The organism is Caballeronia grimmiae, assembly GCF_022879615.1.
GTDB classification, from domain to species: Bacteria; Pseudomonadota; Gammaproteobacteria; order Burkholderiales; family Burkholderiaceae; genus Caballeronia; species Caballeronia grimmiae.
In genome coordinates this window covers 461,372-517,565 of sequence record NZ_CP084273.1, presented here as the reverse complement: position 1 = coordinate 517,565, position 56,194 = coordinate 461,372, and the positions used below count along the sequence as shown (strand labels likewise).

Genomic DNA, 56,194 nt, shown 5'->3' with positions numbered 1-56,194 from the left:
CATCCTGCCGCAAGAGGAACTCGAAACGTATGGCAGCGACGACAGCCGCCTGCCGATGTCCGGCATGGCGAGCTACACGCCCGGCATGGAGATGTCCGGCGGATCGCTCGGTCAGGGACTCACGATCGCCGTCGGCCGTTGCCTCGGACTCAAGCGCAAGAACTCGAAGTCCTTCGTCTATACGCTCTTCTCCGATGGCGAACTCGACGAAGGCTCGATCTGGGAAGGACTGATGTCGGCGGCGCACTGGAAGCTCGACAACCTGATCGCGATGATCGACGTGAACAATCAGCAAGCCGATGGCCCGTCGACGCAAATCATGGCATTCGAGCCGCTCGTGCCGAAGCTCGAAGCGTTCGGCTGGTATGTGCAGCGCGTGAACGGCAACGACATCGACGCGGTGAAACAAGCGTTCGACAACGCGCGAAACCTGAAAGAAGCGAAGCCGCGCATCATCGTGTGCGATACGAAGATGGGCTGCGGCGTGCCGTTTCTCGAACAGCGCGAGAAGAATCACTTCATTCGCGTCGACGCGCACGAGTGGCAACTCGCGCTGCAAGCACTCGAAGCGGGCAAGTAAATCGTATGTGACCGGGGCGAAGCCTCCGGTCGGCACAGGAGACAAGCATGAGCACTATCGAAAAGAAGCCGCGTTTGAAGACCTCGGCGATGATCGCGTCGATCGCGGGTGAAGGGCAACTCACGCGTTCCGCGCCGTTCGGCCATGCGCTTGCAGAACTCGCACGCGCGAAGACGAACGTGATCGGCATGACGGCCGATCTCGGCAAGTACACCGACCTGCATATCTTCGGGAAGGAGTTTCCGGAGCGTTACTATCAGATGGGCATGGCCGAGCAATTACTGATGGGCGCGGCTGCGGGCTTCGCGCATGAAGGTGCGCAGCCGTTCGTCACCACCTATGCGGTGTTCGCCACGCGCCGTGCGTATGACTTCATCCATCAGACGATCGCGGAAGACAATCTCGACGTCAAGATCGTCGCCGCACTGCCCGGCCTCACCACGGGCTATGGGCCGAGCCACCAGGCGGCGGAAGACCTCGCGTTGATGCGCGCGATGCCGAACATGACCGTGATCGATCCGTGCGATGCGCTCGACATCGAGCAGATGGTGCCCGCCATCGCCGCGCACAAAGGCCCGGTCTATGCGCGGCTCCTGCGCGGCAACGTCCCCGCCGTGCTCGACGAGTACGACTACACGTTCGAACTCGGCAAGGCCAAGCTCGTGCGCGATGGCGCCGATGTGCTCGTGATCTCGTCGGGCATCATGACGATGCGCGCACTCGAAACCGCCAAGGCGCTCGAAGCCGACAAGGTCGACGTAGCCGTGCTGCACGTGCCGACCATCAAGCCGCTCGACACCGAGACGATCATCCGTGAGGCGCGCCGTTCAGGGCGGCTGGTGGTGGTCGCCGAGAATCACACGGTCATCGGCGGTCTCGGCGAAGCGGTCGCGACGACGCTGCTGAGCGCGGGCGTCACGCCGGCCTACAGGCAAATTGCGCTGCCTGATGCGTTCCTCGATGCGGGCGCGCTCCCCACGCTGCACGACCGCTATGGTATCTCGACCAATATGATGGCGAGCAGCATCAAGGGCTGGCTGGCGTGATGCGCTAACGCGCACCGCCGCGCGTGGACTTCTTCGCACGCGGCGCATCTTTTCCGGCAGGCGCATTTGCGCCTGTCATCGCTTCCATCCACGCGAGGGTATCGACATAGGCGAGGAAGTGCTGAAGATACGCCGGCGATACCTCACGCATCAGCGCCAACGACCGGTGCACGAGGCTGCTCGAATTGAGCGGCCCCGCGTTCTTCGGCACCTGTTCCAGCGATTCGCGCAATTGCCGTTCCGCGCTTACCTTCGACCATACGGTCCGAAGATAATCCAGTAGTTCGGCATGCGAAGGATATGAGGCTGCTTGCACCGTGATCGCTTCCACTAACGACGCAAGCTGTGTCTCACGTTCCGGCGGCGGTTCAGCCGCGACACTGGCGGCCTCGACCTCCCGCGCATAGTCTTCGATCAGCGCCGCGAGCCTTGCATCGATGATGCGCCGCGCTTCACCCTCGTGCGCCATTGCACGCCGGGCTATCGCATCGATCAGGCCGAAGCGCACGGGATTCACGCGATCCTCGCCGCGTGCGCGCCATGCGTCGAGGATCGCGTTATCCATGCGGCTTCACCGGCGCATTCGTCGGACGCGGCACCGGCGATATCTCCACGCGACGGTTCTTCGCGCGGCCTTCGTCGTCGGCATTGGAACTCACCGGCTGTTCGGAGCCGAACGCGGCCGCGAAGACGGACGACGGCGGCACGCCCGCATCGATCAGCGCGCGCGTGACGGTCAACGCGCGCTTAGCCGACAACTCCCAGTTGTCCGCGAAGCGCCGATTGCCTTCGCGCACCTGCTGGTCGTCGGCGAAACCGCTGACCATCAGAATCTCTCCGCGCGAGCCGAGATACGCCGATAGCGGCCCGGCCAGGCTCTTCAAAAGATCGCGTCCCTGCGGCTGCAACTGGTCGGAATTCAACGCGAACAACACGCTGCCGCTAATGCCGATGCGCCCGTTCACGAGCGTCACGCGTCCCGATGCGAGCGGTCCCGCGAGCGCCTCTTCGAGCGTCTTGCGCCGCTGCGTTTCCTGCTGCTTTTCCTTGACGGCCTGCTCGAGTTTCGTCGATAGCTGCAACTGCACGCCGATGACCGCGACGAGAATCAACACGAACGCGCCGAGCAAGACCGACATCAAGTCGGCGAAAGCAGCCCAGATTGGCGCGGCGGCTTCCGTGCCGGCGTCGAGTTCGTCGTTCATTCACGCGCTCCCGCAAGCTCACGTTGCGCCGCGATCTGCTGCAAGTTCTCGATGATCTGCTTCTGCGACAGCGTGCTCAGGTCGATGACTTCGCGCGCCTGCGCGACGTAATATGCGAGCTGTTCGTCGCTGCGCGCGAGGCTCTTGTCGAGTGCGGTTTCGATGCGCTGCAAATGCGCGACGAGCGTCTCGTTCGACGCGCCGAACGCATCCACCGCCGCGCCGAATGCTTCCCCGAGGCTCGCAACCTCGACGGCGCTGCCCGTGACTTGCGCGGCCACTGCGCCGATCTTCTCGCTCTCCGCTTCGACCTTGTCGCTGAACTGCTGGCCGGCGCGCGTGAGCATATCCGCCGAAGTCGCGACGAGCGCATCGACCGCGACGCGCTGTTCGTTCGACGCGTGATTGACTGCATCGAGCAAGGTCTCGACGGTCGCGAGCAAGCGGCTGCGCTCATCGAGCATCGCGGTGTCGCGGACCATCGAATCGGAGAGCTTCTGACGCATTTCGGCGATGACTTCCGCAGCCGCCTTGGGCGCAACGGACGCCGCCTGCACGACCCGTTCGATCTCCGCGATCATGCCGCTCGTGTGAGCACGCGTCTCTTCGGCGATCTCGCGTGCGGTGCGTGCAAGCGTCTCCACGACTTCCTGCTCGCGGCGTTCCGCGAGCGCGCCCGATTGCCGCCATTCGTCGCGCAGCGCGGCGGCCATCGCGGCGAGGGCATCGGTCCATGCGGACAGACGCGCGTCGTGCGTCGATGCGATGTCCCCGCGCAAGCCGGCGTGCGCGTCATCGACGGAACGCAGCAACGACGCCGAATGCTGCTCGAAGCGTTCCGCTGCGGCGTTCAAGGCATCGCGATGCTGCGCCGCGAGTTGCTCGCCGGTGCGTTGCTGTTCGCCGAGCGCGCCGCGCCATGCGTCGGACAGGTTCGTCGACGTGCTTTCGAGCCGCGACGAGAAGCCATCGAGCAGATGCGTCGAACGCGCTTCGACCGTCGCGGCGAAGCGATCCAGCGATGCGCCCGCTTGCGTGACCAGCGCCGCGCTTGCGTGCTCGTGTTTATCGACCGATTCGGCCAGCTTGCTCGATACCTCGGTCAATCGCGCGGACAGGCCGTCGACGAGCGTGGCGGACCGTCCTTCGAACGCTTGCGTGAAGCCGTCCAGCGACGCGCCCGCTTGCGTCACGAGCGCCGCACTCGCCCGCTCATGCTTCTGCAGCGAGTCGCCAAGCTGATCCGCGATCTTCACGACGGAAGCCCGCAGTTCGCCCGATACTTCGTCGAATCGCGCGGACATGCCATCGACCAAGGTCGATGAACGTTGTTCGAACGCCTGCGCGAAGCGGTCCATCGAAGCATCCATCTTGCCGACGAGCGACTCGTTGGCCGCCTGATGCGCGGCAAGCGATCGATCCCAGATCCCCGCCACATTTGCAGCCGACGCTTCGAAGCCACTCGACAAGCCCTCGAGTTGCCGCTTCACCGCGCCTTCGATGTTCGCGTGCAACGCCGCCGTCTCGCGCGCGATGCCATCCATCGTCACCTGCATGACGGGTTGCAATGCGGCGCTTGCGGCACGCGCACTATCGGCCACGCTCTGCTTGAGCGACAGTTCCACTGAAGTGGCAAGACGCCGGTACGCCGTCTCCGTGTTCGCATGAAACGCAGCCTGATTCGCAAGCTGCCGCTCGTTCGCGGCCACGCTCTGCTGCTCGATGGCGGTCATCATCGCGTGCAGGCGATCGACCAGCTTCGGCATGATTTCAGTCTGCCGCTGAAGCAGCCTGAACGTCTCTTCTCGATGATGCGTCTGCGTGAAAGCGCGCAGCGTCGTCGCGATCCTTGCGTCCAGCGTCTGCGTGACGTGCAGCCGTTCGCGGCGGCATAGCGTGGAGAGGAGGCCGAGCATCGCCGAAGTCGCGACGCCCGCAATCGACGTTCCGAACGCGAAGCCGAGGCCCGTAACCGGCGCGGCAAGCGACGCGCGGATCGCCGCGAGATCGGTCGAGCTTTCGAGCGCCGCGCCCGTGCCGCGCAGCGTCGCGACCATGCCGAGCAAGGTGCCGAGCATGCCGAGCAGCACCAGCAGGCCGGCGAGATACGGCGCGAGCGCCGGCCCCGGCAACGCGATTCGCTCGCCTTCGATGCGCAGCCTCACCGCGTGCCGCAGCCCGGCGGGCACCTGTTCGAGCCATACGCCGAGGCTTTTGGGGGCGGTCGCGGAGCGGTCCAGGGCATCGGCGAGAGCGCGCGTCGTCTGCTGATAACGCTGCAACTCCCACGCGCCGGCGAGATAGCACGCGCCGATCACGAGCGTGACGGCAAACGCGAGCGCGTTCGAGCCGATATAACCAATGGCAATACCGCAAACGGCCAGAAGGCCAGCCAGGAAGACTGCTACATGTAAAAGATATCGGGGCATAGCGTTCAGTGCGCGGCGTGACATGCCGCAAGCAAACCATCGACCGGTTGAAAACGTACATCCAGTTCCGCGAGCAACACGCTCTGCATGTCCTTCTCGAACGCGTCGAGCCAGGCGGACGCGCCGTCCGTCTCCGCGTTCGCGCGGCGCATGCGCTCGAAATGCTTGCCGAGCAGCGCCGGAACCTGCGCGAACAAGGTGCGCTCGCGCGCGCCAAGCGCCTGTTCCATCACGGCATCGACGACGGCGAGCCGCGCCGCGCGATCCGACTGCGTCGCGAGCACCGCGCGCATGCGGCCGCGCAATGCGCCGATGTCCGACTCCATCGCCTGTTGCAGCGAAAGACAGCGCTGCCGATACACCGCGTAATCGACCGGAACGTCGCCCTGCGGCACGGTTTCCCTCGCGCGATGCCGCAGCGGTGCGGCGGCTTTCGCCGGCGCGATGGCGTTCGCAAGCGACGCACGCACGCGCGCACAGGCGTCTTGCTGCGCCGCCGATGCGGATCGCGCGCCGCCGATAGCAGGCGGCTCGCCGTTGAGCGCCGTCGACAGCGCGATCGCATCGGTCCAGCCGAGCCACTGGCTCAGCTTGTCGGAGAGCGAGGCGCCGGGTTCGTGTACGTCGAGATCGGCAAAGCGCGCCAGAAGGCGCACGAGCGCCGGGCCGCTGACCGCCGTGCGCTTCTTGGGTTGCACGATTCCACCGGAGGCAAAAACCCGCTAGTTTACACGGCCATGACCTCGCGCCTCGTTTTTAGGCAAGAACGTCAGAAACTTTGTGGATGCGTGCGCCGCATGCATCGCGCTTCCGGAGCGCTTCGACATGATCCGCCGCCTCTGGTCCGCCGATGCCGCCGCCTTCCGCGAGGTCCGTCTGGAAGGTCTGCGCCAGTTCCCCGCCGCGTTCGGCGCAGCTTACGACGACGAAAGCGCGCAACCGCTCGCATGGTTCGCCGCGCGCATCGCGGATCATGCGGTATTCGGCGCGTTTTCGGTCGATGCGCGCCTCGCTGGCGTCGCGGGCCTGATGATTCCGTCGCCCGCGAAGATGCGGCACAAGGGCGTGCTTTGGGGCATGTATGTGCGATCCGGCGCGCGCGGATCGGGACTTGCCGCGACCTTGCTCGACGACGTGATCGAGCATGCGCGCGGCGTCGTCGAGGAAGTGAAGCTGGAGGTCTCGCCGGACAACCGCGCCGCCGTGCGTCTTTATGAAGCGGCGGGCTTCAGCGTCTACGCACGGGAACCGCGTGCGCTCAAGATCGAAGACGCTTATCACGACACGTTGTTCATGTCGCTGCGCCTGACTCGGCCGGACGAGGCCGCGTGACAGGCACGATCGTTCTATTCTTTAGGAGTTTACTGGTTAAATCGGTCTGCTCGGGTGCGTAGACTTCACGTGGGTTTGAAGCACCCGTAGTCAGTGTCCTAGTCACACACTGATGTTTCGCCCCGCGCAAGCGGGGCGTTTTTTTTCAGCGGCCGAAAGCTTCCGTCTCGACATGCGCGCCTAATAAGAACGCATCGGCGACGAGCCGCAGCGGACGTACATCGACATCGCTTTCACGCTGCGCGATGAGCTCGTGGAAGCGCTCGTAAAGCGCCGGATACTCACGCTCCGGTCCGAGCGCGATGTCCTCGCCCGCAATGGACAAGCGCTTGCCGCCTTCGCGAATCGACAGGCGGCCCGCATCCGTATCCACGTCGATCGCCCATTCTTCAACCGGGCCATGACGCCAGTCGAACACTGCGCGCACCGGTGCGCCGTTCGTATCGACGCACTCCAGCTCGGCGGCAATCGGCGTCGCGGTATCGCGCGGAACGGTGAGGGTCGCCGCGCGCAAGGCGATCTCGCGTGGCAGGATCCGCGTCACGATCGACAACGCATTGATGCCCGGATCGAACACGCCGAGCCCGCCCGGCTCCCAGATCCATTGCTGACCCGGATGCCAGCGCCGCACGTCCTCTTTCCAGCGCACTTCCACTGCGCGCACATTGCCCGCTTCCTTCGATGCGAGCCACGCGCGCGCCGGCTCCACCGCGCTCGCCGCCCGCGAATGCCAGCTTGCGAAAAGCGTGCAGCCGTTGGCCCGCGCGATCTCGTTCAGCGCTTCCACTTCACTGACGCTCGCGCCCGGCGGCTTTTCGAGCATCACGTGCTTGCCTGCTTCGAGCGCCGCGCGGGCTTGCTCGAAGCGCACTTGCGGCGGCGCGCAGAGCGACACCGCATCGAGCGATGATTCCCCCGCCAGCAGCGCGTCGATGTCCGCGTAATTGCGCACGCCATCGACGGCCGCATTGCGGCTCGCGCATGCGACGAGCTCGAAGCCGGGCTGCGCGGCGATCGCCGGAAGATGCTGGTCCCGCGCGATCTTGCCGATGCCGACGACCGCGAGCGTATAACGCGTTGTCATACCGATGCTCTCCGTAGCCGGTTCAATGCGAGTGACGCGGCACTTCCGCGCCGCGCTTGCCGACGAGGAAGTCGAGATCGCAGCCTTCGTCCGCTTGCAGCACGTGATCGACGTAGAGACGCTGATAGCCGCCATCGCCCCACACTTTCGGCGGCACGTGACCTTCCATGCGGCGCGCGAGTTCTTCGTCGCTGATGTCGAGATGCAGCGTGCCGGCATCGCAATCCAGCTCGATAAAGTCGCCGTCGCGCACCGCCGCAAGCGGCCCGCCCGCCGCCGCTTCGGGCGCGACATGCAGCACCACCGTGCCATACGCCGTGCCGCTCATGCGCGCATCGGAAATGCGGACCATGTCCTTCACGCCCTCACGCAAGAGCTTCGGCGGCAAGCCCATGTTGCCCACTTCGGCCATGCCCGGATAACCCTTCGGCCCGCAGTTCTTCATCACGAGCACGCAGTCCTTGTCGACGTCGAGCGTTTCATCGACGATGCGTTCCTTGTAGTGCTCGAGGTTCTCGAACACGACCGCGCGCCCGCGATGCTTGAGCAGTTCGGGGCTCGCCGCCGACGGTTTCAGCACCGCGCCGCGCGGCGCGAGATTGCCGCGCAGCACGCGAATGCCGCCATCGGCGATCAGCGGATTGCTCAGTTCGCGGATGACTTCGTCGTTCGTGTTGGGCGCCGTCTTCACGTTCTCCCACAGCGTCTTGCCATTGACCGTCAGCGCGTCCGGATGCGGCAGCAGGTTTGCTTCGCCTAGACGCCGCAGCACCGCCGGCAAGCCGCCCGCATAATAGAACTCTTCCATCAGGAAGCGGCCCGAAGGCATCAGATCGACGATGGTCGGCGTATCGCGGCCGATGCGCGTCCAGTCTTCCAGTTCCAGCGGCACGCCGATGCGCCCCGCGATCGCCTTCAGATGGATGACGGCGTTGGTCGAGCCGCCGATGGCCGCATTGGTGCGGATCGCGTTCTCGAAGGCTTCGCGCGTCAGGATCTTCGACAGCGTCAGCCCTTCGAGCGCCATCTCCACGATGCGAATGCCGGACATATGCGCGAGCACGTAGCGGCGCGCATCGACGGCTGGAATCGCCGCGTTGTGCGGCAAGGACGTGCCGAGCGCTTCGGCCATGCACGCCATCGTCGATGCGGTGCCCATCGTGTTGCAGGTGCCCGCCGAGCGCGACATGCCCCCTTCCGCCGACAGGAACTGATGCAGGTCGATCTCGCCCGCCTTTAGCGACTCATGCAGTTGCCAGACCGCCGTGCCGGAACCGATGTTCTTGCCGTCGAGCTTGCCGTTCAACATTGGCCCGCCCGTCACGACGATGGCCGGCACATCGCAGCTTGCCGCGCCCATCAGGAGCGCGGGCGTGGTCTTGTCGCAGCCGGTGAGCAGCACGACGGCATCGATGGGATTGCCGCGAATCGCTTCTTCGACGTCCATCGCCGCGAGATTGCGCGTGAGCATCGCGGTCGGACGCAGGTTGGATTCGCCATTGGAAAACACGGGGAATTCGACAGGGAAGCCGCCGGCTTCGTATACGCCGCGCTTCACGTGCTCGGCGATCTTGCGGAAGTGCGCGTTGCACGGCGTCAGTTCCGACCAGGTGTTGCAGATGCCGATGACCGGCCGGCCGTCGAATTCGTGATCGGGAATGCCCTGATTCTTCATCCAGCTTCGATACATGAAGCCGTTCTTGTCGGCGGTGCCGAACCATTGTTGTGAGCGCAGCTTGGGTTTCGATGCCGACATGTATGAGTCCATTTTCAGAAGTCGATTCGGCGAAGGATAGGAGAGCGCGTGATAATCTGCCAATGAAATGTTCGACCTTCCCCATATTCAAATCAGCATTCGTGCAAACCCTTAGATGTTGATGCTGAATTCAACTCCCTGGTATATCCGCAACCGGCTGAAGACGCGACAGTTGATGCTCGTCGTCGCGCTGGCGGAAGAAGGCAACATTCATCGCGCGGCCACTGCGCTGCATATGACGCAGCCTGCCGCGTCGAAGCTCCTGCGCGAACTGGAAGAGACGCTCGGCGTCACGCTCTTCGAGCGCGGGCCGCGCGGCATGCGTCCTACACTGTATGGCGATGCAATGGTCCGCCACGCGCGTGCCGTGCTCGGCAGCCTCGATCAGGCGCAGGAAGAGTTGGTCGCGTTGAAGTCAGGGCGGCTCGGGCATGTGGCGGTGGGCGCGATCACGTCGCCGGGCGTGCGGCTTCTGCCCGCGGCAGTCGCGGCTGTGAAACGCGCGCATGCGGACATCCGCGTGTCCGTCGAGATCGATGCGAGCAACGTGCTGCTCGAACGGCTTGCGCAAGAGAAACTCGACGTGGTCATCGGCAGGCTTTCGGCGGAGCATGACAAGCTGAGACTGCGTTACGAGCCGTTGAGCGGCGAGCCGGTGCGCGCCGTCGTGCGCTCGGGGCATCCGTTGTTGGAAAGCCCGGCGCTTACGCTCGCCGATGTGCAGCCGTGCGCGTGGCTCGTGCCGCCGGCGGGCAGCGTGTTGCGGCATCGCTTCGAGTTGATGTTTCAGCGTGCGAGTCTTGCGCCGCCATCGAACGTGGTCGAGACGGCGGCCATTCTGTTCATCACGCGCTTGCTGGAGCAAAGCGACATGATCGCGGTGCTCGCCGAGGATGTCGCGCTCTACTACGCGCGTCATGGCGTCACGGAGATGCTTCCGCTGCCGATGGATTGTCAGATGGACGACTTCGGCATCGTCACGCGGGCGGACGGCTTGCTCTCGCCCGCCGCGAACGTAATGATCGACGCCCTGCGCACGACCGCGCTCGACGTCTATCGCGACGAAGAGCGCTAGCGGCCCGCTTTTGCATCGAGCAGGGCTGTCACGATCGCATACGCCGCCGCGACGCGTTCCGTGTTCGGGATGTTCCGGTTCGCCAGCATGACGATGCCAACATGCTGGCCCGGCACGAAGGCGACATACGCGCCGAAGCCGTTCGTCGATCCCGTCTTGTTGATCCACACATCGCCGCGCGGCGCTTGCGGCGGTTGCATGCGTTCGACCCGTTGCGCTTCGAGCGCCATCGCGGGCGAGTTGCCGTCGAGCAAAGCCTGCAATCGCGCGGGATACGGATACTGCTCCCAGATGAGATCCTGCGTCATGGGCCCGGCGACGAAGTAGCCGGTGTGCGTCGCGATGATCGCGCGCTGCCAGGTCGTGTCGATGTTCGCTGCATCGTTCATGTTCGCCTGAACGAAGCGCACCATGTCCGTGACCGTCGCCTTCACGCCGTACGCTTCCGATGACAGCACGCCCGGCCTGACGCGAACCGGCGCGCCGTCCTTCGCATAACCCTGCGCGTAGTCCTTCATGCGAGCGGCGGGCACCTGAATATAGGTACTCGTCAGGCTCAGCGCGGGAAAGAGGCGCTGCTGCATGAGCGCATCGAAGTCTTGCCGCATCGTCTTTGCGGTGATTAAGCCGAGCATGCCGATGCCCGGATTCGCATACGTGCGATACGTGCCCGCCGGGTAACGCGGCTTCCACGCCTTGAAATACTGCATCAGTTGCGCGTTGTCGTGCACGTCGTCGGGCACTTGCAGGGGCAGGCCGCCGGGCGTGTGCGTCGCGAGATCGAGCAGCGTGACTGTGTCGCCGAATGGCGTGCCACGCAACTCGGGAACGTGCTTGCTCACCGGATCGCCAAAGGAAAGCTCGCCTTGCAACTGCGCGCAGGACGCAAGCGTCGCGGTGAAGGTCTTGCTGACGGAGCCGAGTTCGAAGAGCGTATCGCCCGTGACGGGCTTGCCCGTTTGCTTCGACGCCACGCCGTAAGTGAACACGTGCGTCTCACCGTTCGCGATGACGCCGACCGCCATGCCCGCGATGTCGTCGCGAGTCATGAGCGGCGTGATCTCCGTGTCGACGATATGGCGGATGGGGTCGGGAGTCGTCTGGCTGAATACCGAGAGCGAGCACGCGGAGAGAACGGCCGCTGCGAACAAACGCAGCATGGTGGGCTTCATTGGCTGAATCCTTCGCTTGTAGTGAATGATCGACGCGAAGGATTCTATTCGACGATGCGAGGCCGGACGCCGACCGACCGACGCGTGCGCGGCTTTACCTGCGCCGCCGCACCGCCGACAAGTCATCTACCACCGGCACCGATGAGAACAGCAGCAGGAGCACGGCGAGCGGCACCGTCGCCATGAAGCCGAGATGCGCGAAGCCGAGCGCGCCCACGAAACCGCCCGCCACGAACATGCCGAGCAGCGAACCGAGCAGCGTGAGGCGCGCATGATTCGCGCGCACATACCGCGCGTCGCCGCGCGATACGCCTCGGTTCCAGTAAAGAATCTTGCCCAGTTCGATGCCGATATCCGTGACCAGCCCCGTCACGTGCGTGGTCCGGATCTCCGCCTTCGATATCTTCGTGATCATCGCGTTCTGCAAGCCCATCACGAAGCAAAGAAGCGCGACCGTCGCCGGCACGTCCCACACGCGATGCGTCTCCAGGTTCGCGCCGAGCACGCCGAACGCGAGCAGCAGGCAGGCTTCGAGCAATAGCGGTGTCGCGAACACGCTCTGCGCGGCGCGCTGCCGTCCCCAGTTGATGAGCAGCGCCGACGTCGCCGCGCCCGCCAGAAACGCGAGCACCGCGCCGATCGCGGAGAACGCGAACGCCATCTGGCCGAGCACGAGGTGATCCGCCACCGACGACACCAGCCCCGACATATGCGACGTGTATTGCCCCACGGCCAGAAAGCCGCCCGCATTGGCCGCGCCCGCAACGAACGCGAGCGCGCAGCCCAGCCGGCGATTGGCGGAGTCGGTGCGGCTCGGCGAGGTCAGGTCCCTGAGGTAACTGATCGGCATGGCTGGCCCGGCGGATGGTCGAATCGGCAAGATAGCACGACATATTTCCCGAGCGCCGCGCGTCGCCGAACGCAGGGCGAACATACTCGGGAAACCCCGAATAGTTAGCACGCTAACGAATGAAACAGCCGCTATAATCCCGGCCCATGACTTCCATCGATCTCCTGCGCCGTTCGGTCAGCAGTACGCTCGTACTGGCAGCGCGCCGCTGGCGGCGCACGAGCCACGGCGTGCTCGCTTCATACGGCGTATCGGAGGCGTGCGCGGTGCCCTTGCTCGCCGCGCACCGGCTCGGGCAAGCGGTGCGGCAGGTCGCGCTGGCCGAGCATATCGGGATCGAAGGACCATCGCTCGTCCGTCTGCTGGATCAACTGTGCGCCGCCGGCCTCGTGCGGCGCGACGAAGATCCCGAGGACAAGCGCGCCAAGACCATCTCGCTCACCGATGAAGGCCGCGCCGTCACCGCGCGCATGGAAGAGCGGCTCGTCTCGTTGCGCGAACGGCTTCTGAAGGACGTCAGCCGCGAAGACCTCGAAACGACGCTGCGCGTGCTCAGCGTGTTCAATGCATCGGTCGATGCAGCCAGCGGCAGGCGCGATACCCCCGCACCATGAATTTTCCGTCCGCACGCGAATGGCTGTTTTCCACGCGGACCTTCGCAGCCGCGATGATTGCGCTTTACATCGCGCTTTCACTCGAATTGCCGCGTCCTTACTGGGCGATGGCCACCTGCTATATCGTCTCGAACCCGTTCGTCGGCGCGACGCGCTCGAAGGCGCTGTATCGCGCGCTCGGCACGGTGATCGGCGCGGCGGGCGCGGTGGTGATCGTGCCGCCCTTCGTCGAATCGCCGATCTTCTTTAGCGTGCTGGTCGCGTTATGGACGGGCACGCTGCTGCTGCTCTCGATGTTCGACCGCACCGCGCGCAGCTATGTCTTCCTGCTCGCGGGCTATACGCTGCCGCTGATCGCGCTGCCCGCCGTCACGAATCCGACTGCCGTGTTCGATCTCGCGATCTCGCGCACCGAAGAGATCACGCTCGGCATCGTCGTGGCGAGCATCGTCGGGACGGTGTTCTTTCCGAGCCGTCTTGCGCCGACGCTCATCGAGCGCACCGACGCCTGGTTCCGCGACGCCGCCTTCTATGCGAGCGAAACGCTCTCGGGCCGCCTCGCCGGCGCGCAGATTTCGGCGGCGCGCCAGAGGCTCGCGGCCACGGTCAACGGCCTCGAGGTGCTGCTGAGCCAGTTGACCTACGATCACACGCGCCCCGATATCGTGCGGCGCGCGCGGGCGTTGCAGGGGCGCATGCAGATTTTCCTGCCGCTGATTTCATCGCTTGCCGATCCGCTCATTGAACTCATCGTCAGGCGGGGCACGCATCCGGAAGGGCTTGAAGCGCTGCTCGCCGATGTCGCGAAGTGGATCTCGCTGCCCGCCCCGCAAGAACACGATCCCGCCGAAACGGACCGCGAACCCGACGCGTTTCGCGAGCGCATCGCGGCGATGCGGCCATCGGCTGAAGCCCTCGCGAGTGAAGACGGCGCGCTGTTCTCGAGCGCGCTGTGGCGGCTCGGCCAGGTCATCGACGTATGGCGCGACATCCGCACGCTGCGCGCCGCGATCCTGCACGACGAACATCGCTGGCGTCCGCGCTTCCGTCACTGGCGGCTCGGCGGCACGGCGCGTTTCTTCGACCTCGGCATGATGCTGTTTTCGACGGCGGTCGCGGTCGGCGCGATCATCGTCGCGTGCGTGCTGTGGATCCAGTCCGGCTGGGCCGATGGCGCGAGCGGCGTGGCCCTGGCCGCAGTGGCGTGCTGCTTCTTCGCCGCGCTCGACGAACCCGCGCCGCAAGTGTTCACGTTCTTTCTCGCGACCTGCATCAGCGTGGCGCTGGCCGGGCTGTACGTGTTCGCGGTGCTGCCTCACGTGCATGACTTTCCGATGCTCGTCGTGATCTTCTCGGTGCCGTTCCTCATCATCGGCACGCTGATTCCGCGCCCGCGCTTTACGCTCATCACCATGCTCGTCGCGGTGAACACGGCGACGTTCCTCAGCATCCAGAGCGCCTACGAAGCCGATATCTTCGTCTTTCTGAACAGCAATCTAGCGGGCCTTGCGGGCCTGCTCTTCGCGTTCGTCTGGACGCGCGTCACGCGGCCCTTCGGCTCCGAACTCGCGGTCGCGCGCCTCACGCGTTCGGCGTGGCGCGATATCGTCGTCAGCGCATCGACGGCGACGATTTCCGATCAGCGCGATCTTTACTCACGGATGCTCGACCGCCTGATGCAAGTGCTGCCGCGCCACGCGAGCACGGACTCGCACAAGCATCCGTCGATCGAGAGCTTTCGCGACTTCCGCGTGGCGCTGAATGCACTCGATCTGCGGCGCGCGCGCCGCAAGCTCACGGCCGACGTGCAAGCGTCCATCGACGACGTGCTCGCGGGCGTTCGCGCGTACTTTCAGGAATGCATCGACCGGCGCGACCGTCTGCCCGTGCCGCCCGCGCTCGTGCGGACCATCGATGCCGCCGTCGCGCGCGTCGCCGCCCACACCATCGAAGAGGCCGGCAAGCATGCGCAAGCCGCGCTGCCGGGTGAGCGCCTCTTGCGCGATACGCTGCACGCGCTGATCGGCGTCCGTCTGTCGCTGCATCCGCCGGCGACCGAAACGCAGGCCAATACGAACGCACGCGGCGACGCGCCAAGGGAAGAGCCCGCATGATGATCGCGCAACCACTCTCGTCATTGAACCTTCACGCATGATCGGCGAAATCGACATTCTCGGCGTGTTCGTGCCCGCCGTGCTCGTGCTGATGTTCATCGCCTATCTGCTGAATCTGGCGATCCGCACCGTGCTCGCGCGCGTGGGCTTCTATCGCTTCGTGTGGCATCGCTCCGTTTTCGATCTCGGCATCTATGTACTGGTGCTGGGGCTTGTCGTCGTCGTTTCGCACCGGCTCATCACGTGAAAAAAACCTGGTTCTCAGTCGGGCAGATCCTGCTCACGCTCATCGTCGTCGCCATTGCAGCCGTCGTGCTGTGGAAGCTGGTCGATTACTACATGTTCGCGCCGTGGACGCGCGATGGCCACGTCCGCGCGGATGTCATCCAGGTCGCGCCCGACGTGTCCGGTCTCATCACCGAAGTGAAGGTCCAGGACAACCAGCAGGTCAAACGCGGCGACGTGCTCTTCGTGATCGATCAGGCGCGCTATGCGCTCGCGCTGCGCAACGCCGAAGCGACCGCGCAGCAGCGCCGCGCGACGCTCGATCAGGCGCGCCGCGAAGATGCGCGCAACCGTTCGCTCGGCAATCTCGTCGCGCGTGAAGTGGTGGAAGAGACGCAGTCGCGCGTTCAGCAGGCCACCGCCGCGCTCGCCGATGCGCAAGTCGCAATCGACACCGCGCGTCTCAACCTGCAGCGCACGGAAGTCCTGAGTCCGGTCGATGGCTATCTGAACGATCGCGCCCCGCGCGCGGGCGAGTTCGTAGCGGCGGGACGAGCGGTGCTGTCGGTGGTCGATCTGCATTCGTTCCGCGTCGATGGCTACTTCGAAGAGACCAAGCTGCATGGCATCGACATCGGCCAGCCGGTCGACATCAAGGTGATGGGCGAGCCGAACATTCTGCGCGGTCATGTGCAGAGCATCGTCGCGGCAATTGAAGACCGCGATCGTCAGCAAAGCCCGAGTCTCTTGCCGAACGTGAACCCCGCGTTCAGCTGGGTGCGGCTCGCGCAGCGCATTCCGGTGCGCGTCACGCTCGATGAAATTCCCGCCGATTTCCGCATGATCGCGGGCCGCACCGCGACGGTGTCGGTGCGCGGCATCGGTCCGGCGGTCGGGCGTCGCGCGCCGGCGGGCAACGAGCCGGCATCCGCGACGGCGCCTGCATCGCCGCTGCCGGCGCATGTTCCCGCTGGCGCGGCTGCTTCGGGCGCATCGCAATGAAAGGCATTGCACGCATGAAGACGCCACGCCTCGGCCTCACGCTGCTTGCGTCGATGCTCGCACTCGGCGGCTGCATGACCGTAGGCCCCGACTACAAGCTGCCCGAAGGCGCGGCGGTCAACGCGCCGTATGCGAACGCGCCGATCGAAGGCGCCGCCGATGCGCCCGTCACCCGAGGCACGGCGCCTTCGAAATGGTGGCGTCTCTACGACGATCCCGCGCTCGACGAGCTTGTTAGCGAAGCGCTCGCATCGAACGCGGACCTGCGTGTGGCTGCAGCCAATCTCGCCCGCTCGCGCGCCGAAGTCGAATTCGCAAACCGGCAAGGCGGCTTTTCGAGCAAGAGCTCGGTCGCGTTCCAGCGCGCGCAGGAATCGGCGGAACAGTACTTGTTGACGGAGAAGCTGCCGGTCGTGAACGAAGGTGCGCTGGAACTGAGCGTGTCGTATGAGTTCGACCTTTTCGGCAAGCTGAAGCGCGGTATCGAAGCCGCCGTCGCCGACGATGAAGCGGTCGAAGCCGCCTCCGATCTCGCGCGCATCACGGTGGTCGCCGATGTCGTGCGCGCCTATGTCGAATCGTGCTCGGCGGCCGAAGAGCTGTCCATCGCGCAGAAGTCGCTGGAATTGCAGCGCGAGCGCGTGAGGCTGACCACGCGGCTGCGCAATGCGGGGCGCGGCAATCAGTCGGAAGTCACGCGCGGACAAACGCAGTCGGAAACGCTCGCCGCCGATATCCCGCGATACGTCGCTCGCCGACGCGTGGCGCAGTATCGTCTGGCGATGCTGCTCGCGCGTGCGCCTTCCGCGCTGCCGCCCGCCGCGCTCGCATGCAACAGACTGCCGAAGCTGCGCCAGCCGATTCCCGTCGGCGATGGCGCCGCGCTGCTCAAACGCCGCCCCGATGTGCGGCAGGCCGAGCGGCAACTGGCGGCATCGACGGCGCGCATCGGCGTGGCGACGGCGGCGCTGTATCCGTCGGTGAGCTTCGGCGCGTCGGTGGGATCGGTCGGTATCGCGCAAGACCTGCTGGGCGCGACGACGAACCGCTGGGCGTTCGGCCCGCTCATCAACTGGAACTTCCCGATCAACGGCCAGCGCGCACGCGTGCAGCAGGCCGAGGCGGCATCGGGCGGCGCGCTCGCGCATTTCGACGGCGTCGTGTTGAACGCGCTGCGCGAAACGCAAAGCAATCTCGCCACCTATGCGTCCGATACGACCCGCGCCGATAACCTTCGGACGGCGTACCGGTCGGCGGTGCAATCGGCGGACGAGACGCATCGGCTGTATTCGGCGGGGCGCGAATCGTTTATCGCCGACCTCGATGCGACGCGCACGCTGACCAACGTCGCCGCGCAAGTGGCGGCGGCGGAAGGCCAGGTCGCGGTGGATCAGGTGAACCTGTTCCTCGCACTGGGCGGCGGCTGGGAGCGTGACGAGGACGTGGCTCAAGCCGAAGGGAAGTGATCGCCTCAGGCCACGAGCTTGCGAATCACCGACTCGAGCGATTCATCGCCCTTGATGATTTCGTCGCGCGGCTTTTCGAAGTCGATCCATCCTTCGTTGAAGCCGTCGAGCATACGGATGCGCGGCATCGGATGCCGCATGCCTTGCTGCTCGAACAACGCTTGCCAGGTGTCGCGCGGCACCGGTTGTGCGCGCACCGGCTTGCCGAGCGCCGTCGCGAATGCACGGGCGATATCGTCGGGACTCACGCGCTTCGGCCCTTCCAGCTCGATGATGCGATGTCCCTGCCACGCTTCCTGTAGCAGCTTCGCGGCGGCTTTACCGATATCGCCGGTTGCAATCATCGGAATGGCGCGATCCAGCGGTTGCAGAAACGAATGGACGATGCCTTCTTCGCGCGCCGATTGCACGTCCCATGCGCTGTTTTCCATGAACCAGCCGGGGCGCAGAAACGCAACGGGGATCGGCTGACTCGCGAGCGCCTCCTGAAGCAAGGTGTGCTGCGTCAGCAGGTTTTCTTGCGCGGCCTGTGCGCCGATGGTCGACAGACACACGATCCTGCGCGGCTTGGCACGCGACACCGCCGCGACGATTGCATCGATGACTTCGCGCGCTTCCGGGAAACCCGGCGCGGGATCGAACTCGGGCGGCAACAGGATAAAGACGCCGTGTGCGCCTTCGAAGGCTTGCGCGAGGGCGTCGGCATCGGTCATCGTGGCGACGGCGACTTCGCAGCCGCGTGCGCGCCACGCATCGCCCTTTCTCGCATCGCGCACGACGGCGCGCACGCGTTGTCCCGCTTCGAGCAATGCATTGGCGAGCGCCCCGCCGACTTGTCCGGTGATTCCTGTGATGGCGTACATCGTTGATTCCTCCGTATGCAGAAGCCTCGCATCGTAGGACAACGCCATCGTTCAACCGATGCCGCACGCGTCACTTCATTGATGACACGCGGTCACGAATGACGATTCAGTTCGTGCAGGATGCTTGCGGCGGCCCGCGCCGCGACCTCGCATCCCAGCACGATATGCGCTTCATCCGTATCTTCGATGAAGTCGTGACTGACGCCGCCGATGCTCGGCACGAACAGCATGCACGCCGGCAAATGATGCGCGATGACCTGCGCATCGTGGGATGCGCCGCTCGGCATGCGCTCCCATTGACCGGGCGCGAGCGCTTCGGCTGCATCGGCGAGATGCGTCTGCAATGCGCTGTTCATCACGACGGGTTGCTCGGGCGGCTCGCTCGTCGAGATTTCCACGTGCACGCCGTTTTCTGCGTTGAACGCGTCGATCAGCGTGGCGAGCGCGCGTTCCATCGCATCGAGTCGCGCGGAATCGGCATCGCGGAATTGCAGGTACATGTCCGCCCGTCCGGGCACGACGCTGAACGAACCCGGATCGAGTTCGATGCGGCCGACGGTCCATACCGTATCCGCATCGGCAAGTTGTCTGAACGCATCGTCCATGCGCGCGATGAACGCGACGAGCGCCGCGCCCGCATCGCGGCGGATAGCCATCGGCGTCGTGCCCGCGTGATTGCGCTGGCCGGTGAAGCGCAGCGCAAGCTCGCGTATGCCGACGATCGTCGTCACCACGCCGAGCGACTTGCCGCCCGCCTCCAGCCGCCCGCCCTGTTCGATATGCGGCTCGATATACGCCTTGTGCCGCGCCTCGTCGATGCGAACGCGCGGTGCGTCTGCAATGCCGGCTTGCGCGAGCGCATCGGCGAGTAGCACGCCTTCGCGATTGCGCGCGTGGCGGATCGCATCGTCGACTTTATCGCCGACGAAGCTGCGGCTGCCGAGAAAGCCGGAGAACGTGCCTTCCTCGTCGATCCACGAAGCGACATCGACGGCGAGGTGTTTGGTCTCTTCGCATTCGGCGAGGGCGCGTGCGATTTCGATGCCGTAGATCACGCCCAATGCGCCATCGAGCCAGCCGCCTGTCGGTTGCGTGTCGGTGTGCGAGCCGATCAGCAGCGCGGGGCCGGCGTTGCGCGAGCGGCCGAACACGGTGCCGACGCCATCGATGGAGGCATCGAGGCCCGCATCGCGCATGCGGTCGACGAGCCAGCGGCGCGCGGTCATGTCCGTGGCTGATAACGACAGGCGCACGACGCCGGGGCCGGTGGCTCCGAAGGTGCGCAGGTGGTTGAGGTCGTTCAGCAGGCGGGTGGGGTTGATTTTGAGCATGGCGGTTAGTGGTGGGCTGGCAGATGAGTAGCTTACATGTGCAGCATATGGAGAGGCGTCGGTAACCGCGCAAACGCAAAAAAGCCCCGAAAAATCGGGGCTTTTCGCGGGCCAACACCACGCCTCTCGCTTCAGGTCACCGGCGCCGGGTTGAACAATACGAGCGCGTTATGCAGCTTCAGCGCCTCGGCCTTCGTCTGCTTCTTCCCGCTCGCGATATCCAGCATCAGCCGGAACAGCTCCCAGCCCACATCGCCGATCGTCGCTTCGCCGGTCGCGATGGTGCCCGCGTTCACATCCATCAGATCGTGCCAGCGGCGCGCCAGATCGGAACGGGTCGCCACCTTGATGACCGGCACTTCCGCGAGACTATACGGCGTGCCGCGCCCGGTCGTGAACACGTGAAGGTTGATGCCCGCCGCCAGTTGCAGCGTGCCGCAGATGAAATCGCTCGCGGGCGTCGCAGCGTAAATCAAGCCCTTCTGCCTGACCTTCTCGCCCGGCGACAGCACGCCCGAAATCGTCGACGATCCCGACTTCACGATCGACCCCATCGCCTTCTCGACGATGTTCGACAACCCGCCCTTCTTGTTGCCCGGCGTCGTGTTCGCGCTGCGATCCGCGCCGCCGCGCTTCAGATAATCGTCGTACCACTGCATCTCGCGGATGATCGCCGCCGCCACTTCGCCATTCGCCGCTCGCGCGGTGAGTTGCGCGACGCCATCGCGCACTTCCGTCACTTCCGAGAACATGACCGTCGCGCCCGCGCGCACCAGCAAATCGGTCGCGAAGCCGACCGCCGGGTTCGCGGTCAGACCGGAAAACGCGTCGCTGCCGCCGCACTGCACGCCGACAACCAGATCCGACGCGGGGCACGTCTCGCGGCGGCGATTGTTGAGCCGCTTCAGGTGCGTTTCCGCCATGCGCATGATGGAATCGATCATCGACTGAAAGCCGACGTGCACCTCGTCCTGCAAGACGACCGCCGCGCCGTTGTCCTCGCTCTCCATGTCGCCGATGTCCGCGATCGCGTCATCCACGGCGGCCGCGGCGATCGGGATCGTCCCCGGCGGCATCAGGCGCTCGGGCTGCAGCTTTTCGCAGCCGAGGCTCACCATCATCACTTCGCCGCCGAAGTTCGGATTCAGCGCGATGTTGCGCACCGTGCGGATCGGCACCATCGCGTCGGGCGCTTCGATAGCGACGCCGCAGCCGTATGTGTGACCGAGGCTCACGACATCGTCGACATTCGGGTAACGCGGCAACAGCTCCGCCTTGATGCGGTCGACCGCGTGCTGCACGACATCCGCGACGCATTGCACGGTCGTCGTGATCGCGAGGATATTGCGGGTGCCGACCGTGCCGTCCGCATTCCGATACCCCTCGAACGTGAAGCCTTCGAGCGGCGACGTGTCGGGCGCCTGGATGGTCGCGATCGGCAAGTCATGCAGCTCGGGCGGCGTCGGCATACGCAGCACGTGCTCGTTGATCCAGCTACCCTTCGGCAGCGGCTTGAGCGCATAGCCGATCACCACGTTGTAGCGGATGACCGCATCGCCTTCCGCGAGGTCCTTCAGCGCGACCTTGTGCCCTTGCGGCACGCGCTCGCGCAGCACGAGGCCATCGGAGAAAGTTGCGCCTTCCCCGAGACCGCCGTCGTTCACGACGATCGCCACGTTGTCTTCGGGATGCACGCGAATATAAAGCGGGGGCTGATTCATTCTGATGATCCTTGGCGCCATTGAGCCGACTTCTGGAGTTATGTCATCCTACAACATAACCATTGACCGTTCCTCGGTATTTACCCTTCATTTTACAGCGATGCCAATGTTCACGCTTGTTCGGTGTGGAGCGATGTTGTACGATGACCTATAAGCGCTGCACCTGCCGCACGCTCCTCACCGAGACAACAAACCATGACGACACCGCAAGAACTCAAGCAAATCGTTTCCGAAGGCCTGCTTTCGTTCCCCGTGACCGACTTCGACGCGCAGGGCAACTTCCGCGCCGATACCTACGCGGAGCGCCTCGAATGGCTCGCTCCCTATGGCGCGTCGGCGCTCTTCGTGGCGGGCGGCACGGGCGAGTTCTTTTCGCTGACGCAACCTGAATATTCGCAGATCGTGCGCACGGCGACCGAAGTGTGCCGTGGCAAGGTGCCGATTCTCGCGGGCGCGGGCGGCCCGACGCGCACGGCCATCGCCTTTGCGCAGGAAGCCGAGAAGAACGGCGCGCAAGGCATTTTGCTGATGCCGCATTACCTGACCGAAGCATCGCAGGAAGGCATCGCGGCGCACGCCGAAGAAGTCTGCAAAGCCGTGCCGAAGATGGGCGTCATCATCTATAACCGCGCCAATTCGAAGCTCAATGCCGACATGCTCGAGCGCCTCGCCGACCGCTGCCCGAACCTGATCGGCTTCAAGGACGGCGTGGGTGAGATCGAAGCGATGGTCACCATCCGCCGCCGCCTCGGCGACCGCTTCTCGTACCTCGGCGGCCTGCCGACGGCGGAAGTCTACGCCGCCGCCTACAAGGCGCTGGGCGTGCCGGTCTATTCGTCGGCGGTCTTCAACTTCATCCCGAAGACGGCGATGGATTTCTATCGCGCGATCGCCGCGAACGATCACGAAACCACCGGCAAGCTGATCGACGAATTCTTCCTGCCGTACCTCGCCATCCGCAACCGCCGTGCAGGCTATGCGGTGAGCATCGTCAAGGCGGGCGCGAAGCTCGTCGGCCACGACGCAGGCCCGGTGCGCGCGCCGCTCATCGACCTGACCGAAGAAGAGATGGGCCAGCTCGACGTGCTCATCAAGAAGCTCGGCTCGCAATAAGCGGCGAGCATCGCAACGGGCACGCAGACAGTCACGCGCGCCCGCATCGAAAAGGGCCGCGCGTGCGGCCCTTCGTGCATGAAGCACCGGAGACGAGGAGAAGTTCATGTCGATGAGCCGCGCCGCCCATCCCGCCGACGTCATGAAGCGCACGAAAGTGCGTTACGTCATTCTGCTGCTGATCTTCGCGATCACGACGTTCAATTACGCGGACCGCGCCACGTTGTCGGTGACGGGCGCGGCCATGCGCGCGGAGTTCGGCTTCGACGCCATCCGCATGGGTTATATCTTCTCGGCATTTAGTTGGGCATACGTACTGTCTCAGGTTCCGGCGGGCTGGCTGCTCGACCGCTTCGGCGCGCGCCGCGTGTATGCGGCCAGCATCTTCCTGTGGTCGCTGTTCACGCTGCTGCAAAGCGCGATCGGCCTGCTTGGCGGCGCAGCAGCGGCAGTCACCGCGTTGTTCGTGCTGCGCTTCATGATGGGCGCGGCCGAAGCGCCGGCCTTCCCCGCCAATGCGAAGGTCGTCGCGAGCTGGTTCCCGACGAAGGAACGCGGCACGGCATCGGCCATTTTCAATTCGGCGCAATACTTCGCGGCTGTCGTCTTCACGCCGCTGATGGCGTGGCTTACGCATGCGTTCGGCTGGCATCATGTGTACATCGTGATGGGCGTTGCGGGCCTGATGCTCGCCATCGTCTGGCTTTCGGTGATGAAGAACCCCGCCGATCATCCGCGCGTCAATCGCAATGAACTCGAGTACATCGAGCAAGGCGGCGGCCTCGTGCGGGGACATCAGCGTGAGCGCGGTTCAGGCAGCGCCGATAAGGGCAGCCCGGTCGGCTGGCCCGTCGTGAAGCAACTGCTCACGAATCGCATGCTGCTAGGCGTGTATCTCGCGCAGTACTGCATCAACGTGCTGACGTACTTCTTCCTGACGTGGTTCCCGATCTACCTCGTTCAGGCGCGTCACATGACGATTCTGCAAGCGGGACTCGTCGCGTCGCTGCCCGCGATCTGCGGCTTCACGGGCGGCGTGCTCGGCGGCGTGCTCTCCGATTCGCTCATTCGACGCGGACATTCGCTGACCGTGGCACGCAAGGCGCCGATTGTCGGCGGCATGCTGCTGTCGTCGTGCATCATCGGCTGCAACTATGTAAACACGGACTGGATCGTGGTTGCGCTAATGTCGCTCGCGTTCTTCGGCAAAGGCATCGGCGCGCTGGGCTGGGCCGTGGTCGCGGATACCTCCCCGAAGGAAGCCATCGGCCTGTCGGGCTCGATCTTCAACATGTTCGGCAATGTCGCGGGCATCGTGACGCCGATCGTGATCGGCTATCTCGTCGCGACGACGGGATCGTTCAACGGGGCGCTCGCGTTCGTCGGCGTCAACGCGCTGATTACCGTATTCAGCTATCTCGTGATCGTGAAGAAGATCGAGCGGGTGCAGTTGCGATAGCGCGTTCCGAATCGCTATTCGAAGGCGGCCATCGCGGGCCGCCTTTTTTTTCGCCGACGCTCAGGCCGCGGCGATCACGTCGATCTTCAACGCTTCACCGCCGGCAACGATATCCAGCAGGCGATCGACATTCGGATGCGCCCCCGGACGATTGCGCGCATCCGCCGTATGTTCGGCGAACACCGCGAGGCCGTGTTCGGCGGCCTTGGCATCCAGCGTGCCGAACGCCTGCTTCAGATAGTGATAGACGGCAAGCGAGCCCTGCTTGCCAGGCTTGTTTTCGATGCTGGCCGTGACCGCGCCTTTGCCGTCGATGAGATCAATACGCTCGATGCCGTCGATGGAAGGCAATTGAGCGAGGTTGTCCTTGAATACGTTGCCGGGCTGAATCATGAAGCACACTCCGCGTTAATGAGTCGACTATCGAGGCGGCGTATCTTAAACGATCAGAAGATGTGCATCATGCCGACATACGCGCCCGTCTGCGATTCGCCGGCCAGCGGACTCGTGCTGACATCGGCGTTGCGCGGCGTCGCGAACACCGAGAACGTGCCGTTCGCGCTGTTGCGCACGTAGGCCACGGTGCCGTAGAGGAAGGTGCGCTTCGTGAAGTTGTAGGTGGTGCCGAGCGCATAGAGCGTTGCGTGGCTCGCGGGATCATGCGATGCATCGCCCGCGCCCTCGCCTACATGAATATAAAAGCCCGCTGCCGTGACGGCCCATTGCGGCGTCGCCTGATACGTCGCGCCGAGCCAGTAGTGATCGGCGCTATCGGCGACGCCTGCCGGCGAATCGGGTGCGGCGTAGTGCGTATAAGCGGCCTGAACCTTGAACTTGTCCACCTTGAGATTCGCGCCGACGAAGTACTCGCGCGACGACGAGAAGATGTTGCTGAGCCGCCCGTTCTGATCGCGCAGTTCGTCGTAGATGCCGCGCACGTCGAGAAGCGGCGAATGGTACGTCAGCATGACGCCCTCGGACCTGCCGAATTCGCCGGGCGCGCCGCTGTTGAACGCGCCGGGCTGATTGCCGAAGGCATACTGTCCTTGCACGTCGAAGCCATGAAACACGGGGCTGTGATACTCGACGTTGTTGCTCGTCTGCTGCCAGTTGCGCCCTCGCACGAGCGATGCCGACGACACCGCCTCCTGCACGAACGGATCGAATTCCCACACGCCGTCGCTATCGATGAAAAGATTGCGGCCCGCCTGAATCTGGCCCCACGTCTTCGAATTCAGGCCGACATAGGCCCGCCGCGAGAACATGCGATCGCCGCCTGTTCTGCCGTTCATGATCTGCAGCGCCGTTTCCAGGTTGAAGACGGCGCTCATGCCCCCGCCCAGGTCTTCGACACCCTTGAGCCCCCACATGCTCGTGCCCCAGTCGCCGCCTTCGGCGCTCCATCGCGTCGAATTGCCGCCCGCGCCATTGGCGACATGATTCAGATATTCGATGCCGCCATCGACACGGCCATACATCGTGACGCTGGATTGCGCCCATGCGGTCGATGCGAAAAGAAGGAGGCCTGCCGCGTGGCTGACAGCCGCGATGGTGGTTTTCATGGGCGTGGTCGTAATGAGATTTCGTCGCGCACGACCATAGCACTTTCTCGCGAAACTGGCTGATATGGGCCCGCAGCAAAAAAGCGGGCGGCATACGGCCCGAAAGCCGCATGCCGCCCGCAAGTTTCGCTCCGTCTCGTCGATGCTTAACGCTGCGAGATGGTCGCGGTGTTCTTCGCACCGCTTTGCGAAACGATCGCCGTGTTGCCCGCGCCGACCTGCGTCACCGAACCCACGTTGCCGTAGCCCGACTGACCGATGTACGCGTTGTTGCCCGTGCCCGATTGCGAAGCCGTCGCGCTGTTGCCGAAGCCGACTTGCGTCAGCAGCAGTTCTTCGTCCTTGCCCGACTGCGTCGCGTTGGCCACGTTCAGATCGCCGAGTTGCACCGACAGCAGCGACGATTCGACCGCGGCTTGCTGCGTCAGATTCGCGGTGTTCTTCGAGCCGCCCTGGAACGAGGTCAGCACGTTGCGGCCGCCGTTCTGCTGCGTGAGCGTGGCTTCGTTGGTGCTGCCGTATTGCGTCACCGACGTGTGGTCGTTCGACTCGTTGTACTGGTTCACGTAGGTCTTGTTGTACAGCGGCCCGCTCTGAACGATCGTCGTCGTTTCGTTGACGGCATTGCCCTGGTTCACTTGCGCGAAGTTCGGTGCATAGGCGCCGCTTTGCTCGATGGTCGTCTTGTTGCCGCCGCCGTTGTTCGAGAACACCTTGGCGAGTGCCGAGCCGTCCTGCTTGATCGAAACGGTATCGCCCAGTTCGCTGTGCTGGCCGACATACGCATCCGTGCCGCCGCCCGTTTGCGTGATGGCGGTCTTGTTCAGGCCGCCGCCGGTGGTCTCCACGTTCGCGATGCCGTGGTCGCCGGTCTGCGAGATCTGCACGTTATTGCCGAACGTCGACGTCTGCGTGACGGTGGCGCTGCCGCCGTCGAGCCGGGCGAAGCCCTTGCCCTGGCCTTGATCGATGTTCACCGTATTGCCGGCCGCGTTCGTCTGCGTGATCTTCGCGGTGTTGTTCGTGCCGTTCTGGCGGATGCTGTCGTTGTCGCCGGCCGATGCCGTTTGCGTGACGTTGGCCGTCGAGTTGCTGCCCGATTGCGTAATGCTCGTGCGCTCGCCCAGTGCGCGATCTTGCGTCACGTTGGCGACAAGGCCGGAATCACCGCGGAATGCGCCGTTTTGCGCGATGTCCGTGCGGTTGAAGCCGCCGTCCTTCGACGTCACCGTGGCCTTCGCGCCGTTGCCGTCTTGCAGCACGCTCACGCGGTCGCCAGTCGACGATTGCTGGTCGACGGTCGCCTTGTTCGATTCGCCGAATTGCGAAACCGTCGCCGATTCATTGGCCGAGAAACCTGCTGCAAATACCGAGCCCGATGCGAGCGCGGCCAGACCCATAGCGATGATAGATGCCTTGACTTTCATTTTTATAGCCTCGTGGTTTATGTTTTGAGTGACTTCTCTGCTTGACGGAGTTCAGCCCCTGCCGCGCTCCGGCCTCAACGACCTGCACCTTCTTTACTGCGGTCTCCTCGCGCCCTGGCATCACGCCCTGGCGGAAAAACGTTGCTACTTCATAAGAACCGACGCCCTCGCGCCATTGCCGTTCTGCATGACTTGCAGCGTCGCGCCGTAGCGGCTCTGCAAGATGGCGACCTCGTTGTTGACCCCGAGTTGCGTCACTTGCGACGACATCGACGAGCCGACCTGCGTGACCGTCGCTGCGTTATTGCTGCCGTTCTGCACGGCGATGGAACGGTTGGCGACGCCCGCCTGCACGCCTTCGTACTGGTTGCCGCTGCCGGTCTGCGCAAGCGCCGTCCAGTTGCCATTGCCGCCCTGCGCGATTGCAGCCGCGTTCGCGACGCCCGCCTGATTCGCCATCAAGCCATTCGCGCCGGCCTGCACCCCAACCATGCGATTCCCCGCGCCGGCTTGCGAAACACGCGCCATCTGCGCGCCGCCGTTGAAACCCGGCTCCGATGGCCCGAAGTCCGATACCGGCGACAAATCCGCTGCGAACACCGCGAGCGACAGGCTCACGACCGCGAAAACCGCCGCACACAACGCCACCTTCGATGCGCGCCAGGGCGCAACCGGCTGGTTCATTCTCGTCTCCTTGTTCATGTTCAACCGCCGAGCGTCTTGGGCGGATCGACCTTCACCGGGCTATAAGGCGGATTCACGTCTTCCATCGTCGCGACATAGCCCTGGTTCTCCTGCAGATACCGCTGCATCGTCGGGTCGTACCAGTCCTTCATGTCCTTGAGCGACCAGCTCTGATTCGCGACGCCCTGCACGATCAGATGCACGAGCGCGGATTCGATCGCTTCGTTCACGCACAGTTGCTGCGGCTCGTTGCGCGTCATGCCGAGTTCGGCCTGCAACAGATCCTTGAAGCCGATGAAGCGGTACACGCCGGTATCGACCTGAACGGAATAAATGGTCTTCGTGGTCGATACGCTGTTGAGAATCGTGCCGTTGCGGATATCCACCGCCCGCAGGTTCACCGTGACCTGATCCACGCGATACTGCTGCGACGCGCTGATGCCCAGATACGCGACGCCCGCGCCGCCCGTCCTGATGTTCGAGTCATATCCGACGATGCCGCCTTCCAGCACGATGCTCGCGGGCGCCAGCGCGCCGATCTGCGGAATGGAACCGGCGCGATTCTTGTCGTCCGGCGTTTCGAGCGCCCGCATGATCTTGCGTTCGGTCAGCAGGTCCTGAAGGTTCTCACGCTCGACCGGCGTGAACCAGCCGGAATCGCGCATCGCCTTGACGAGAAACGACGCCCCGCCTTGCGTGACTTGTGAGGAAAACGAACTATCTGGCGATGGCTTGTATTGGCCGGTCAGATCGCGAAAGCCGTACACCGCCGCGATGATCCTGCCCTTCGGCGGCGGCAGATGGGTGAGATCGCGCGTCACGCGCGTCGGCGGCGTCAGCGTCGCATTGCCGGACGATGGCATCGGCGCGGTAACGCAGCCGGTGAGCAGCATCGCGCCGATGACGGCGGCCGCAAGCGCCGCGGATTTAAAAGCATTCATGTTCATTGCAGATGCGCTCGCGTTACTGGCCGTTGCCGACGACGAAAGTCGTCGATGCGCCCGTGGTCTTGTCGGTCGTCGTGACTTGCAGATTGCCGCCCGTCACCGAGGTAATCGCGATCGAAAAGTTGCCCGTGTTGATCGTGCCCGGATGCAGCGTGCCGTCCGCTCCGACGATGGAACTGGAGATCGACGACGCCACGCGCGAGAGAATCGCTTGCTGCAGCTGCGTGTTGAACTGATCGAGCGTGGACTGGCTGCCCGTGCCCAGATCGGACAGCGACGGGTCCTTGTACTTGTTCTGCGCATTCGCTTCATTGAGCAGGTTCGGCCCGTTGAGCGGATTGCCGCCGAAGTTGGGATTCACCGGCTCGTAGACGAGCGCGGTTGCATGTGCATCGGTAAGCGGCATGAAGAGCGTCGACGTGAGCGCGCAGGCGATCACCGCGCTGCTGACAAGCGCATTCGTTTTCATCGTGTTCCCCGTAGTTTTGGCCGTGCTGCTTCTGATTAGAGTTCGTCCGTCGCCATGTCGGCGTCGCGGAAGAGCAGGCGCGTCAGGTCCGCCTGCATGACGTTCTGGAAGGCGACTTGCGCCGCGTTCTCCGCAACGGGCCGCACGTTCGCGCGGGCGATTGGCAGGAACGCCTGAAACACGCGGCGCTGACCGAACTCCACCCAGACCAGACTGCCGTAACGCGCCGAAGGACGCTCGTGCACCGACACGATGTATCGGTCGGAAAGCGGAATCGCGGTCCAGGCTTGTGCAAACCAGCTATAGAAGTCCTGGCCGGCGAGCGTGACCGTGTCGGTCGTGACCACGCCGCCGAGCGCGTCGTCGAGCGGCTTCTGGCCGTTGATGTCGGCGGTGCGGGCGCGCGGCGTGCCAGCGAGCGTTTCGCTCTTTTCCAGCGATTCCGATGCGTTCACCGTGCCGCGCGACGACAGCGGCGCACCGTTCGCAGCGGGCAACGGCGCGGTGCGCGCGACGGGGCTCGGCGTCGGCGTAGTCGGCAGCGAGATCAGCGGTTGCGCCTGGCTGCCGGCATCCGCATGAGATGCCGAAGGTGCTTCGGCATCCTGAGCGTATGCGCCGGATACGAAAGCCGGTAATGCGATGATGCACACTGCGATTGCGTACCCTCTCGGGCGCATTGCTTTCACTCGCTGCATGGCTTCCCCGTATGCCCTTGGCCGCTATGGTGCTGCCTTCGGGCGTTCTGTGTTTTGTTCTATTCGTTAGACGGATTGAATTGTGCTGAAGATTGAGCCGCCCCTATGTTGGAAGCGCCACATTCGACTGACGAAAAGCACAGGGAAGCGAAATGTCGCTGCATGCGTATCGAAAGGAAACGTTTGCGGCGGCTAGGCGCGCCTCGCATGAGGGTTTGCACCGATCGGTTAAAATCGCGCCTCTCTTAAATTTTCCCTTGCGCACCGGCCGCTTTACCGAACTTACCCCTATGAAAACTCACACGCTGCGCGAGGAATGGTTCTCGAATATTCGCGGCGACGTGCTCGCTGGCATCGTCGTCGCGCTCGCGCTGATTCCCGAAGCACTCGCTTTCTCGATCATCGCAGGCGTCGATCCGAAAGTCGGGCTGTATGCCGCGTCGGTCATTGCAATCGTGTCCGCCATTGCAGGCGGGCGGCCCGGCATGATCTCGGCGGCGACGGGCGCGGTCGCGCTGCTGCTGTCATCGCTGGTGAAGGCGCACGGCGTCCAATACGTGCTGGCAGCGGGCATTCTCGCGGGCGTGCTGCAAATCGGCGCGGGCGTGCTGAGGCTCGGCGCGCTGATGCGCTTCGTGTCGCGCTCGGTCATTACCGGCTTCGTCAACGCGCTTGCCATCCTGATCTTTCTCGCGCAACTGCCGCAATTGCAGGACGCACCGTGGTACGTCTACGCGATGGTCGCAGGCGGGCTCGCCATCATCTATCTGCTGCCGCGCGTGACGAAGGCGATACCGTCGCCGCTCGTATGCATCATCGTATTGACGGCGATCGCGATGGTCCTGCATCTGCAATTGCGCACCGTAGGCGACATGGGCGCGTTCCCGGACCGCTTGCCGTTCTTCGCGCTGCCGCAGGTGCCGTTCTCGTTCGACACGCTGCGCATCATCTTCCCGTACTCGGTGGCGATCGCGCTGGTGGGCCTGCTCGAATCGCTGATGACGGCCGCCATCGTCGACGACTACACCGATACGCCCAGCGACAAGAATCGTGAATGCCGCGGCCAGGGCTGCGCGAACATCGCCGCGGGCTTTCTCGGCGGCATGCCCGGCTGCGCGATGATCGGCCAGACGGTCATCAACATGAAATCGGGTGGGCGCGGGCGCTTGTCGACCTTCATCGCGGGCGCGCTGCTGCTCGTGCTCGTCGTGTTTCTGGGGCCGTGGGTCAGGCAGATTCCGATGGCCGCGCTCGTCGCGGTAATGATCATGGTGTCGATCAGCACGTTCAGCTGGCGCTCGATTGCGAACCTGCGCACGCATCCGAAAAGTTCGTCAGCCGTGATGCTCGCGACGGTCGTCGTCGTGGTCGCGACGGGCAATCTCGCCATGGGCGTGTTCGTCGGCGTGTTGTTGAGCGCGCTATTCTTCACGTCGAAGGTGCGGCAGGTGCTGGTCGTCGAATCGACCCTGGATGAGACGGCAAGCGAGCGCCGCTACGTGGTGCGCGGGCAGGTGTTCTTCGCCTCGTCGGAAGCGTTCGTTGGCGAGTTCGATTTCAGGGAGCCGGTGCGCGCGGTGCGGCTCGACCTGTCGCACGCGCACTTCTGGGACATCACGGCGATCGATGCGCTCGATCGCATCGTCCACAAGTTCCGGCGCAATGGCATAGCGGTGGACATCGCGGGATTGAATCGGGCGAGTGCGACGATGATCGAGAAATACGCCACCCACGACAAGGCGACGCCCACGCATTACGAGCCGTCGCACTGAGCGATCACGCAGAGATTTCAGCGCACGCAACATCTTGGATCAACGCATCGAGCGCCACGGGCCGCGCGCGCAGGAAGCCCTGCATCTTGTCGCAACGCGCGTCTTTCAGGTGCTGGAGCTGCTCCGGCGTCTCGACGCCTTCGGCCACGACAGTCACGCCGAGCTTGTGCGCAAGACCGATCACGCCTTCAACGACCGTTCGCATCATCGGGTCGGTGGCGATGTTGTCGACGAACGACTTGTCGAGCTTCAGCACATCGGGCCGGAAACGCGCGAGATAACTGAGGCTCGAATAGCCCGTGCCGAAATCGTCGATGGCGATACGCACGCCCATCTCGCGTATTCTCGCGAGCACGTCCTGCGCATCGTCGACGTTATCGATTAGTGCGGATTCCGTAATTTCGAGCGTGATGCGGTCCGCGTCGACGCCGTTTCGCTTCATCGCGTGCATCAGCACCGACACGAGACGCGGATCGCGGAACTGCTTCGGCGACACGTTCACGGCGACCGAGCGCACATCGGGCGCCGCTGCGGCGAGGCGTGCGGCCGCCTGCACGGCTTCGCGAATGATCCAGTGTCCCGCTTCGACGATCAATCCGCTCTCCTCCAGCACCGGCACGAATTCTCCCGGCGCTATCAGCCCAAGCTGCGGATGATTCCAGCGCAGCAGCGCCTCGACACCGGCGAGCGCACCCGTATCCACGCGATACTGCGGCTGATAATGCAGCAGGAACTGATTGGCGCGTATGGCGTCATGCAGTTCGGATTCGAGGTGCGCGCGCGCGAGATCGCCCTTCTCGCTTTCGCCGAACACACGAAACGCGTTGCGGCCCGCGCGCTTCGCGGCGTACATCGCCATATCCGCGCTGATGAACAGGTCCTCGGGCGTGCCGCCATGATCCGGATAGAGCGCCACGCCGGTCGAGCATGTCATCGTGACCGTGCGGCAACCCAGCTTGATTGGCCGGTGACATGCGAGCGCAAGCCGCCTGCATGCGCGCTCGATCCGCTGCTGATCGAAGCGGCCAGGCAGGATCACGGTGAACTCGTCGCCACCGGGACGCGCCGCGACCGCGCCTTCCGGCATCGCATCGGCGATACGTCGCGCGATCGCCTTGAGCACGGCGTCGCCCGCATCGTGGCCAGCGGTATCGTTGATGGATTTGAAGCGGTCGATATCGATGAACAGATACGCGAACGGCTGGCCGGATGCGCAGCGATCGATCAGCGCATCGGTCATCGCGTTGCGATTGCGCAGGCCCGTGAGGCTGTCGGTATTCGCGAGCCGATGCAGCTCCTGAAGACGCATGCGCTCCTCGGTGGCGTCGACGCATACGCTCACGACACGCGACACCGCGCCCTCCTCGCTCACCGGATAGATGTCCGCGCGCACCCAGCGCGTGCGCTCGCCGGACAGACAAAGACGGAAATAGCTTTGCGAAGGCGCGCCCGTGTTCACCGCTTCGCGCATCTTGTTTCGCAGGCCGGGCAGATCGTCTGCGTGCACGCGCTGCATCCACGCGGTCTTGTCGGTTTCGAGCGCGGCCACCGGCATTTCCCACATGCGTTCGAACGCGGAACTGACATGCAGCAGTTCGCGGAAGTCGTGTGTCGTGGTCCAGAAGACGGCGTCGACATGATCTTCCATGTCTTTCTGCACGCGCGCATTGCCGCGCAGTTCTTCGATGAGCGCAACTTCCGCCGTGATGTCGCGCGACTTGCACAGCACCGACACCACGCGGCCCGCTTCGCCGTACACGGGCGCGAAGCTCGACGTCCACCATTTGAGCGCGCCGGTCATCGTGCGGCACGAGCCGGAGAACGACGTCGATGCGCCCGCCTTCGCACGTTCGAACGCATTGCGCGCATCGGGGCCGTCCCACAAGGCTATCCAGTCGACGCCGACGACTTCGTCCGCGCAATCCGCATCGATCAGCTTGCGGCCGACATCGGAAATGCATACGACGCGGCCTTCGAGATCGAGCAGTTTCAGACAGTCTTCCGCGATGGAAAGCAGCCCGTCGGAAAGCTGTCGCGCGACGAAAATCTGCCGCCGCCACTGCAACATCAGATGAATGACAGTCAACGCGCCAACCGCGGCCGCGCCGAGCAGCACGTTCCACGGCAGCGGCAGGAACGGCGCCATCGCCACGACGAGCGCGACGCCGAGCATCGCCAGCGCAAACGCATCGAAGCGACGCATGCACTCGACATAGGGAAATCGCCGGGCGACGGTTTCATCAATCGTCCCGAGAAAATCGCTCGCTCTTTCCTGCACCGCTTTGTTCCTTTCCGACGTGACCGTACGTGATGCGCCTGGCTCCTTAACGGCGCAAATCGGAAAGTCTTGAGTCGGCGAGCGTGCTCATGCCTTCGGCTTGCGCACCGCCCGCACCTTGCCTGTGCGGCCACCGCCGCAAAAGAACCGGTCCGCACCGTCCGATTCGAGGCCCGATACGGTGACGCCCTGCGGCATCTCGAGACGCTCGATGACGTCGCCGGTTTGCGCATCGATGCGCCTCAGCTCGCTCTCGTCGCCTTCCCACGTGGCGTGCCAGAGTTCGCCGTCGACCCACGACACGCCCGTGACGAAGCGGTTCGATTCGATCGTGCGCAATATCTCGCCGCTTTCAGGGTCGATCTGATGAATGCGGCGCTCGCGATACTGCCCGACCCACAGCGCGCCCTCGCCCCACGCGAGACCCGAGTCCGCTCCGCCACCGGGCGCCGGAATCGTCGCGATCACGCGGCCCGTTCGTGGATCGATCTTCTGTATGCGGTCCTCCGCGATCTGGTACAGATGCTCGCCGTCGAACGCGGTGCCCGCATGCGCCGGCACGTCGATCTTGCGTTGCAGTTCGCCGCTTTCCGGATCGAGCGCGTTGAGCGTGTCGCCGGCGGCGAACCACACCGCGTGGCCATCGTAGGTCAGGCCGTGCACCGCCTCGACATCCGGAAAAGGTCCATATTCACGGATGATTTCTGCTTTCGCATGTTTCATGTGTCTGTCCTCGCTCGTTGCATCCGGTCGATGCATGAGTCGATCCTAGCCGCTCGCGAGATCGGCGGGGAGTAACAAGGCCGTCGCGAATCCCGGCATCGGCGGCGTCATCCAGCGGCGCGCGCGTCCGCGCCCGAACGATTGCACCTTCCCCGCCGACGCCAGTCCGTCGAGCGCGCGCTGTACCGTGCGCTGGCTTGCGTTGAGCGCGAGCGCAAGCGCGGAGCTGGACCACGACTGACCATCGGCGAGACAGGCCAGGAGCGATGCGTGATCGTCATCGACCGGGCGCGCTAGCACCGCAACCGTGTGTGCATTCCGCGGCGCGAGCGTGTAGCCATCGCGTGTGGCGTGCACATCGGCGAGCGGGCGCAACATCGCGCGCAGGCGGCCCATCTCGACGCGCAGCCGCGCACGATGCGTCTCGTCGGCACGCCGGATGCGAAACGCGCGAGCGATGAGCGCATCGCGCGGTGTATCGCAAGGCCATGCTTCGGCAAGCATGCGCGCCAGCATGAAGAGCACGGGACGCCTCGTCAGCGAGACGAGCGTATGGGCATCGCGAACGACGTTGCGGCAGGCATCGATCACGAGCGCAGGGGACGCGAACAACGCTTCGACGTCATCGAGCGAGAGAAGCCGTGCCGTACCCTGCTCGATAATGCGCGCGGCGGGCGCGTCGAGGCTCTGCCGCGCGGCTTGGACTTCCGCGATGAGCGCGGGAATGCCGGCAGCGCGTGCGGCATCGCTCGCACGGGCAAGCGCGATGCGCGCGGTTTTCGTCCGCACACGGCGCATCGCGATGCCCGCCGCCATGAGTTCACGCGCAGCAAGCGATGCAGGCGGCAGCGTCGCTGAATCGATCGCGCCAAGCATGCGTTCCGCTTCATCGATGCGTCCAATGAGCAACGCGCGCCGCACCTCGAGCGTGCGTGCATGGGCCGCGTTGAGGTGATCGCCGTGTGCGTCGAGGGTCGCGCGCGCATGATCCAGCGCCTTCGCGGGCCACGCAAGCTCGCGCGATGCAAGCGCGATCTCCGCTTCCGCGACGATGCATCGCGCACGCCCGACCGCTTCCTTCGCGCCGAAGGCACGCGCCGCGCTTTTGACGAGCGCCTTCGCGCGGGCGAAGTCGCCGAGCTGCGCCATCGCGATGCCGCGCAACGCGAGCGCAGGCGCATCACTGCGCCACGCGACGCGATTCAGCGCGCCGAGCGGATCACCCGCCGCGAGCGCGCGCGCCGCCGCGGTAATCAACGAGTCCATGCGAATCGCGCCACACTTGTCACTCCCCGCTCCGGATGCCCCGCAGTAATCTAACACCATGCATCGCGACGATCTTTCAACCGGCGCACAAGGAGACGGGAAACATGACGACGCACACTACCGGAACGCGCGACGACTGGCTTGCCGCGCGGCTCGATCTGCTGAAGGCCGAGAAGGAACTCACGCGGCGAAGCGATGAACTCGCACAGCAACGGCAACGCTTGCCGTGGGTTCGTGTCGACAAGCGATATCGCTTCGACACCGAAGCAGGCGATGCGACGCTCGCCGATCTCTTCGGCGGCCGTTCGCAACTGCTCGTGTATCACTTCATGTTCGGGCCCAACTGGAGCGCGGGATGCCCGTCGTGCTCGTCGATTGCGGATAGCTTCAATGGCTTCGCGATTCACCTCGCGCATCACGATGTCGCGCTTTGGGCGGTATCGCGTGCGCCGCTCGACAAGCTTGCGGCCTACAGGCGGCGCATGGAATGGACGTTCCCGTGGGCATCCGCGCATGACGGCGAGTTCAACTACGACTTCAACGTATCGTTCACGGAAGCCCAGCAGCGCACCGGTGATATCGAATACAACTACGCACGCGGCGAACACGCAATGGACATGAAAGACGCGCCGGAGCCCGTCAAGGCATTCGCCGCCGACTGCGGCACCGATGCGCCGAGCTTCACGCGGGATCGTCCAGGCATGAGCGCGTTCGCGTTCGAAGACGGCGTCTTCTATCACACGTACTCCGCTTATGCGCGCGGCCTCGATGCGCTTTGGGGCATGTATCAATGGCTCGATCGCGCGCCGAAGGGCCGCAATGAAACCGGCAACTGGTGGAAGCGCCATGACGAATACGCGAAATGACGATCGATCGTGCGCTTCCTGAAATAAGTGTTTTCCTCGACTAAAGAGCGTGGCGCGGTCGTCGTTATCTATGGAATCCGATGGATTTTCTCGGCCCACGCCCGGCGCCGCATCGCAGCCGGCGCGGGAACGACGCGATGCAGCCACTGTGGGGAAGACATGTTTTCGACTATCAAGGGCCGGCTGGCGTTGGCCATGTCGCTGCTGAGCGCGCTTCTGATTGCGATTGGTATGGTCGGGCTGATCGGTATGACGCGGTCCAATGCGCTGACGCACGAGCTCTTCACGAATCAGATGCCGAGCGCGGTTTCGTTGGGCAACGCGGAGATGTTCGTGGCGCGCGAGCGTCTGTGCTTCGACCGCGCCGCGCTCAATGTGGGCACGAGCGCAGCGGAAGACGCCATTGCACGCGGCTCGCTGATGCGCAAGACCTCCGACGATGCCTGGACGACCTACGCCGCGGCGCCACAGGAAGCGGATGAGAAAGCGCTCGCTGACCAGTTCAACGCCCAGCGCAACAATATGTACAAGCTCCTGGATCAGGGATACGCGGACGTCCGCGCGAAGGATCAGGAAAAGATCGTCGCGGATGCGAGCGCCATGCAGGCCGGGTTCAACGAACTGGCCAAGACGGGCGCTACGCTGCGCAAGCTGCAATTCGAACAGGCACAAAGCGCCTTCGCTGCGGGACAGGCGCAGTACGACACGTTCCGCATCGCGAGCATCGCTGCAATCTTGATCGGCGTCGCGGCGGCCATCTATTCGTGGGTCTCGCTCCGTCGACGGATCGCACGTCCGCTCGATGCCGCGCTCACGCAGTTCACCGCGATCGCATCGGGCGACTTGCGCCGCCACGTGACCGTGACCTCGAATGACGAAATGGGCCAACTGCTGCGCGGCCTTTCGACGATGCAGTCGAGCCTCATCGAAACCGTTCGTTCGGTTCGTTCGGGAAGCGAATCGATTGCATCCGCGACGAAGCAGATCGCGGCGGGCAACATCGATCTGTCATCGCGCACCGAAGAGCAGGCGTCGGCGTTGCAGCAAACGGCGTCAAGCATGGACCAGCTCACGGGCACCGTGAAGCAGAACGCCGACAACGCACGGCAGGCAAGCGCGCTCGCGGCGAACGCATCGGAGATTGCGGGCAAGGGCAGCCATGTCGTGTCGCAAGTGGTGACGACGATGGGCGAGATCAACCAAAGCTCGGCGAAGATCGCGGACATCATCACGATCATCGAAGGAATCGCGTTTCAGACCAACATTCTCGCGCTGAATGCCGCGGTCGAAGCGGCGCGTGCCGGCGAGGAAGGACGCGGCTTCGCAGTCGTCGCGGGCGAAGTGCGCTCGCTCGCGCAACGCTCGTCGGCGGCGGCGAAGGAAATCAAGGAACTGATCGACACATCGGTGGAACGCGTGCAGTCGGGCAGCGCGCTCGTCGATGAAGCGGGCCGCACAATGACCGAAATCAGCGGCGCGGTGCAGCGTGTGACGGACATCATGGGCGAGATCGCGGCGGCATCGGAAGAACAGAGCAGCGGCATCGACCAGGTTGCGCGCGCCGTCACGCAGATGGATGAAGTCACGCAGCAGAACGCGGCGCTGGTGGAAGAAGCGGCGGCGGCGGCGCAATCGCTGGAAGATCAGGCGGCGGCGTTGCGTACGGCAGTCGAGACGTTCAGGTTGCAGGAAGCCTGACTCTCTAGCGGACCGCTTCCATGCCGTAACGATGCTTCGCGGAATCCGCATCGGCATGGCGCATGAACTCGAGCAAGGAACGCGCGGCCTCTCCGGCTCGCGCGTTTTCGCATAACGCGCCTTCGAAGACCGTCATCGTTTGAATCGCATCGGGCAATGAACCGATCACGTCGACGCCATCGACGCCGATCAGTTCGCTCGTTTGCTGAAAGCCCAGCTCGACGTCGCCACGCGCGATCAACGCACCGACGCCGATACCCGGCGGCGCCTGCACGATACGCGGTTGAATCGTCTCTGCAATGTCCCATCGTTCGAAGAGACGCATCAGATGCGCGCCGCTGGGTCCGGTCGAATAGCCGATGCTGCGTGCGCTCAACACCGCGTTGCGCACGGCGGCTTCGCTGTCGATCGACGGACGCGCCGCCCCCGCCGCAACAGCCACCGCAATGCCCGATCGCGCGATGCCGGCACGGTTCGCCGCGTCGACGCGTCCCGCTGCGACGAGACGACTGATCGCATTGGCCGCGAGCACGACGATATCGAAGGCCTCTCCCTCCTCCACACGACGCGCCGCTTCCACGCCCCCGACCGATTCGACCGTGACAGGCTGTCCGAAGCTGCGCGTGTACGCATCGGCGAGATCGATGAGGATCTGGCGCGTGGCCATCGACGATATGACCGTGATGGGCATTTGTGTCTCGTTCATCGCACACGCCCGCTTCAGTCGATGTAACGCAGGCCCGCGCGCTCCAGCGGCTCACGCATGCTGTACATGTCGAGGCCGAGCACCCCGCTCGCTAGCTTCGCGCGCTTCTCCTCCTCGAGCGCCTCGCGAGCGACGGCTTTTTGCAGCACGTTTTGCGCCGATGCGGACGGCACCACGACGACCCCGTCATCGTCCGCGACGATGACATCGCCGGGCGCGACCGGCGCACCCGCGCAGACCACTGGAATGTTGACCGAGCCGAGCGTGGCTTTCACCGTGCCCTTCGAAGAGATCGCCCGGCTCCACACGGGGAAGTTCATCTCCGTGAGCACGCGCACGTCGCGCACGCCGCCGTCGATGATCAGCGCCCTTGCACCACGCGCCTTGAAGCTCGTCGCGAGCAGGTCGCCGAAGAAGCCATCGGTGTTGTCGGTCGTGCACGCGGCCACGACGATATCGCCCGGCTGAATCTGTTCAGCGGCAACATGCAGCATCCAGTTGTCGCCCGGTTGCAGCAGGACCGTCACCGCTGTGCCGCTGGCCTGCGCGCCCGGATAGATGGGCCGCATGTAGGTCTTCATCAGGCCGACGCGGCCCATCGCTTCGTGTACCGTCGCCGAGCCGAGCGTGCCGAGCTTCGTCGCCGCGTCGCCGTCGGCGCGATTGATGTTGCGATACACCACTCCAAGTTCGTACATGTTCATCGTCCCTTTGCCTTGAGCGCCGCATCGAGCCGCGGATACACACGGCGCGCGTTGCCTTCGTAAATCTTGTGGCGTGCTTCGGGCTGCATCGATGCAGCTTCGATATAACGCCTGGTATCGTCGAAATAATGGCCCGTTTCCGGATCGATGCCTCGCACCGCTCCGATCATCTCGCTCGCGAACAGGATGTTGTCGACCGGGATCACGCGCGTGAGCAGATCGATGCCGGGCTGATGATAGACACACGTATCGAAGAACACGTTATTGAGCAAATGATCCTTCAACAGGGGCTTTTTCAACTCTTGCGCGAGGCCGCGGAAACGTCCCCAGTGATACGGCACCGCGCCGCCGCCATGCGGAATGACGAAGCGCAGCGTCGGAAAATCGCGGAACAGGTCCGATGTCAGGCACTGCATGAACGCGGTCGTGTCGGCATTCAGGTAATGCGCGCCCGTCGTATGAAAACACGCATTGCAACTGGTGCTCACGTGGACCATCGCGGGGATGTCGTACTCGACCATCTTCTCGTAGACCGGATACCAGTAGCGGTCCGAAAGCGGCGGGCTCGTCCAGTGTCCGCCCGACGGGTCCGGGTTCAGGTTGATTGCGACATTGCCGTATTGCTCCACGCACTTCACGAGTTCGGGAATGCACGTGGACGCGTCGACGCCCGGGCTTTGCGGCAGCATCGCCGCCGGAACGAAGTGGTCGGGAAACAACTCGCTCACGCGATAGCACAGCTCGTTGCAGATCGCGGCCCACGTGCTCGATACTTCGAAGTCGCCGATGTGATGCGCCATGAAGCTCGCACGCGGGCTGAAGATGGTCAGATCGAGGCCGCGCTCGCGCATCAGCCGCAACTGATTGCTTTCGATGGTCTCGCGCAGTTCGTCGTCGCTGATACTCAGTTCCGATACGCGCGGCATCTCCGAAGGGTTCCTGATGCCGGCGATCTGCCGGTTGCGCCACGCCTCCAGCGCCTTCGGCGCGGTCGTGTAATGGCCGTGTATGTCGATGATCATCCTGACTCCGTACTAATGTGCAGCGGTCGTTTGGGGCGCGGGTTCTTCCGCGCGGCCCCGCTGCGCAACAAGAATGGCGATCGCGGCGAGCGTCGCGGGAACGGCGAGCATCGCGAGAATTGCGCCGAACTGCCAGCCGAGACCGAGCAGCGCGCCACCGAAGGCCGAACCGAAGATGCTGCCGAAGCGGCCCATGCCGAGCATCCAACTTACTCCGGTGGCACGCGCGACCGTCGGATAGCGGTTCGGTGCAAATGCGTTGAGTCCCGTCTGCGCGCCGCTCATGCAGAACCCAGCGGCAAAGACGAGCACCGCGAGCGACGACGACAACGCGCCGATCCACGCCAGCCCCAGCACGCACACCGCTCCGCCGAGATATGCTGCGCTGATGACCGGCGCGGGCCGCACGCGGTCCATGATCCAGCCGACGATGATCGCGCCGATGGTGCCGCCAATCTGGAACATCGCCGTGATGTTGGCCGCTGCCGTCACCGTCAGGCCCGCGTCCTTCATCAGCGTCGGCAGCCAGCCGGTCAGCAGATAGATCACGAGCAGGCCCATGAAATAGGTGATCCACAACGCGGCGGTCAGCACGCCATAGCCGTGTGAGAACAGCACGCCGATAGGCTTCTTCGTCGGCAGCGCCGGCTCGTTCGAGACGAAGGTCTCGTCGCCCTTGAAGCGCGCGCCGCATACACGGCCGAGCACCTTACCGATTCGCTCCTGAGTCGCGCCGCGCACCGCAAGCAGCCGGGCGGACTCGGGCAACAGCCAGATTTGCAGCGGGATCAGCGCGAGCGGCAAGGCGCCGCCGAAGATCAGCACCGAACGCCAGCCATGCACCGGAATCAGCCATCCCGCGACGAAGCCGATCAACGCGGAGCCGAGGTTGAAGCCCGTGAACATGATGGTGATCAGCAGCGCGCGCTTGCGTTGCGGCGCGTATTCGGAGAGCAGCGTCGTCGTGTTCGGCATGGCCGCGCCGAGGCCGATGCCGGTCAGCACGCGCAGTATCGCCATGCTCGTAGGCGACGTGGTGAACGCGGTGGCGATGGTGAACACGCCGAACAGGAATACCGATGCGATCAACACGCCTTTGCGGCCGATTCGATCCGATGCCGGCCCGGCCGTCAGCGCGCCGATCACGAGACCGATAGGCGCCGCGCTCATCACGAGGCCGAACGCGGGCCGCGAGATATGCCAGTCCGCGATGATCGACGGCGCAACGAAGCCCATGATGGCTACGTCCATGCCGTCCGCGGTGACGACGAGAAAGCACAGCGCCACCAGCAGCCACTGGTAGGCGGAGATTGGCCGCTCGTCGATGAAGCTCTTGATGTCGATGGTTCTACCGCTAGTCATGTGTGTCTCCGTCCCTGTAGGTGTTATTTATTCCTTGCCCTTCTCCGCCTTGTCCCACTCGAGCTTGTCCGCGCTTTTGCCCGCGACCGAATACAGCGCGCCGGGTGCGTTGCGAGTTCGCTGGAATTCTTCGAGCGATTCGCCGCGCATTGCAGCGTAGATGTGCAGGTTCGATACGCCCGTCACCGCGCCGAGCTTCTCGAGCATGAAGAAGATCACGCCGTAATGCAGCATCGCGCGCCAGTCGCGGCGGCGGATCATGTCGCGCTCTTCTTCGCTCAGGCCCGCCGCCTCGAACGTTGCTTCGGGATCCTGTTTAAACGCTTCACGATGCGCAGGCTCGATCATGCGATGCAGATAGTCGTTGATGCGGTACGCACGCACCGCCGTCTCGATGCTGAACGGATACGTGCCGTCGAGCTTCTCGACATCGGTCAGTTGTTCCGCCATGCGCTGGCGATGCCGCTCGATGATCGCGGGCTTCGTCTCGCTGTCCTCGCCTTCGTAGATGGCGGTCGCGATGCCGGCCATCGAAGGCAGGTAGTAGCTGCGATGCCTGCACACGACATTCGACGACAACGCGCCGCGCATCGTCAGCCACATGATCACTTCCGCGCCTTCGTAGCCGCCGAGCGCCGCATATTCGGCCAGCGTCATGTCCGCGAGTTGCTCGGGATCGCGCTCGAAGAGATCGAGAAAACGCGCGTCCCATTCGGCGTTGTTGAAACCGGCGCGCTCGCCGTGCACCTGATGCGAAAGACCGCCCGTCGCGAGAATGGCGACCTTGATGTCCTCTGGATAGCTTTCGATCGCGCGGCGCAGCGCCTTTCCGAGCTTGTAGAAACGTCGCGCGCTCGGCACCGGCAGTTGCAGCACGCCCATCTGCAGCGGCACGATCTTGACGGGCCACTCGGGCCTGTGCGGGCACAGCATCGACAGCGGCGAGAAACAGCCGTGATCGAGCGGCTTGTTCTGGAAGAACGACATGTCGAACTCGTCGGTCATCAGCGAATTGCCGATGTGCGCGGCGAGCGCGGGATGCCCTTTGATCGGCGGAAGATCGCGCGCGCCGCCGCCTTCGTCGGCCACGCGCCACTCAGGACCGACGCCGAGTGAAAACGCCGAGTAGTGATCGAAGAAGAACGACGTGACGTGATCGTTGTAGATGGTCACGATGACGTCGGGGCGATTCGCTTCGATCCAGTCCGCGAGCGGCGCAAAGTTCTTGAAGATCGGCGCCCAGACGGGATCGTCGCGTTTGTTCTTGTCGAACGCGAAACCAATGGTGGGCGTGTGCGAGGCGGCAATGCCACCGATGATGCGGGCCATATTGAGGTGCTCCGTGAGGTCCGGGCGATCAGGCGCTCGTCGGCTGCACGCGGCCCGGTTCGTTGCGAAAACTGAAAGCGACGATAAGGGGAGCATCGAAGGCGCGGTACTGCGCGTAAACCATGAGGCGGCGTATGAACGGATACGCCCGGAGTGATCGCACGCTGGCCTGTGGCGGCTTTGCGGGCGAGGCCTGCGCATCGGCGGCGAAGATTGCCGATAAACAAAACAGATGGGCGGACAAAAAGGACGCAAGGGCTGCTGGCCATGCATGCATCGAAGCGCGGGGAGGCGTATCGTTCCGCTAGCGTCACGAAAACGACAACCGGATCATTTCCCCGATATGAACCCTTCCCGCCGCAGTTTCATGGTGATGACGATAGGCGCGGGCGCGTCGCTGTGGCTCGCCCGGGCGCACGCGGATGCGCCGCATCTGGCCGAAGCCGATCCGGCGGCGATGGCCGTCGGCTACAAGGAAGATGCCGCGAAGGTCGACAAGGTGAAGTATTCGAATTTCGCGGCGGATCAAAACTGCGCGAACTGCTCGCTCTTTCAGGGCAAATCCACCGATGCCTGGGGCGGATGCACCCTGTTCGGGGATAAGCATGTTGCCGCGCGCGGCTGGTGTGCCTCGTACACGAATATGTGAAGCCGCCCGGCCACTCCCGGTCTTACCGCACCGAATAGCCGACGAACCGCCACCGCCTGTCAGGATCGAGCATGAACGTCACGCTTTCGCGCGACGACTGACGCGCCTGGCTGAACTGGGTATCGAAGGCCACGTTCATGAACGAGCCGGCGGGCATGTTGCCCGTGCCGTCGAACTGAAGATGCTTGACGCCCAGCGGCATGCGCATGCCCGGCGTGCCTAGCGCGGCCCGGTCGCGCGTGACCTTGTTCACGAAGTCCTCGCGAGAGATGATCTTCTTCGCAACAGCGGACGAGCCGTCCCACACTTCCCCCGCCTTGTTCTGATCGATCATTCTCACGATCGCGGTAGCCGCTTCCGCGATATCCTGATCCAGCTTGTCGAGGCTCGCCTGCTGCTCGCGCGTGAGCGACGCCGCCCGATTTTGCTGCGGTGCAGGTTGCGTCTGCTGCGCATGGGCAGTAGTGGTTGACGACATAAGTAGAGACGTCAAATAAATCCCGCTCAACCAGAGTTTTGTATTCGTTTTCATGATGCCGATATGACGTGTTTCGGGTATCGCCGATTGTAGGCCCCACTTTTACGAGACAGTCAGAAATACTGAGTTTCGGAATCCAGATGTCCTTCACGATTGAACTCGAGGAACACGGCTATGCGACTCGTCGACTGGAACATGCAATGGGGACGCGGCGTGGATGGCCGCGTCGATCTGACGCGCATCGTCAGCGAAGCGAAGGCGTTCGGCGACTTCGACGTGCTCTGCCTGCAGGAAGTGACACGCGGCTTCCATGAGGGCGAAGAAGCCGGCGGGCTCGCAGGCCGCCCGAGCGCCGATCAGTTCGCGGAACTGGCGCAACTGATGCCGGGCGCGACCGTCGTCGACGGGATAGGCTCGGATCTGCCGCCGCTTGGCGCAGGCATCGCGCGGCGGCAGTTCGGCAACGCGATCGTCAGCCGTCTGCCGGTGCGCCAGGTATCGCGCCATTCGCTTCCGTGGCCCGCCGAACCTCCGAAGCCGTCGATGCTGCGGATCGCGCTCGAAGCGGTCATCGAAACGGACGTCGGCCCGATGCGCATCATCAGCACGCATCTGGAGTTCTATTCGGAAGCGCAGCGTCTTGCGCAAGCTGCGCGGCTGCGCGAGCTGCATCGCGAGGCGTGCGAGCATGCGCGCCGGCCGTCCAAGCCGGAGAAGCAGGCGAGCCCGTTCGCGGATACCGCTCGCCCCATGTCAGCGATCATCTGCGGCGACTTCAACAGCGCGTTCGAAGGCTCGGCGTATCGCGCGATGCTGGAACCTATCGCCGATGCGCCCGCCTTCGTCGATGCCTGGACCTGCGCGCATCCCGACGAGCCGCGCGCCGCGACCGTCGGCCTATACGATCACGAGCAGTGGCAAGATGGTCCGTTCGCGTGCGACTTCATCTTCGTCACCGAGGATCTCAAGCCGCGCATCGCAAGATGCGAGGTCGATCAGAAAAGTCAGTCGTCGGATCATCAGCCGATGTGCCTGGAGCTGCGTTAGCGCGGCAGGCTTGCACTAGCGTCTCGCTTTCAACTCGCTGTACGTGTGGTAGCCGCCGCTCGCATAGCGAGGCATCACGTCAACCACGCTTAAGCCCCGATTAAGAAAAGCCCCGTAGTCTCGAAGCTGACCGACCCACCCTCCTTCCGGCCGCGCAAGCGGCCATTTTTTTGAGCGAACGCGATGCGAATGCTCTTGCGCCTCGTACTGGTCCTGCTCGCGCTCGCCGTCTTTACGGCTATCGGCGTCGGCATTCTCTCGCTGGTTGCGCGCGCGTTGATGGCGCTCTGACACTCAAGCGCCGAGAAAGCGCACCACGTTCTCCAACGGCTCGCGCTCGCTCGAGAGACGGTTCTCCGGCTGCGACCAGTCCGCGTATCCGAGGCTCATGCCGCACACGACCGTCTCGTTTTCCGGCAGCTTCAACTGCTCCGCGATGATCCGGTGATAGCGATTGAACGCCGCCTGCGGACACGTATCGAGTCCAAAGGAACGCGCCATCAGCATGACGTTCTGAATGAACATGCCGTAGTCGAGCCATGAACCGCGCTCCATCGTGCGATGGGTGGTGAAGATGATGCCCACGGGCGCGCCGAAGAACTCGAAATTGCGGCCCATCTGCGCATGCATGCCGCGCTTGTCGTCGCGCGTGATGCCAAGCAGCGTATAAAGCCCGACGCCGAGCGCGCGTCTTCTCTCGATGTAAGGCGACGTCCACGTGCGCGGGTAGTACGCGAATTCCTCCTCGTGCTTGCGGTCGGCGTCGGGATCGTTGAAGACGGCGAGAATCGCACGCGACAGCGCTTCCTTGGCATCGCCCGTCAGCACGTAGACCTTCCACGGCTGGATGTTGCTGCCCGACGGCGCGCGGCACGCATTCTCCAGAATGGCTTCGAGCGTCGCGCGGTCGACCGGATCGGCGAGAAAGGCACGAATCGAACGGCGTGAAGCGATGGCATCGGCGACAGAAAGGCTTGCGTTCATTGTCAGCATGCAGAAATAGGCAAGGCGTCAACGCTACCATGCAGGCACGCTCCGTGCGGCCTCCGTTGCGTTCTGTGAAAGATCGGCGGCGTCTGCCTATACTGGCTGAGTGTCATCCCGGCAACGCTTCGTCCGCCGGTTCCCGCGCATGCTTTCTCTTTCTTTCACTGGAAGCGGCTGCGCACGCTTTGTCGCTCCACAGCCTCAGCGCATCTTCGCCTCTCTATGCCCCGCCGCATCCGCACGCTCTTTCGCTGCGGGATGCGCCATTCAAGGAGATTGCCCGATGCAACACCCCGTCCCCCAATCGAACCCCGCGCGCGCCGATATACCGACCAACAGCCGGCTCGCCGCACAAACGCACGCAGCGAACGGCAACGGACATGCCGCCGCAGAAGTGCTCGCGCCGCCCGCTGCCCGGACGAGCGATTCCAACGCCGACATCACGCTGACCATCAACGGCCAGCGTCATACGCTCTCGCTCGATCCGCGCACGACGCTGCTCGATGCGCTGCGCGAGCACGTCCATCTCACCGGCACGAAGAAAGGCTGCGATCACGGGCAATGCGGCGCGTGCACCGTCCATGTGAACGGACGGCGCGTCAACGCGTGCCTGTGCCTGGCCGCCGCGCACGATGGCGACGAGATCACGACGATCGAAGGCATCGGCGAACCGGACGCGCTGCATCCGTTGCAGGCGGCATTCGTCGAATGCGATGGTTTCCAGTGCGGCTACTGCACCGCCGGGCAACTGATGTCCGCCGTCGCGCTGCTCGACGAACCCATCGGCGCGAGCGACGACGACGTGCGCGAAGCGATGAGCGGCAATCTGTGCCGCTGCGGCGCGTATCAGAACATCGTCACGGCGATTCAGTCCGTGCGCGGCAAGCAAGACTGACCGGAGCGCGACATGGACATGTTTCAGCTTTCCCGCGCACGCGATCTGCCCGATGCAATCAAGGCGGGCGCTTCCGCGCATACCGCCCAGCAAGGCGCCGAAGTGCGCTTCCTCGCGGGCGGCACGACGCTCGTCGATCTGATGAAGCTCAACGTCGAACGGCCCGTGCGCGTCGTCGATATCAGGCGCCTGCCGCTCGATGCGATCGAAGGGACGGACGACGGCGGCGTGCGCATCGGCGCGACATCGCGCAACTCGGATGTCGCGCATCATGCGCTGATTCGCGAGCGTTACCCGGTGCTGTCGCAGGCGCTGCTGTCGGGCGCGTCCGTGCAGCTGCGCAACATGGCGACGACCGGCGGCAATCTGCTCCAGCGCACGCGCTGCGTCTATTTCCGCGATACCGCGTCGGCGTGCAACAAGCGCGAGCCCGGCACGGGCTGCTCGGCCATCGGCGGCGCGAACCGCATGATGGCGATACTCGGCACGAGCGAATCGTGCATCGCGAGCAATCCCTCGGACATGAACGTCGCGCTCGCGGCGCTCGAAGCGACCATTCACGTCGAAGGCACGAGCGGCAAGCGCGCCATCGCCTTCGACGATTTCTATCTGTTGCCCGGCACGACGCCGGATCGCGAACACGTGCTCGAAGCCGGCGATCTCATCACGCATGTGACGCTGCCGCCGCCCGTCGAGGGCGCGCGCTCCGTGTACCTCAAGTTGCGCGACCGCGCTTCGTATGAGTTCGCGCTTGCTTCAGCGGCGATCGTCGCCGGCGTGAAGGATGGACGCATCCAGCACGTGCGTGTCGGACTCGGCGGTGTCGCGACGAAGCCGTGGCGATCGCGCGACGCCGAGAACGAACTGCTGAACGCCGCGCCCGACGAAGCCGCCTTCCGGCGCGCCGCCGACGCCGCCCTCGCCGATGCGAAGCCGCAAAGCGAGAACGGCTTCAAGGTCGAACTGGCGAGGCGCTGCATCGTGCATGCGCTGAAGCTCGCGACGCAGGCATCCTGAACCCGACGACCGGAGAACGTATCCATGTCCACCGCGCCCGACGTATCACCGTCCGTCAACGGATTCATCGGACGGCCGCACTCGCGCATCGACGGACCGCTGAAAGTCAGCGGCCGCGCAACCTACACATCCGATGTCGACTTGCCCGGCATGCTGTACGCGGTGCCGGTGTGCAGCACCATCGCGAGCGGCAAGGTCACGTCGCTCGAATTCGCCGCCGCGCAGGCGATGCCGGGCGTCAAGCTCGTTCTGCATCGCGGCAATATCGGGCGGCTGTATCGCATACCCGCCAATTCGTTCGTGGACGGCTACGTCGACGAACAGCGTCCGCCTTTCGAGGACGACGTAATCCGCTATTACGGCCAGTACGTCGCGTGCGTGATCGCGGAGACGTTCGAGGCCGCGAGCGCGGCAGCGGCGGCGATCAAGGTCGGCTATGAAGTCGCGCCGCACGATGTCAGCGCGACGCTCGCGGCCGACAGCGAACCCGAGGTCCAGAGCGAACGCGGCGATCCCGATGGCGCATTCGACAGCGCGCCCGTCAAGATCGACGAGACCTACGTGACGCCGACGGAAACGCACAATCCGATCGAACTCCACGCGACGGTCGCGCACTGGGACGGCGACAGCTACACGTTTTACGAAACGAGCCAGGCGGTGGCGAACCATCGCGGCACGCTCGTGCAGATGCTCGGCGTGCCGAAAGAGAAAGTGCGCGTGATTTCCCGCTATCTCGGCTCCGGCTTCGGCGGCAAGCTGTGGATGTGGCCGCATTCGCTGCTTGCGGCCGCCGCGACGCGTCAGACCGGACGGCCGGTGAAACTCGTCCTGAGCCGCAAGATGATGTTCCAGAACGTGGGGCATCGTCCGGTGACGCAGCAGCGCATGCGGCTCGCCGCGACGCAGGATGGCAGGCTCGTTTCTCTGCGGCACGACTTCCTGAATCACGCCGCGCTCGCGGACGAATACACGGAAGATTGCGGCGAAGCCACGCCGCAGATGTACAGCACGGCCAATCTGCGCGTGACGGGCGGCTCGGTGAAGCGCAATGTCGGCTCGCCGACGTCGATGCGCGGGCCGGGCGCGGTGCCGGGGCTTTACGCGGTGGAATCGGCGATGAACGAGCTTGCGCTCGCGCTGCGGATCGATCCGGTCGAACTGCGGCTCGCCAACGAACCGAGCAAGGACGAGAGCAGCGGCTTGCCGTTTTCGTCGCGGCATCTGGTCGAGTGCCTGAAGTTGGGCGCGGAGAAATTCGGCTGGTCGCGGCGCACGCCGGAAGTCGGCTCGATGACGCGCGATGGCCTCACGCTCGGCTGGGGCGTCGCCGCGTGCAGCTGGCCGGGCTTGCGCTTCTCGGCGGAGGCGAGCGTCGATCTGCGTGCGGACGGCACGGCGCGCGTCGTGTGCGGCACGCAGGATATCGGCACGGGCACGTACACCATCCTCGCGCAGCTCGTCGCGGAGCAGACCGGCATTACGCTCGACAGGATCGAAGTCGCCCTCGGCGATACCGCGTTGCCGGTCGGACCGATATCGGGCGGCTCGGCGGCGACGGCATCGGTGATTCCGGCGGTATCGGATGCGACACGGGCTGCTGTCGAGATCGTGCTGTCGCGGGCGAGCGCGGCGGAAGGATCGCCGTTCGCGGGCGTGAAGGCGGAGGAACTGACGTTGAGCGGCGGGCGGGTGCATCGCAAGGGCGAGGCTGCGGAGAACGGCGTGCCGTACACGCGGATTCTCGAAGCGGCGAGGATGCATGCGGCATCGGGCAGCGCGAGCGCGAAGGGCGGCTTCGACGATCCGCTCAAGAAGGACTGGTCCATTCACTCCTACGGCGCGCATTTCGCGGAAGTCACGTGGGAACCGGCGACGGCGCGTCTGCGCGTGAGCCGCGTCGTCACGGTCATCGACGGCGGCAAGATTCTGAATCCGCGTGCGGCGCGCAATCAGATCGAAGGCGCGGTGGTGATGGGCGTCGGCATGGCGCTGTTCGAGCACACTTCCTACGATGAGCGCAGCGGCGCGCCGGTGAACAGCAGCCTCGCGGATTACGTGATCGCGACGAACGCGGACACGCCGAAACTCGATGTGACGTTTCTCGATCATCCGGATACCGTGTTCAACGAACTGGGCGCGCGGGGCATCGCGGAGATCGGGCTGGCGGGGATTGCGGCCGCGATTACCGATGCGGTGTATCACGCGACCGGGGTCAGGGTGCGGAAGTTGCCGGTGATGATCGAGGATTTGCTGGGCGGCTGATCGTTCGTTTTGGCCCGGTCTTTCCGCGTGGAAAGGCCGGGTTTCGTGCCGCGTCGATATGCCCGCCAGGCCGGCGCGCGCACCGCATCAACACCCCACGAGCGTCGCTGGCTGCGACGCTTATCCCGACGACACAACTCCCCGCATTTGAGAATCGAGGCGTCGCACACGCTGCGCCGACGCGCCGCTCGGGCACGTGCATTGCCTCCCTGCCGTCGCTTCGACCTTCCCGCATTCCGCGCTACCATACCCCCAGCCCCGAATCCCTATGTAGCAGCAATCAGCCGGAGTGCCCATGAACGAAATGACTCAACAGCACGGCCTCAAAGTCGCATCGAGCCTCGCGAAGTTCGTCGAGGAAGAAGCCATCCCCGGCACGGGCGTCGATGCCGCATCCTTCTGGCAAGGGTTCGATGCCCTCGTGCACGACCTCGCGCCGAAGAACCGCGCGCTGCTCGCCGAACGCGATCGCCTGCAATCGGAACTCGACAACTGGCATCGCAGCAACCCCGGCCCGGTGCGCGATCTGCGCGGGTATCGCAAGTTTCTGACCGACATCGGCTACATCGTCCCGACGCCCGCGCAAGTCCAGGCGACCACCGCCAACGTCGACCGCGAGATCGCCGAGCAGGCCGGGCCGCAACTGGTCGTGCCGCTGTCGAATCTGCGCTATGCGCTCAACGCCGCGAACGCGCGTTGGGGCAGCCTCTACGATGCGCTCTACGGCACCGACGTCATCGACGACAGCGACGGTGCCGAGCGCACCGCCGAATTCAACCCGAAGCGCGGCGCGAAAGTCATCGCCTATGCGCGCGCCTTCCTCGACGACAACGCGCCGCTCGCCCACGGCTCGCACGCCGACGCAACAAAATACAGCGTCGAGCAAGGCAAGCTCGTCGTCACGCTGAAAGACGGCAGAAGCAGCCTCGCGAATCCAGAACAATTCGCCGGCTTCCAGGGCGATGCCACCGCGCCGAGCGCCGTCCTGCTCAAGCACAACGATCTGCACTTCGAGATTCAGATCGACGCGAACCACTCCATCGGCAAGACGGATGCGGCGCACGTCAAGGACGTGCTGATGGAAGCGGCCGTGAGCACGATCATCGATTGCGAGGATTCGGTCGCCGCCGTCGACGCCGCCGACAAGACGCAGCTCTATCGCAACTGGCTGGGACTGATGCAGGGCCAACTGTCGGAGCAGGTCTCGAAGAACGGCAAGACCTTCACGCGCAGCCTGAACGCGGACCGCGAATACACCGCACCGAATGGCGGCACGCTGAAGCTGCATGGCCGCTCGCTGCTGTTCATCCGCAACGTCGGCCATCTGATGACGAACCCGGCCGTGCTCGATCGCGACGGCAACGAAATCCCCGAAGGCATCCTCGATGCGGTGATGACCACGCTCGGCGCCATGCATGATCTGAAGAACAAGATCAACTCGCGCACCGGATCCATCTATATCGTCAAGCCGAAGATGCACGGCCCCGCCGAAGTCGCGTTCTCGGACGAGCTGTTCACGCGCGTCGAAGACCTGCTCGGGCTGCCGCGTCATACGATCAAGATGGGCATCATGGACGAGGAGCGCCGCACGAGCGTCAACCTCAAGGCGTGTATCGCGGCGGCCAGGGCGCGCGTCGCGTTCATCAACACGGGCTTTCTGGATCGCACCGGCGACGAGATGCATTCGTCGATGGAAGCCGGCCCGATGATGCGCAAGGGCGACATGAAGTCGTCGGCATGGATCGCCGCCTACGAGCGCAACAACGTGCTCGTCGGGCTGAACACCGGGCTGCGCGGGCGCGCGCAGATCGGCAAGGGCATGTGGGCGATGCCCGATCTCATGCGCGCGATGCTCGAACAAAAGGTCGCGCATCCGAAGGCCGGCGCGAACACCGCCTGGGTGCCCTCGCCGACGGCCGCCACGCTGCATGCGCTGCATTACCATCAGATCGACGTCCAGCGCGTTCAGCGGGAGATGGAAAGCATCGACTATGAAGGCGTGAAGAACGAACTGCTCGACGGCCTCCTGACGATTCCCGTCGTCGAAAAGGCGACGTGGTCGGAAGACGATATCAAGAACGAGATCGAGAACAACGCGCAGGGCATTCTCGGCTATGTGGTGCGCTGGATCGATCAGGGCGTCGGCTGCTCGAAGGTGCCGGACATTCACAATGTCGGCCTGATGGAAGACCGCGCGACGCTGCGCATTTCGAGCCAGCACATCGCGAACTGGCTGCGGCATGGCATCGTCACCGAAGAGCAGGTGCGCGCGACGCTCGAACGGATGGCGGCGGTCGTGGATCAGCAGAACGAAGCTGATCCGTACTATCGCCCGATGGCGCCCGCCTTCGACAGTTCGTACGCGTTCAAGGCGGCATGCGCGCTCGTCTTCGAAGGACGCACGCAGCCGAACGGCTATACGGAACCGCTGCTGCACAAGTTCCGCCTCGCCGCGAAAGAAACGATGTAATCATCAAGGCGAACGCGGCGGTGCAACGCCGCCGCGTTCTTTCAATGCGCTATTGGTCCGACCACAGCTTGCCCGCGGTCGCCCAGTTCTCGCGCTTCACGTCCGTCAGGATGATATCCACCGACCCCGGCTCGCAGCCGAGCGTCTCGCATGTCGTGCGCGTGATCGCCTCGACGAACTTGCGCTTTTCTTCCGCCGTGCGGCCTTCGAAGAGCTGGATGTTGAAAGTCGGCATTGCGTTGATTCCTCCTTGAAACGGGTTAATCGCGATACGACGGATCGATGCGCTCCAGCTTGCGCAGAAGCGCGGGCCACTCGAGCGCGCCTTCGATGGCGTCGCCGTCGTGCAGTTGCGCCGCCGTCCGGGCGACGATATCGGGCGTCGGCACGATCATCTTGCTCACGCCCGCCAGCGCGCGCAGTTGAATATCGCATGCCTTGACGAGCATATCCATCAGCACATAAGCCTCGGCAATCGTGCGCCCGAGCGTAAGCGGCCCGTGATTGCGCAACAGCATCGCACGGTGCGCGCCGAGACTCGCGACGAGCCGCTCGCCTTCAGCACGCGAGAACGCAAGACCCTCGTAATCGTGATACGCGAGGTGGCCGTGAAAACGCATCGCGTGCTGGGACGCCGGCAGCAGGCCATGCGGCTGTGCCGACACCGCGATCGCCTCGCGCACATGCAGATGCATCACGCAGGCGGCATCCGCGCGGGCGGCGTGCACGGCGGCATGCAGCGCGAAGCCGGTCGCGTTCACCGGATGCGCGCTTTCGCCGATCACGTTGCCGTCGATGTCGATCTTCACCAGATTCGACGCGGTGACTTCATCGAACGCAAGGCCGAACGGATTGATCAGAAAGCGTCCCGGCTCGCCCGGCACGCTCGCGGAAATGTGCGTGTAGACGACATCGTCCCAGCCGTTCAGCGCGACGAGCCGATACGCCGCCGCCAGATCGACGCGCGTCGCCGTTTCGGCGGCCGGGCGCGGCCCGCTTTCATCGATCCTGCGCTCGAACGTGTGGGTGAACGACATGCGATTCTCCTTTCGATATTTTCTCGACGCGCCGCGCAACGGCCATCACCGTCCACGACGCGAGCACGAACGGCGCGGTCAGCGCCGCCACCCCGAGGCAATCCGCGATGCGCTCGATCGCTACCGCCAGCGCAATCGCGATGAACGCATGGCGCGCACCGAGCGATGCCGTCGCGAGCGCGGCCAGCGCCGCGTTGAAGCCGCACGCGCCGGACAGCACGACGGCATCGCTCATGCCGCATAACGCATGCAGCGCAGCGCCGATCGCGCTGCCGCCGAGCGCCGACGCCCCGCGTGCCGGCCGGGCGGCGAGCAGTCCCGCCGCGATGAACGCGCCCGCAATCGCGCCCGATGCAAACACGATCGGCGCGAGCCCGCCGAACGCGGCCTTGGTCAGCGCGGCCACGCCGGCCGGCACCGGCCCGAGCGCGCCGACTTCGCCGCGATCGGCAAGCAACGGCATCCAGCACCAGGTGACGATGATCGCCGGACTGGAAAACATCGGCAAGCCACGAAGCGAAAGAACCCGCGTGAGCGGGCTCGCGAGCAGTGTCGCGAACATCGCCGCGAGAATGGCGACAGCCGTCGCCTGCGACGCATCGGGAACAAAGGTGAACGCCGCGAGCGCGGCAAGCGCGCCGTTGAAGGCGTAAAGATCGTCGCGGAACGCGGGGGAATCGGCGTCTTCGGTGATAAGCGTGATCACCTTGCCGACGATTGCCCCGATCACCAGCGCGCACGCAAGCCGCAGGCTCGCACGCAGGACGCCCGCGAACAGCAGCGCGCCTGTTGCGGCATTGCGCTGAAGGACGATTTGCCCGAGAGAACGAGCGAAACTACGGAGTGGTTCGCCGGATGCGGCGTCGGTGCGAAGAGCGAAGGACATGCGCGGCGGCTACGCAAAGGAAGCCGCCAGCATAGGACAAGCCGCGCGCGTCGTGCGACGCGGGGCCGTATAGCGGGTATTGGATGTGTCGCGAGTGCTTAGTTGAACGCGAGCGGCATCATCGTGGAGCCGTCGATGGTCGCGGTCGCGTAGTTCAGATCCGAACTCATCTTCACGAATTCCGTGACGTTTTCGCGGAAGTTCGGATGCTTCTCCCAGGTGATGTAGCTGGCATCGGCAACGGCGGACAGTGTGAGCAACGTAAAAGCGATCTTTTCGAGAATGACGTAACGGGTGCGCATGACAGTAAATCCAGAATTTGCTGCGCATTGTAACAAAGACTAGGGTTTTCCCCTAGTCCTTTGTTGCGCCGCAGCAAATCGTCATGCGCTCCGGCCTTACATCGACGCTTCCAGGATGGCGATGTAATCGTCGCTCGACGCCTCACGCGGATTCGTCTTGTGACTGTGATCCTTCAGCGCGCCCGCGACGATGCGCGGGAACAGGTCGCGCGTC

General features: G+C 64.4%; 53 protein-coding genes (2 of these 53 cut by a window edge). 20 read left to right on the top strand and 33 right to left on the bottom strand.

The features are described 5' to 3' along the window. Window positions 1-580 carry the 3' portion of a transketolase gene (locus LDZ21_RS21620; RefSeq protein ID WP_244795959.1) on the top strand. Its footprint begins 257 nt before the window's first position, so 580 of the gene's 837 nt are visible here — the last part of the coding sequence; its start codon lies off the left edge, out of view; it ends in the stop codon at window positions 578-580. A 47-nt stretch (window positions 581-627) separates the two neighbouring features. After that, window positions 628-1,626 (top strand): transketolase family protein, encoded by a 999-nt coding sequence (locus LDZ21_RS21615; protein WP_244795958.1) that lies wholly within the window; start codon window positions 628-630, stop codon window positions 1,624-1,626. Between the two features lie 4 nt (window positions 1,627-1,630). On the opposite strand, the gene LDZ21_RS21610 is transcribed toward LDZ21_RS21615, so the two are convergent. The 4 genes from LDZ21_RS21610 to LDZ21_RS21595 are packed head-to-tail and all read right to left on the bottom strand — an operon-like array spanning window position 1,631 to window position 5,961. Next, entirely contained in the window at window positions 1,631-2,191 is a 561-nt protein-coding gene (locus tag LDZ21_RS21610) for a DUF2894 domain-containing protein (RefSeq protein WP_244795957.1), read from the bottom strand. After that, window positions 2,184-2,831: an OmpA family protein gene (locus LDZ21_RS21605; protein ID WP_035960145.1), complete on the bottom strand. Its 648-nt coding sequence runs from the start codon at window positions 2,829-2,831 to the stop codon at window positions 2,184-2,186. Before LDZ21_RS21605 ends, LDZ21_RS21610 begins: the two co-directional genes overlap by 8 nt. Then, entirely contained in the window at window positions 2,828-5,260 is a 2,433-nt protein-coding gene (locus LDZ21_RS21600; protein WP_244795956.1) for a DUF802 domain-containing protein, read from the bottom strand. The genes LDZ21_RS21605 and LDZ21_RS21600 overlap by 4 nt, the downstream gene beginning before the upstream one ends. 5 nt (window positions 5,261-5,265) lie before the next feature. Further along, the gene (locus tag LDZ21_RS21595; protein ID WP_244796707.1) at window positions 5,266-5,961 is read right to left on the bottom strand and encodes a DUF3348 domain-containing protein; all 696 of its coding nucleotides are present in this window, start codon (window positions 5,959-5,961) and stop codon (window positions 5,266-5,268) included. A 124-nt stretch (window positions 5,962-6,085) separates the two neighbouring features. On the opposite strand from LDZ21_RS21595, the gene LDZ21_RS21590 reads away from it, so the two are divergent. Then, on the top strand, window positions 6,086-6,592 hold the full coding sequence (locus LDZ21_RS21590) for a GNAT family N-acetyltransferase (RefSeq protein ID WP_244795955.1): 507 nt from the start codon (window positions 6,086-6,088) through the stop codon (window positions 6,590-6,592). A 145-nt stretch (window positions 6,593-6,737) separates the two neighbouring features. Here the strand turns inward: LDZ21_RS21590 and LDZ21_RS21585 are convergent, their stop codons facing one another. Further along, window positions 6,738-7,676 (bottom strand): Gfo/Idh/MocA family protein, encoded by a 939-nt coding sequence (locus tag LDZ21_RS21585; RefSeq protein ID WP_244795954.1) that lies wholly within the window; start codon window positions 7,674-7,676, stop codon window positions 6,738-6,740. A gap of 22 nt (window positions 7,677-7,698) precedes the next feature. Then, a complete protein-coding gene (locus LDZ21_RS21580) occupies window positions 7,699-9,432 on the bottom strand; it encodes an IlvD/Edd family dehydratase (RefSeq protein ID WP_244795953.1) in 1,734 nt (577 codons plus the stop codon). A gap of 121 nt (window positions 9,433-9,553) precedes the next feature. Here LDZ21_RS21580 and LDZ21_RS21575 point away from each other — a divergent pair, with 121 nt between their 5' ends. Continuing rightward, window positions 9,554-10,507, top strand: coding sequence for a LysR substrate-binding domain-containing protein (locus tag LDZ21_RS21575; protein WP_244795952.1), 954 nt, complete (start codon window positions 9,554-9,556; stop codon window positions 10,505-10,507). Here LDZ21_RS21575 and ampC read toward each other — a convergent pair. Together ampC and LDZ21_RS21565 are read right to left on the bottom strand one after the other, a co-directional pair. Beyond that, on the bottom strand, window positions 10,504-11,679 hold the full coding sequence (gene ampC / locus LDZ21_RS21570) for a class C beta-lactamase (protein WP_244795951.1): 1,176 nt from the start codon (window positions 11,677-11,679) through the stop codon (window positions 10,504-10,506). The genes LDZ21_RS21575 and ampC overlap by 4 nt on opposite strands. Window positions 11,680-11,773: 94 nt before the next feature. Beyond that, complete coding sequence (locus LDZ21_RS21565; RefSeq protein ID WP_244795950.1) at window positions 11,774-12,529, bottom strand: YoaK family protein; 756 nt, start codon at window positions 12,527-12,529, stop codon at window positions 11,774-11,776. Between the two features lie 146 nt (window positions 12,530-12,675). Between LDZ21_RS21565 and LDZ21_RS21560 the strand changes: the two genes are divergently transcribed. From LDZ21_RS21560 to LDZ21_RS21540, 5 genes are read left to right on the top strand one after another with little or no spacing between them, the layout of a single operon-like run. Then, window positions 12,676-13,143, top strand: coding sequence for a MarR family winged helix-turn-helix transcriptional regulator (locus LDZ21_RS21560; protein ID WP_244795949.1), 468 nt, complete (start codon window positions 12,676-12,678; stop codon window positions 13,141-13,143). After that, window positions 13,140-15,257, top strand: coding sequence for an FUSC family protein (locus tag LDZ21_RS21555; protein WP_244795948.1), 2,118 nt, complete (start codon window positions 13,140-13,142; stop codon window positions 15,255-15,257). The genes LDZ21_RS21560 and LDZ21_RS21555 overlap by 4 nt, the downstream gene beginning before the upstream one ends. A 37-nt stretch (window positions 15,258-15,294) precedes the next feature. After that, window positions 15,295-15,504 carry a DUF1656 domain-containing protein gene (locus tag LDZ21_RS21550; protein WP_244795947.1) on the top strand — a complete coding sequence of 70 codons (210 nt, stop codon included), beginning with the start codon at window positions 15,295-15,297 and terminating at the stop codon, window positions 15,502-15,504. Further along, window positions 15,501-16,484, top strand: a complete 984-nt coding sequence (locus LDZ21_RS21545) for an efflux RND transporter periplasmic adaptor subunit (protein ID WP_244795946.1) — start codon at window positions 15,501-15,503, stop codon at window positions 16,482-16,484. The genes LDZ21_RS21550 and LDZ21_RS21545 overlap by 4 nt, the downstream gene beginning before the upstream one ends. A gap of 14 nt (window positions 16,485-16,498) precedes the next feature. Beyond that, window positions 16,499-17,950 (top strand): efflux transporter outer membrane subunit, encoded by a 1,452-nt coding sequence (locus LDZ21_RS21540; RefSeq protein WP_244795945.1) that lies wholly within the window; start codon window positions 16,499-16,501, stop codon window positions 17,948-17,950. A 5-nt stretch (window positions 17,951-17,955) separates the two neighbouring features. Here the strand turns inward: LDZ21_RS21540 and LDZ21_RS21535 are convergent, their stop codons facing one another. The 3 genes from LDZ21_RS21535 to garD form a co-directional block, all read right to left on the bottom strand. Then, entirely contained in the window at window positions 17,956-18,813 is an 858-nt protein-coding gene (locus LDZ21_RS21535; protein ID WP_244795944.1) for an NmrA family NAD(P)-binding protein, read from the bottom strand. A 92-nt stretch (window positions 18,814-18,905) separates the two neighbouring features. Next, a complete protein-coding gene (locus LDZ21_RS21530; protein ID WP_244795943.1) occupies window positions 18,906-20,144 on the bottom strand; it encodes a Zn-dependent hydrolase in 1,239 nt (412 codons plus the stop codon). A 131-nt stretch (window positions 20,145-20,275) separates the two neighbouring features. Then, window positions 20,276-21,865, bottom strand: coding sequence for a galactarate dehydratase (gene garD / locus LDZ21_RS21525; RefSeq protein ID WP_035960132.1), 1,590 nt, complete (start codon window positions 21,863-21,865; stop codon window positions 20,276-20,278). Window positions 21,866-22,060: 195 nt separating this feature from the next. Between garD and kdgD the strand changes: the two genes are divergently transcribed. Together kdgD and LDZ21_RS21515 are read left to right on the top strand one after the other, a co-directional pair. Beyond that, on the top strand, window positions 22,061-22,978 hold the full coding sequence (kdgD, locus tag LDZ21_RS21520) for a 5-dehydro-4-deoxyglucarate dehydratase (RefSeq protein WP_244795942.1): 918 nt from the start codon (window positions 22,061-22,063) through the stop codon (window positions 22,976-22,978). Between the two features lie 106 nt (window positions 22,979-23,084). Continuing rightward, complete coding sequence (locus LDZ21_RS21515; protein WP_244795941.1) at window positions 23,085-24,437, top strand: MFS transporter; 1,353 nt, start codon at window positions 23,085-23,087, stop codon at window positions 24,435-24,437. Between the two features lie 60 nt (window positions 24,438-24,497). Here the strand turns inward: LDZ21_RS21515 and LDZ21_RS21510 are convergent, their stop codons facing one another. From LDZ21_RS21510 to LDZ21_RS21480, 7 genes are all read right to left on the bottom strand, one after another. Continuing rightward, a complete protein-coding gene (locus tag LDZ21_RS21510; RefSeq protein WP_244795940.1) occupies window positions 24,498-24,830 on the bottom strand; it encodes a DUF2322 family protein in 333 nt (110 codons plus the stop codon). Window positions 24,831-24,883: 53 nt separating this feature from the next. Then, window positions 24,884-25,999 (bottom strand): porin, encoded by a 1,116-nt coding sequence (locus tag LDZ21_RS21505; RefSeq protein WP_244795939.1) that lies wholly within the window; start codon window positions 25,997-25,999, stop codon window positions 24,884-24,886. Between the two features lie 146 nt (window positions 26,000-26,145). Further along, window positions 26,146-27,426, bottom strand: coding sequence for a hypothetical protein (locus LDZ21_RS21500; RefSeq protein WP_244795938.1), 1,281 nt, complete (start codon window positions 27,424-27,426; stop codon window positions 26,146-26,148). A gap of 144 nt (window positions 27,427-27,570) precedes the next feature. Next, entirely contained in the window at window positions 27,571-28,110 is a 540-nt protein-coding gene (locus LDZ21_RS21495) for a hypothetical protein (RefSeq protein ID WP_244795937.1), read from the bottom strand. Between the two features lie 20 nt (window positions 28,111-28,130). After that, window positions 28,131-29,051, bottom strand: a complete 921-nt coding sequence (locus tag LDZ21_RS21490) for a CsgG/HfaB family protein (RefSeq protein ID WP_244795936.1) — start codon at window positions 29,049-29,051, stop codon at window positions 28,131-28,133. A 22-nt stretch (window positions 29,052-29,073) separates the two neighbouring features. Then, complete coding sequence (locus LDZ21_RS21485) at window positions 29,074-29,526, bottom strand: curli assembly protein CsgF (protein ID WP_244795935.1); 453 nt, start codon at window positions 29,524-29,526, stop codon at window positions 29,074-29,076. 35 nt (window positions 29,527-29,561) lie between these two features. After that, on the bottom strand, window positions 29,562-30,224 hold the full coding sequence (locus LDZ21_RS21480; protein ID WP_244795934.1) for a CsgE family curli-type amyloid fiber assembly protein: 663 nt from the start codon (window positions 30,222-30,224) through the stop codon (window positions 29,562-29,564). 290 nt (window positions 30,225-30,514) lie between these two features. Here LDZ21_RS21480 and LDZ21_RS21475 point away from each other — a divergent pair, with 290 nt between their 5' ends. Then, a complete protein-coding gene (locus tag LDZ21_RS21475; protein ID WP_244795933.1) occupies window positions 30,515-31,996 on the top strand; it encodes a SulP family inorganic anion transporter in 1,482 nt (493 codons plus the stop codon). A gap of 4 nt (window positions 31,997-32,000) precedes the next feature. On the opposite strand, the gene LDZ21_RS21470 is transcribed toward LDZ21_RS21475, so the two are convergent. From LDZ21_RS21470 to LDZ21_RS21460, 3 genes are all read right to left on the bottom strand, one after another. Further along, complete coding sequence (locus LDZ21_RS21470; RefSeq protein WP_244795932.1) at window positions 32,001-34,274, bottom strand: EAL domain-containing protein; 2,274 nt, start codon at window positions 34,272-34,274, stop codon at window positions 32,001-32,003. A gap of 87 nt (window positions 34,275-34,361) precedes the next feature. Further along, the gene (locus LDZ21_RS21465; RefSeq protein WP_244795931.1) at window positions 34,362-34,997 is read right to left on the bottom strand and encodes a Vgb family protein; all 636 of its coding nucleotides are present in this window, start codon (window positions 34,995-34,997) and stop codon (window positions 34,362-34,364) included. Window positions 34,998-35,042: 45 nt separating this feature from the next. Then, the gene (locus LDZ21_RS21460) at window positions 35,043-36,263 is read right to left on the bottom strand and encodes a helix-turn-helix domain-containing protein (RefSeq protein WP_244795930.1); all 1,221 of its coding nucleotides are present in this window, start codon (window positions 36,261-36,263) and stop codon (window positions 35,043-35,045) included. 104 nt (window positions 36,264-36,367) lie between these two features. Here LDZ21_RS21460 and LDZ21_RS21455 point away from each other — a divergent pair, with 104 nt between their 5' ends. Together LDZ21_RS21455 and LDZ21_RS21450 are read left to right on the top strand one after the other, a co-directional pair. Next, entirely contained in the window at window positions 36,368-37,129 is a 762-nt protein-coding gene (locus LDZ21_RS21455) for a DUF899 domain-containing protein (protein ID WP_244795929.1), read from the top strand. Between the two features lie 159 nt (window positions 37,130-37,288). Continuing rightward, entirely contained in the window at window positions 37,289-38,827 is a 1,539-nt protein-coding gene (locus LDZ21_RS21450; protein WP_244795928.1) for a methyl-accepting chemotaxis protein, read from the top strand. 4 nt (window positions 38,828-38,831) lie between these two features. Here LDZ21_RS21450 and LDZ21_RS21445 read toward each other — a convergent pair whose 3' ends face one another. From LDZ21_RS21445 to LDZ21_RS21425, 5 genes are read right to left on the bottom strand one after another with little or no spacing between them, the layout of a single operon-like run. Beyond that, window positions 38,832-39,533 (bottom strand): substrate-binding domain-containing protein, encoded by a 702-nt coding sequence (locus LDZ21_RS21445; RefSeq protein ID WP_244795927.1) that lies wholly within the window; start codon window positions 39,531-39,533, stop codon window positions 38,832-38,834. A gap of 14 nt (window positions 39,534-39,547) precedes the next feature. Beyond that, window positions 39,548-40,231, bottom strand: coding sequence for a 4-carboxy-4-hydroxy-2-oxoadipate aldolase/oxaloacetate decarboxylase (gene ligK / locus LDZ21_RS21440; protein WP_280519430.1), 684 nt, complete (start codon window positions 40,229-40,231; stop codon window positions 39,548-39,550). Window positions 40,232-40,233: 2 nt separating this feature from the next. Then, window positions 40,234-41,259, bottom strand: coding sequence for an amidohydrolase family protein (locus tag LDZ21_RS21435; RefSeq protein ID WP_244795925.1), 1,026 nt, complete (start codon window positions 41,257-41,259; stop codon window positions 40,234-40,236). A 12-nt stretch (window positions 41,260-41,271) separates the two neighbouring features. Further along, a complete protein-coding gene (locus tag LDZ21_RS21430) occupies window positions 41,272-42,621 on the bottom strand; it encodes an MFS transporter (RefSeq protein WP_244795924.1) in 1,350 nt (449 codons plus the stop codon). 27 nt (window positions 42,622-42,648) lie between these two features. Then, complete coding sequence (locus LDZ21_RS21425) at window positions 42,649-43,950, bottom strand: gallate dioxygenase (protein ID WP_244795923.1); 1,302 nt, start codon at window positions 43,948-43,950, stop codon at window positions 42,649-42,651. Between the two features lie 343 nt (window positions 43,951-44,293). Between LDZ21_RS21425 and LDZ21_RS21420 the strand changes: the two genes are divergently transcribed. After that, entirely contained in the window at window positions 44,294-44,599 is a 306-nt protein-coding gene (locus tag LDZ21_RS21420; protein WP_244795922.1) for a high-potential iron-sulfur protein, read from the top strand. A 22-nt stretch (window positions 44,600-44,621) separates the two neighbouring features. On the opposite strand, the gene LDZ21_RS21415 is transcribed toward LDZ21_RS21420, so the two are convergent. Next, entirely contained in the window at window positions 44,622-45,077 is a 456-nt protein-coding gene (locus LDZ21_RS21415) for a DUF4019 domain-containing protein (RefSeq protein ID WP_244795921.1), read from the bottom strand. Window positions 45,078-45,251: 174 nt separating this feature from the next. On the opposite strand from LDZ21_RS21415, the gene LDZ21_RS21410 reads away from it, so the two are divergent. Beyond that, complete coding sequence (locus LDZ21_RS21410) at window positions 45,252-46,124, top strand: endonuclease/exonuclease/phosphatase family protein (RefSeq protein WP_244795920.1); 873 nt, start codon at window positions 45,252-45,254, stop codon at window positions 46,122-46,124. Between the two features lie 294 nt (window positions 46,125-46,418). Here the strand turns inward: LDZ21_RS21410 and LDZ21_RS21405 are convergent, their stop codons facing one another. Beyond that, entirely contained in the window at window positions 46,419-47,117 is a 699-nt protein-coding gene (locus LDZ21_RS21405; RefSeq protein WP_244795919.1) for a nitroreductase, read from the bottom strand. Between the two features lie 277 nt (window positions 47,118-47,394). On the opposite strand from LDZ21_RS21405, the gene LDZ21_RS21400 reads away from it, so the two are divergent. The 4 genes from LDZ21_RS21400 to LDZ21_RS21385 all read left to right on the top strand — a co-directional run bounded on the left by LDZ21_RS21400 (window position 47,395) and on the right by LDZ21_RS21385 (window position 53,755). Then, window positions 47,395-48,006 carry a (2Fe-2S)-binding protein gene (locus LDZ21_RS21400; protein WP_081850819.1) on the top strand — a complete coding sequence of 204 codons (612 nt, stop codon included), beginning with the start codon at window positions 47,395-47,397 and terminating at the stop codon, window positions 48,004-48,006. Window positions 48,007-48,018: 12 nt separating this feature from the next. After that, a complete protein-coding gene (locus LDZ21_RS21395) occupies window positions 48,019-49,023 on the top strand; it encodes an FAD binding domain-containing protein (RefSeq protein WP_280519429.1) in 1,005 nt (334 codons plus the stop codon). Between the two features lie 24 nt (window positions 49,024-49,047). Then, window positions 49,048-51,285 (top strand): xanthine dehydrogenase family protein molybdopterin-binding subunit, encoded by a 2,238-nt coding sequence (locus LDZ21_RS21390; protein WP_244795918.1) that lies wholly within the window; start codon window positions 49,048-49,050, stop codon window positions 51,283-51,285. 295 nt (window positions 51,286-51,580) lie between these two features. Then, the gene (locus tag LDZ21_RS21385) at window positions 51,581-53,755 is read left to right on the top strand and encodes a malate synthase G (RefSeq protein WP_244795917.1); all 2,175 of its coding nucleotides are present in this window, start codon (window positions 51,581-51,583) and stop codon (window positions 53,753-53,755) included. 49 nt (window positions 53,756-53,804) lie between these two features. Here LDZ21_RS21385 and LDZ21_RS21380 read toward each other — a convergent pair whose 3' ends face one another. From LDZ21_RS21380 to LDZ21_RS21360, 5 genes are all read right to left on the bottom strand, one after another. Further along, on the bottom strand, window positions 53,805-53,990 hold the full coding sequence (locus LDZ21_RS21380; RefSeq protein ID WP_035960104.1) for a 4-oxalocrotonate tautomerase: 186 nt from the start codon (window positions 53,988-53,990) through the stop codon (window positions 53,805-53,807). Window positions 53,991-54,015: 25 nt separating this feature from the next. Beyond that, window positions 54,016-54,792, bottom strand: coding sequence for a class II aldolase/adducin family protein (locus LDZ21_RS21375; RefSeq protein WP_244795916.1), 777 nt, complete (start codon window positions 54,790-54,792; stop codon window positions 54,016-54,018). Next, on the bottom strand, window positions 54,755-55,678 hold the full coding sequence (locus LDZ21_RS21370) for an urea transporter (RefSeq protein WP_244795915.1): 924 nt from the start codon (window positions 55,676-55,678) through the stop codon (window positions 54,755-54,757). The genes LDZ21_RS21375 and LDZ21_RS21370 overlap by 38 nt, the downstream gene beginning before the upstream one ends. Before the next feature lie 98 nt (window positions 55,679-55,776). Beyond that, window positions 55,777-55,980 carry a hypothetical protein gene (locus LDZ21_RS21365; RefSeq protein WP_244795914.1) on the bottom strand — a complete coding sequence of 68 codons (204 nt, stop codon included), beginning with the start codon at window positions 55,978-55,980 and terminating at the stop codon, window positions 55,777-55,779. 96 nt (window positions 55,981-56,076) lie between these two features. Continuing rightward, window positions 56,077-56,194, bottom strand: partial view of a 4-hydroxybutyrate dehydrogenase gene (locus LDZ21_RS21360; protein WP_244795913.1) — the end only. It continues 1,022 nt past the right edge of the window; only the last 118 of its 1,140 coding nucleotides appear in the window; its start codon lies beyond the right edge, outside the window; its stop codon occupies window positions 56,077-56,079.

What these genes read in the sequence shown, in the direction of transcription:
- LDZ21_RS21400 (WP_081850819.1), top strand. Translation starts at nt 47,395, where the DNA reads ATGCAACACCCCGTCCCCCAATCGAACCCCGCGCGCGCCGATATACCG.
- LDZ21_RS21430 (WP_244795924.1), bottom strand. Translation starts at nt 42,621, where the DNA reads ATGACTAGCGGTAGAACCATCGACATCAAGAGCTTCATCGACGAGCGG.
- LDZ21_RS21530 (WP_244795943.1), bottom strand. Translation starts at nt 20,144, where the DNA reads ATGCTCAAAATCAACCCCACCCGCCTGCTGAACGACCTCAACCACCTG.
- LDZ21_RS21480 (WP_244795934.1), bottom strand. Translation starts at nt 30,224, where the DNA reads ATGCAGCGAGTGAAAGCAATGCGCCCGAGAGGGTACGCAATCGCAGTG.
- LDZ21_RS21490 (WP_244795936.1), bottom strand. Translation starts at nt 29,051, where the DNA reads ATGAATGCTTTTAAATCCGCGGCGCTTGCGGCCGCCGTCATCGGCGCG.
- LDZ21_RS21375 (WP_244795916.1), bottom strand. Translation starts at nt 54,792, where the DNA reads ATGTCGTTCACCCACACGTTCGAGCGCAGGATCGATGAAAGCGGGCCG.
- LDZ21_RS21415 (WP_244795921.1), bottom strand. Translation starts at nt 45,077, where the DNA reads ATGTCGTCAACCACTACTGCCCATGCGCAGCAGACGCAACCTGCACCG.
- ampC (WP_244795951.1), bottom strand. Translation starts at nt 11,679, where the DNA reads ATGAAGCCCACCATGCTGCGTTTGTTCGCAGCGGCCGTTCTCTCCGCG.
- LDZ21_RS21420 (WP_244795922.1), top strand. Translation starts at nt 44,294, where the DNA reads ATGAACCCTTCCCGCCGCAGTTTCATGGTGATGACGATAGGCGCGGGC.
- LDZ21_RS21565 (WP_244795950.1), bottom strand. Translation starts at nt 12,529, where the DNA reads ATGCCGATCAGTTACCTCAGGGACCTGACCTCGCCGAGCCGCACCGAC.
- LDZ21_RS21555 (WP_244795948.1), top strand. Translation starts at nt 13,140, where the DNA reads ATGAATTTTCCGTCCGCACGCGAATGGCTGTTTTCCACGCGGACCTTC.
- kdgD (WP_244795942.1), top strand. Translation starts at nt 22,061, where the DNA reads ATGACGACACCGCAAGAACTCAAGCAAATCGTTTCCGAAGGCCTGCTT.
- ligK (WP_280519430.1), bottom strand. Translation starts at nt 40,231, where the DNA reads ATGTACGAACTTGGAGTGGTGTATCGCAACATCAATCGCGCCGACGGC.
- LDZ21_RS21610 (WP_244795957.1), bottom strand. Translation starts at nt 2,191, where the DNA reads ATGGATAACGCGATCCTCGACGCATGGCGCGCACGCGGCGAGGATCGC.
- LDZ21_RS21410 (WP_244795920.1), top strand. Translation starts at nt 45,252, where the DNA reads ATGCGACTCGTCGACTGGAACATGCAATGGGGACGCGGCGTGGATGGC.
- LDZ21_RS21385 (WP_244795917.1), top strand. Translation starts at nt 51,581, where the DNA reads ATGAACGAAATGACTCAACAGCACGGCCTCAAAGTCGCATCGAGCCTC.
- LDZ21_RS21510 (WP_244795940.1), bottom strand. Translation starts at nt 24,830, where the DNA reads ATGATTCAGCCCGGCAACGTATTCAAGGACAACCTCGCTCAATTGCCT.
- LDZ21_RS21445 (WP_244795927.1), bottom strand. Translation starts at nt 39,533, where the DNA reads ATGAACGAGACACAAATGCCCATCACGGTCATATCGTCGATGGCCACG.
- LDZ21_RS21605 (WP_035960145.1), bottom strand. Translation starts at nt 2,831, where the DNA reads ATGAACGACGAACTCGACGCCGGCACGGAAGCCGCCGCGCCAATCTGG.
- LDZ21_RS21425 (WP_244795923.1), bottom strand. Translation starts at nt 43,950, where the DNA reads ATGGCCCGCATCATCGGTGGCATTGCCGCCTCGCACACGCCCACCATT.
- LDZ21_RS21495 (WP_244795937.1), bottom strand. Translation starts at nt 28,110, where the DNA reads ATGAACCAGCCGGTTGCGCCCTGGCGCGCATCGAAGGTGGCGTTGTGT.
- LDZ21_RS21560 (WP_244795949.1), top strand. Translation starts at nt 12,676, where the DNA reads ATGACTTCCATCGATCTCCTGCGCCGTTCGGTCAGCAGTACGCTCGTA.
- LDZ21_RS21390 (WP_244795918.1), top strand. Translation starts at nt 49,048, where the DNA reads ATGTCCACCGCGCCCGACGTATCACCGTCCGTCAACGGATTCATCGGA.
- LDZ21_RS21540 (WP_244795945.1), top strand. Translation starts at nt 16,499, where the DNA reads ATGAAGACGCCACGCCTCGGCCTCACGCTGCTTGCGTCGATGCTCGCA.
- LDZ21_RS21475 (WP_244795933.1), top strand. Translation starts at nt 30,515, where the DNA reads ATGAAAACTCACACGCTGCGCGAGGAATGGTTCTCGAATATTCGCGGC.
- LDZ21_RS21575 (WP_244795952.1), top strand. Translation starts at nt 9,554, where the DNA reads ATGCTGAATTCAACTCCCTGGTATATCCGCAACCGGCTGAAGACGCGA.
- LDZ21_RS21515 (WP_244795941.1), top strand. Translation starts at nt 23,085, where the DNA reads ATGTCGATGAGCCGCGCCGCCCATCCCGCCGACGTCATGAAGCGCACG.
- LDZ21_RS21615 (WP_244795958.1), top strand. Translation starts at nt 628, where the DNA reads ATGAGCACTATCGAAAAGAAGCCGCGTTTGAAGACCTCGGCGATGATC.
- LDZ21_RS21590 (WP_244795955.1), top strand. Translation starts at nt 6,086, where the DNA reads ATGATCCGCCGCCTCTGGTCCGCCGATGCCGCCGCCTTCCGCGAGGTC.
- LDZ21_RS21435 (WP_244795925.1), bottom strand. Translation starts at nt 41,259, where the DNA reads ATGATCATCGACATACACGGCCATTACACGACCGCGCCGAAGGCGCTG.
- LDZ21_RS21460 (WP_244795930.1), bottom strand. Translation starts at nt 36,263, where the DNA reads ATGGACTCGTTGATTACCGCGGCGGCGCGCGCGCTCGCGGCGGGTGAT.
- LDZ21_RS21365 (WP_244795914.1), bottom strand. Translation starts at nt 55,980, where the DNA reads ATGCGCACCCGTTACGTCATTCTCGAAAAGATCGCTTTTACGTTGCTC.
- LDZ21_RS21405 (WP_244795919.1), bottom strand. Translation starts at nt 47,117, where the DNA reads ATGCTGACAATGAACGCAAGCCTTTCTGTCGCCGATGCCATCGCTTCA.
- LDZ21_RS21465 (WP_244795931.1), bottom strand. Translation starts at nt 34,997, where the DNA reads ATGAAACATGCGAAAGCAGAAATCATCCGTGAATATGGACCTTTTCCG.
- LDZ21_RS21485 (WP_244795935.1), bottom strand. Translation starts at nt 29,526, where the DNA reads ATGAAAACGAATGCGCTTGTCAGCAGCGCGGTGATCGCCTGCGCGCTC.
- LDZ21_RS21580 (WP_244795953.1), bottom strand. Translation starts at nt 9,432, where the DNA reads ATGTCGGCATCGAAACCCAAGCTGCGCTCACAACAATGGTTCGGCACC.
- LDZ21_RS21395 (WP_280519429.1), top strand. Translation starts at nt 48,019, where the DNA reads ATGGACATGTTTCAGCTTTCCCGCGCACGCGATCTGCCCGATGCAATC.
- LDZ21_RS21380 (WP_035960104.1), bottom strand. Translation starts at nt 53,990, where the DNA reads ATGCCGACTTTCAACATCCAGCTCTTCGAAGGCCGCACGGCGGAAGAA.
- LDZ21_RS21450 (WP_244795928.1), top strand. Translation starts at nt 37,289, where the DNA reads ATGTTTTCGACTATCAAGGGCCGGCTGGCGTTGGCCATGTCGCTGCTG.
- LDZ21_RS21500 (WP_244795938.1), bottom strand. Translation starts at nt 27,426, where the DNA reads ATGAAAGTCAAGGCATCTATCATCGCTATGGGTCTGGCCGCGCTCGCA.
- LDZ21_RS21535 (WP_244795944.1), bottom strand. Translation starts at nt 18,813, where the DNA reads ATGTACGCCATCACAGGAATCACCGGACAAGTCGGCGGGGCGCTCGCC.
- LDZ21_RS21505 (WP_244795939.1), bottom strand. Translation starts at nt 25,999, where the DNA reads ATGAAAACCACCATCGCGGCTGTCAGCCACGCGGCAGGCCTCCTTCTT.
- garD (WP_035960132.1), bottom strand. Translation starts at nt 21,865, where the DNA reads ATGAATCAGCCCCCGCTTTATATTCGCGTGCATCCCGAAGACAACGTG.
- LDZ21_RS21585 (WP_244795954.1), bottom strand. Translation starts at nt 7,676, where the DNA reads ATGACAACGCGTTATACGCTCGCGGTCGTCGGCATCGGCAAGATCGCG.
- LDZ21_RS21455 (WP_244795929.1), top strand. Translation starts at nt 36,368, where the DNA reads ATGACGACGCACACTACCGGAACGCGCGACGACTGGCTTGCCGCGCGG.
- LDZ21_RS21600 (WP_244795956.1), bottom strand. Translation starts at nt 5,260, where the DNA reads ATGCCCCGATATCTTTTACATGTAGCAGTCTTCCTGGCTGGCCTTCTG.
- LDZ21_RS21550 (WP_244795947.1), top strand. Translation starts at nt 15,295, where the DNA reads ATGATCGGCGAAATCGACATTCTCGGCGTGTTCGTGCCCGCCGTGCTC.
- LDZ21_RS21370 (WP_244795915.1), bottom strand. Translation starts at nt 55,678, where the DNA reads ATGTCCTTCGCTCTTCGCACCGACGCCGCATCCGGCGAACCACTCCGT.